General features: G+C 63.5%; 61 protein-coding genes and 2 tRNA genes (2 of these 63 only partly in view). 41 read left to right on the top strand and 22 right to left on the bottom strand.

Annotated elements, in window-relative coordinates:
• The 25 genes from rplB to ACFOMF_RS03770 all read left to right on the top strand — a co-directional run.
• Nucleotides 1-101 carry the 3' portion of a 50S ribosomal protein L2 gene (rplB, locus tag ACFOMF_RS03890; protein WP_386361437.1) on the top strand. Its footprint begins 721 nt before the window's first position, so the window shows 101 of its 822 coding nt (coding positions 722-822); its start codon lies beyond the left edge, outside the window; its stop codon occupies nt 99-101.
• A gap of 16 nt (nt 102-117) precedes the next feature.
• Entirely contained in the window at nt 118-393 is a 276-nt protein-coding gene (gene rpsS, locus ACFOMF_RS03885) for a 30S ribosomal protein S19 (protein WP_386361435.1), read from the top strand.
• 10 nt (nt 394-403) lie between these two features.
• The gene (gene rplV / locus ACFOMF_RS03880) at nt 404-736 is read left to right on the top strand and encodes a 50S ribosomal protein L22 (RefSeq protein WP_386361433.1); all 333 of its coding nucleotides are present in this window, start codon (nt 404-406) and stop codon (nt 734-736) included.
• A 13-nt stretch (nt 737-749) separates the two neighbouring features.
• Nucleotides 750-1,436, top strand: a complete 687-nt coding sequence (gene rpsC / locus ACFOMF_RS03875) for a 30S ribosomal protein S3 (RefSeq protein WP_386361431.1) — start codon at nt 750-752, stop codon at nt 1,434-1,436.
• A 12-nt stretch (nt 1,437-1,448) separates the two neighbouring features.
• On the top strand, nt 1,449-1,862 hold the full coding sequence (gene rplP, locus ACFOMF_RS03870) for a 50S ribosomal protein L16 (RefSeq protein ID WP_386361430.1): 414 nt from the start codon (nt 1,449-1,451) through the stop codon (nt 1,860-1,862).
• The gene (gene rpmC, locus ACFOMF_RS03865; protein ID WP_386361428.1) at nt 1,862-2,053 is read left to right on the top strand and encodes a 50S ribosomal protein L29; all 192 of its coding nucleotides are present in this window, start codon (nt 1,862-1,864) and stop codon (nt 2,051-2,053) included. Before rplP ends, rpmC begins: the two co-directional genes overlap by 1 nt.
• Nucleotides 2,054-2,055: 2 nt before the next feature.
• Entirely contained in the window at nt 2,056-2,322 is a 267-nt protein-coding gene (gene rpsQ / locus ACFOMF_RS03860; RefSeq protein WP_386361426.1) for a 30S ribosomal protein S17, read from the top strand.
• 21 nt (nt 2,323-2,343) lie between these two features.
• A complete protein-coding gene (gene rplN, locus ACFOMF_RS03855) occupies nt 2,344-2,712 on the top strand; it encodes a 50S ribosomal protein L14 (protein WP_003289207.1) in 369 nt (122 codons plus the stop codon).
• A gap of 12 nt (nt 2,713-2,724) precedes the next feature.
• Complete coding sequence (gene rplX, locus ACFOMF_RS03850) at nt 2,725-3,039, top strand: 50S ribosomal protein L24 (protein ID WP_386361423.1); 315 nt, start codon at nt 2,725-2,727, stop codon at nt 3,037-3,039.
• Nucleotides 3,040-3,058: 19 nt separating this feature from the next.
• Complete coding sequence (gene rplE, locus ACFOMF_RS03845) at nt 3,059-3,598, top strand: 50S ribosomal protein L5 (protein WP_386361421.1); 540 nt, start codon at nt 3,059-3,061, stop codon at nt 3,596-3,598.
• A 12-nt stretch (nt 3,599-3,610) separates the two neighbouring features.
• A complete protein-coding gene (gene rpsN / locus ACFOMF_RS03840; RefSeq protein WP_386361419.1) occupies nt 3,611-3,916 on the top strand; it encodes a 30S ribosomal protein S14 in 306 nt (101 codons plus the stop codon).
• A gap of 165 nt (nt 3,917-4,081) precedes the next feature.
• The gene (gene rpsH / locus ACFOMF_RS03835; protein ID WP_386361417.1) at nt 4,082-4,474 is read left to right on the top strand and encodes a 30S ribosomal protein S8; all 393 of its coding nucleotides are present in this window, start codon (nt 4,082-4,084) and stop codon (nt 4,472-4,474) included.
• 13 nt (nt 4,475-4,487) lie between these two features.
• Nucleotides 4,488-5,021, top strand: a complete 534-nt coding sequence (gene rplF, locus ACFOMF_RS03830; protein ID WP_386361415.1) for a 50S ribosomal protein L6 — start codon at nt 4,488-4,490, stop codon at nt 5,019-5,021.
• A 10-nt stretch (nt 5,022-5,031) separates the two neighbouring features.
• Entirely contained in the window at nt 5,032-5,382 is a 351-nt protein-coding gene (rplR, locus tag ACFOMF_RS03825) for a 50S ribosomal protein L18 (RefSeq protein ID WP_386361413.1), read from the top strand.
• A gap of 3 nt (nt 5,383-5,385) precedes the next feature.
• Nucleotides 5,386-5,886 carry a 30S ribosomal protein S5 gene (rpsE, locus tag ACFOMF_RS03820; RefSeq protein WP_386361411.1) on the top strand — a complete coding sequence of 167 codons (501 nt, stop codon included), beginning with the start codon at nt 5,386-5,388 and terminating at the stop codon, nt 5,884-5,886.
• Between the two features lie 2 nt (nt 5,887-5,888).
• Nucleotides 5,889-6,071, top strand: a complete 183-nt coding sequence (rpmD, locus tag ACFOMF_RS03815; RefSeq protein ID WP_386361409.1) for a 50S ribosomal protein L30 — start codon at nt 5,889-5,891, stop codon at nt 6,069-6,071.
• A 3-nt stretch (nt 6,072-6,074) separates the two neighbouring features.
• Complete coding sequence (rplO, locus tag ACFOMF_RS03810; RefSeq protein WP_386361407.1) at nt 6,075-6,509, top strand: 50S ribosomal protein L15; 435 nt, start codon at nt 6,075-6,077, stop codon at nt 6,507-6,509.
• Nucleotides 6,510-7,838, top strand: a complete 1,329-nt coding sequence (secY, locus tag ACFOMF_RS03805; RefSeq protein WP_386361405.1) for a preprotein translocase subunit SecY — start codon at nt 6,510-6,512, stop codon at nt 7,836-7,838. It abuts the gene before it with no gap.
• A gap of 29 nt (nt 7,839-7,867) precedes the next feature.
• Nucleotides 7,868-7,984 carry a 50S ribosomal protein L36 gene (gene rpmJ / locus ACFOMF_RS03800; RefSeq protein ID WP_043217073.1) on the top strand — a complete coding sequence of 39 codons (117 nt, stop codon included), beginning with the start codon at nt 7,868-7,870 and terminating at the stop codon, nt 7,982-7,984.
• 130 nt (nt 7,985-8,114) lie between these two features.
• Nucleotides 8,115-8,471 (top strand): 30S ribosomal protein S13, encoded by a 357-nt coding sequence (gene rpsM / locus ACFOMF_RS03795; RefSeq protein WP_386361403.1) that lies wholly within the window; start codon nt 8,115-8,117, stop codon nt 8,469-8,471.
• Between the two features lie 30 nt (nt 8,472-8,501).
• Nucleotides 8,502-8,891, top strand: a complete 390-nt coding sequence (gene rpsK / locus ACFOMF_RS03790; RefSeq protein WP_007924177.1) for a 30S ribosomal protein S11 — start codon at nt 8,502-8,504, stop codon at nt 8,889-8,891.
• 16 nt (nt 8,892-8,907) lie between these two features.
• Nucleotides 8,908-9,528, top strand: coding sequence for a 30S ribosomal protein S4 (gene rpsD, locus ACFOMF_RS03785; protein WP_386361399.1), 621 nt, complete (start codon nt 8,908-8,910; stop codon nt 9,526-9,528).
• A 22-nt stretch (nt 9,529-9,550) separates the two neighbouring features.
• On the top strand, nt 9,551-10,552 hold the full coding sequence (locus tag ACFOMF_RS03780; RefSeq protein ID WP_386361397.1) for a DNA-directed RNA polymerase subunit alpha: 1,002 nt from the start codon (nt 9,551-9,553) through the stop codon (nt 10,550-10,552).
• A gap of 45 nt (nt 10,553-10,597) precedes the next feature.
• Entirely contained in the window at nt 10,598-10,984 is a 387-nt protein-coding gene (rplQ, locus tag ACFOMF_RS03775; protein WP_386361395.1) for a 50S ribosomal protein L17, read from the top strand.
• A 174-nt stretch (nt 10,985-11,158) separates the two neighbouring features.
• Complete coding sequence (locus ACFOMF_RS03770) at nt 11,159-12,616, top strand: catalase (protein ID WP_386361393.1); 1,458 nt, start codon at nt 11,159-11,161, stop codon at nt 12,614-12,616.
• A 107-nt stretch (nt 12,617-12,723) separates the two neighbouring features.
• On the opposite strand, the gene uvrA is transcribed toward ACFOMF_RS03770, so the two are convergent.
• Nucleotides 12,724-15,594 carry an excinuclease ABC subunit UvrA gene (gene uvrA, locus ACFOMF_RS03765; protein ID WP_386361391.1) on the bottom strand — a complete coding sequence of 957 codons (2,871 nt, stop codon included), beginning with the start codon at nt 15,592-15,594 and terminating at the stop codon, nt 12,724-12,726.
• A gap of 131 nt (nt 15,595-15,725) precedes the next feature.
• Here uvrA and ACFOMF_RS03760 point away from each other — a divergent pair, with 131 nt between their 5' ends.
• Entirely contained in the window at nt 15,726-17,120 is a 1,395-nt protein-coding gene (locus tag ACFOMF_RS03760) for an MFS transporter (protein WP_386361389.1), read from the top strand.
• Between the two features lie 54 nt (nt 17,121-17,174).
• Here the strand turns inward: ACFOMF_RS03760 and ACFOMF_RS03755 are convergent, their stop codons facing one another.
• Together ACFOMF_RS03755 and ACFOMF_RS03750 are read right to left on the bottom strand one after the other, a co-directional pair.
• A complete protein-coding gene (locus ACFOMF_RS03755) occupies nt 17,175-17,837 on the bottom strand; it encodes a hypothetical protein (protein WP_386361387.1) in 663 nt (220 codons plus the stop codon).
• Between the two features lie 97 nt (nt 17,838-17,934).
• Nucleotides 17,935-18,011 (bottom strand) — tRNA-Met (locus tag ACFOMF_RS03750).
• Between the two features lie 190 nt (nt 18,012-18,201).
• Here ACFOMF_RS03750 and uvsE point away from each other — a divergent pair.
• Both uvsE and ACFOMF_RS03740 read left to right on the top strand, forming a co-directional pair.
• On the top strand, nt 18,202-19,215 hold the full coding sequence (gene uvsE / locus ACFOMF_RS03745) for a UV DNA damage repair endonuclease UvsE (protein ID WP_386361385.1): 1,014 nt from the start codon (nt 18,202-18,204) through the stop codon (nt 19,213-19,215).
• A 227-nt stretch (nt 19,216-19,442) separates the two neighbouring features.
• On the top strand, nt 19,443-21,446 hold the full coding sequence (locus ACFOMF_RS03740) for a TonB-dependent receptor family protein (protein WP_386361383.1): 2,004 nt from the start codon (nt 19,443-19,445) through the stop codon (nt 21,444-21,446).
• Between the two features lie 218 nt (nt 21,447-21,664).
• Here ACFOMF_RS03740 and ychF read toward each other — a convergent pair whose 3' ends face one another.
• The 8 genes from ychF to ACFOMF_RS03700 all read right to left on the bottom strand — a co-directional run bounded on the left by ychF (nt 21,665) and on the right by ACFOMF_RS03700 (nt 28,458).
• A complete protein-coding gene (gene ychF / locus ACFOMF_RS03735; RefSeq protein WP_386361382.1) occupies nt 21,665-22,765 on the bottom strand; it encodes a redox-regulated ATPase YchF in 1,101 nt (366 codons plus the stop codon).
• Nucleotides 22,766-22,786: 21 nt separating this feature from the next.
• Nucleotides 22,787-23,371, bottom strand: coding sequence for an aminoacyl-tRNA hydrolase (gene pth / locus ACFOMF_RS03730; protein ID WP_386361379.1), 585 nt, complete (start codon nt 23,369-23,371; stop codon nt 22,787-22,789).
• Nucleotides 23,372-23,416: 45 nt separating this feature from the next.
• Nucleotides 23,417-24,028, bottom strand: a complete 612-nt coding sequence (locus ACFOMF_RS03725; RefSeq protein WP_386361377.1) for a 50S ribosomal protein L25/general stress protein Ctc — start codon at nt 24,026-24,028, stop codon at nt 23,417-23,419.
• A gap of 102 nt (nt 24,029-24,130) precedes the next feature.
• Complete coding sequence (locus ACFOMF_RS03720) at nt 24,131-25,072, bottom strand: ribose-phosphate pyrophosphokinase (protein ID WP_386361375.1); 942 nt, start codon at nt 25,070-25,072, stop codon at nt 24,131-24,133.
• 93 nt (nt 25,073-25,165) lie between these two features.
• A tRNA-Gln gene (locus tag ACFOMF_RS03715) sits at nt 25,166-25,240 on the bottom strand.
• 30 nt (nt 25,241-25,270) lie between these two features.
• Nucleotides 25,271-26,116 carry a 4-(cytidine 5'-diphospho)-2-C-methyl-D-erythritol kinase gene (gene ispE / locus ACFOMF_RS03710; RefSeq protein WP_386361373.1) on the bottom strand — a complete coding sequence of 282 codons (846 nt, stop codon included), beginning with the start codon at nt 26,114-26,116 and terminating at the stop codon, nt 25,271-25,273.
• The gene (gene lolB / locus ACFOMF_RS03705; protein ID WP_386361453.1) at nt 26,113-26,727 is read right to left on the bottom strand and encodes a lipoprotein insertase outer membrane protein LolB; all 615 of its coding nucleotides are present in this window, start codon (nt 26,725-26,727) and stop codon (nt 26,113-26,115) included. The genes ispE and lolB overlap by 4 nt, the downstream gene beginning before the upstream one ends.
• 6 nt (nt 26,728-26,733) lie before the next feature.
• Entirely contained in the window at nt 26,734-28,458 is a 1,725-nt protein-coding gene (locus ACFOMF_RS03700) for a tetratricopeptide repeat protein (protein WP_386361372.1), read from the bottom strand.
• Between the two features lie 182 nt (nt 28,459-28,640).
• Between ACFOMF_RS03700 and hemA the strand changes: the two genes are divergently transcribed.
• The 6 genes from hemA to ACFOMF_RS03670 all read left to right on the top strand — a co-directional run bounded on the left by hemA (nt 28,641) and on the right by ACFOMF_RS03670 (nt 34,118).
• Nucleotides 28,641-29,909 (top strand): glutamyl-tRNA reductase, encoded by a 1,269-nt coding sequence (gene hemA, locus ACFOMF_RS03695; protein WP_386361370.1) that lies wholly within the window; start codon nt 28,641-28,643, stop codon nt 29,907-29,909.
• A complete protein-coding gene (prfA, locus tag ACFOMF_RS03690; protein WP_386361368.1) occupies nt 29,906-30,988 on the top strand; it encodes a peptide chain release factor 1 in 1,083 nt (360 codons plus the stop codon). The genes hemA and prfA overlap by 4 nt, the downstream gene beginning before the upstream one ends.
• A 139-nt stretch (nt 30,989-31,127) precedes the next feature.
• Complete coding sequence (prmC, locus tag ACFOMF_RS03685) at nt 31,128-31,988, top strand: peptide chain release factor N(5)-glutamine methyltransferase (RefSeq protein ID WP_386361366.1); 861 nt, start codon at nt 31,128-31,130, stop codon at nt 31,986-31,988.
• The gene (locus tag ACFOMF_RS03680) at nt 31,981-32,736 is read left to right on the top strand and encodes a molybdopterin-synthase adenylyltransferase MoeB (RefSeq protein ID WP_386361364.1); all 756 of its coding nucleotides are present in this window, start codon (nt 31,981-31,983) and stop codon (nt 32,734-32,736) included. Before prmC ends, ACFOMF_RS03680 begins: the two co-directional genes overlap by 8 nt.
• On the top strand, nt 32,729-33,520 hold the full coding sequence (murI, locus tag ACFOMF_RS03675) for a glutamate racemase (protein WP_386361362.1): 792 nt from the start codon (nt 32,729-32,731) through the stop codon (nt 33,518-33,520). Before ACFOMF_RS03680 ends, murI begins: the two co-directional genes overlap by 8 nt.
• 79 nt (nt 33,521-33,599) lie before the next feature.
• Nucleotides 33,600-34,118 carry an acyloxyacyl hydrolase gene (locus tag ACFOMF_RS03670; RefSeq protein ID WP_386361360.1) on the top strand — a complete coding sequence of 173 codons (519 nt, stop codon included), beginning with the start codon at nt 33,600-33,602 and terminating at the stop codon, nt 34,116-34,118.
• Between the two features lie 37 nt (nt 34,119-34,155).
• Here the strand turns inward: ACFOMF_RS03670 and ACFOMF_RS03665 are convergent, their stop codons facing one another.
• Together ACFOMF_RS03665 and upp are read right to left on the bottom strand one after the other, a co-directional pair.
• The gene (locus tag ACFOMF_RS03665; protein ID WP_386361358.1) at nt 34,156-35,412 is read right to left on the bottom strand and encodes a uracil-xanthine permease family protein; all 1,257 of its coding nucleotides are present in this window, start codon (nt 35,410-35,412) and stop codon (nt 34,156-34,158) included.
• A complete protein-coding gene (gene upp / locus ACFOMF_RS03660; protein WP_386361356.1) occupies nt 35,413-36,051 on the bottom strand; it encodes a uracil phosphoribosyltransferase in 639 nt (212 codons plus the stop codon).
• Between the two features lie 147 nt (nt 36,052-36,198).
• Here upp and ACFOMF_RS03655 point away from each other — a divergent pair, with 147 nt between their 5' ends.
• Together ACFOMF_RS03655 and ACFOMF_RS03650 are read left to right on the top strand one after the other, a co-directional pair.
• Complete coding sequence (locus ACFOMF_RS03655) at nt 36,199-36,756, top strand: hypoxanthine-guanine phosphoribosyltransferase (RefSeq protein ID WP_386361355.1); 558 nt, start codon at nt 36,199-36,201, stop codon at nt 36,754-36,756.
• 7 nt (nt 36,757-36,763) lie between these two features.
• A complete protein-coding gene (locus ACFOMF_RS03650) occupies nt 36,764-37,561 on the top strand; it encodes a cobalamin-binding protein (RefSeq protein WP_386361353.1) in 798 nt (265 codons plus the stop codon).
• A 55-nt stretch (nt 37,562-37,616) separates the two neighbouring features.
• Here the strand turns inward: ACFOMF_RS03650 and dxs are convergent, their stop codons facing one another.
• From dxs to ACFOMF_RS03630, 4 genes are all read right to left on the bottom strand, one after another.
• Nucleotides 37,617-39,515, bottom strand: a complete 1,899-nt coding sequence (dxs, locus tag ACFOMF_RS03645) for a 1-deoxy-D-xylulose-5-phosphate synthase (RefSeq protein ID WP_386361351.1) — start codon at nt 39,513-39,515, stop codon at nt 37,617-37,619.
• A 123-nt stretch (nt 39,516-39,638) separates the two neighbouring features.
• Nucleotides 39,639-40,526, bottom strand: coding sequence for a (2E,6E)-farnesyl diphosphate synthase (gene ispA / locus ACFOMF_RS03640; RefSeq protein WP_386361349.1), 888 nt, complete (start codon nt 40,524-40,526; stop codon nt 39,639-39,641).
• The gene (locus tag ACFOMF_RS03635; protein ID WP_386361347.1) at nt 40,523-40,759 is read right to left on the bottom strand and encodes an exodeoxyribonuclease VII small subunit; all 237 of its coding nucleotides are present in this window, start codon (nt 40,757-40,759) and stop codon (nt 40,523-40,525) included. Before ACFOMF_RS03635 ends, ispA begins: the two co-directional genes overlap by 4 nt.
• A gap of 83 nt (nt 40,760-40,842) precedes the next feature.
• Nucleotides 40,843-41,601 (bottom strand): sulfite exporter TauE/SafE family protein, encoded by a 759-nt coding sequence (locus ACFOMF_RS03630; RefSeq protein ID WP_386361345.1) that lies wholly within the window; start codon nt 41,599-41,601, stop codon nt 40,843-40,845.
• A gap of 170 nt (nt 41,602-41,771) precedes the next feature.
• On the opposite strand from ACFOMF_RS03630, the gene ACFOMF_RS03625 reads away from it, so the two are divergent.
• Both ACFOMF_RS03625 and ACFOMF_RS03620 read left to right on the top strand, forming a co-directional pair.
• A complete protein-coding gene (locus ACFOMF_RS03625; protein WP_386361344.1) occupies nt 41,772-42,797 on the top strand; it encodes an SDR family oxidoreductase in 1,026 nt (341 codons plus the stop codon).
• 326 nt (nt 42,798-43,123) lie between these two features.
• Complete coding sequence (locus tag ACFOMF_RS03620; RefSeq protein ID WP_386361451.1) at nt 43,124-44,575, top strand: MBL fold metallo-hydrolase; 1,452 nt, start codon at nt 43,124-43,126, stop codon at nt 44,573-44,575.
• 474 nt (nt 44,576-45,049) lie between these two features.
• Here ACFOMF_RS03620 and ppa read toward each other — a convergent pair whose 3' ends face one another.
• From ppa to yiaY, 5 genes are all read right to left on the bottom strand, one after another.
• The gene (ppa, locus tag ACFOMF_RS03615) at nt 45,050-45,577 is read right to left on the bottom strand and encodes an inorganic diphosphatase (protein ID WP_386361342.1); all 528 of its coding nucleotides are present in this window, start codon (nt 45,575-45,577) and stop codon (nt 45,050-45,052) included.
• A 132-nt stretch (nt 45,578-45,709) separates the two neighbouring features.
• Nucleotides 45,710-46,522 carry a M90 family metallopeptidase gene (locus ACFOMF_RS03610; protein ID WP_386361340.1) on the bottom strand — a complete coding sequence of 271 codons (813 nt, stop codon included), beginning with the start codon at nt 46,520-46,522 and terminating at the stop codon, nt 45,710-45,712.
• Between the two features lie 71 nt (nt 46,523-46,593).
• Nucleotides 46,594-47,391 (bottom strand): ethanolamine ammonia-lyase subunit EutC, encoded by a 798-nt coding sequence (gene eutC, locus ACFOMF_RS03605; RefSeq protein ID WP_386361338.1) that lies wholly within the window; start codon nt 47,389-47,391, stop codon nt 46,594-46,596.
• A 31-nt stretch (nt 47,392-47,422) separates the two neighbouring features.
• Nucleotides 47,423-48,817, bottom strand: coding sequence for an ethanolamine ammonia-lyase subunit EutB (locus tag ACFOMF_RS03600; RefSeq protein WP_386361336.1), 1,395 nt, complete (start codon nt 48,815-48,817; stop codon nt 47,423-47,425).
• A gap of 246 nt (nt 48,818-49,063) precedes the next feature.
• Nucleotides 49,064-50,212 carry an L-threonine dehydrogenase gene (gene yiaY / locus ACFOMF_RS03595; RefSeq protein ID WP_386361334.1) on the bottom strand — a complete coding sequence of 383 codons (1,149 nt, stop codon included), beginning with the start codon at nt 50,210-50,212 and terminating at the stop codon, nt 49,064-49,066.
• 170 nt (nt 50,213-50,382) lie between these two features.
• Here yiaY and mpl point away from each other — a divergent pair, with 170 nt between their 5' ends.
• The 3 genes from mpl to ftsH form a co-directional block, all read left to right on the top strand.
• Nucleotides 50,383-51,732: a UDP-N-acetylmuramate:L-alanyl-gamma-D-glutamyl-meso-diaminopimelate ligase gene (mpl, locus tag ACFOMF_RS03590; RefSeq protein WP_386361332.1), complete on the top strand. Its 1,350-nt coding sequence runs from the start codon at nt 50,383-50,385 to the stop codon at nt 51,730-51,732.
• Nucleotides 51,733-51,794: 62 nt separating this feature from the next.
• Nucleotides 51,795-52,427 carry a flavin prenyltransferase UbiX gene (gene ubiX, locus ACFOMF_RS03585; RefSeq protein ID WP_386361330.1) on the top strand — a complete coding sequence of 211 codons (633 nt, stop codon included), beginning with the start codon at nt 51,795-51,797 and terminating at the stop codon, nt 52,425-52,427.
• Nucleotides 52,428-52,518: 91 nt separating this feature from the next.
• Nucleotides 52,519-53,728: the 5' portion of an ATP-dependent zinc metalloprotease FtsH gene (ftsH, locus tag ACFOMF_RS03580; RefSeq protein WP_386361328.1), read on the top strand. Its footprint extends 617 nt past the window's final position; 1,210 of the gene's 1,827 nt are visible here — the first part of the coding sequence; the start codon lies at nt 52,519-52,521; the stop codon falls past the right edge of the window.

Here is a 53,728-nt window from a genome sequence, read left to right as displayed (position 1 = left end):
GTGGTCGTCATCCGGTGTCGCCGTGGGGCTTCCCAACCAAGGGCGCGAAGACTCGCTCCAACAAGCGCACCGACAACATGATTGTCCGTCGTCGCAAGTAACTAGAGGGATACGACAGTGCCGCGTTCTCTGAAAAAAGGTCCTTTTATCGATCTTCACCTGTTGAAGAAGGTCGAAGCGGCGGTGGAAAAGAGCGATCGCAAGCCGGTTAAAACCTGGTCGCGTCGTTCGATGATCCTGCCGCAAATGGTCGGTCTGACCATTGCTGTACACAACGGTCGTCAGCATGTCCCGGTTCTCGTGAACGAAGACATGGTCGGCCACAAGCTCGGCGAGTTCGCTGCTACCCGCACTTATCGCGGGCATGTGGCGGACAAGAAAGGCAAACGTTAAGGGGTAGGAAATGGAAGTAGCAGCCAAGCTGTCGGGCGCTCGCATCTCCGCCCAGAAAGCCCGTCTGGTCGCTGACCAGATTCGCGGGAAGAAGGTGGGCGAGGCCCTCAATCTTCTGGCTTTCAGTAACAAGAAAGCCGCCGAGATGATGAAGAAAGTGCTGGAGTCGGCCGTTGCCAACGCCGAGCACAACGAAGGCGCTGACGTGGATGACCTCAAGGTCTCCACCGTCTTCGTAAACGAAGGGCGTTCGCTTAAGCGCATCATGCCGCGTGCCAAGGGCCGCGCTGATCGCATCGTCAAGCGGTCTTGCCATATCACTGTCAAGGTTGCGGACAAGTAACGGAGTCGATTAGATGGGTCAGAAAGTACATCCCACTGGCATACGCCTGGGAATCGTCAAGGAGCATACCTCGGTCTGGTACGCGGACGGTCGCAACTACGCCGACTATCTGCTGGCCGACCTGAATGTTCGTGCGTATCTCCAAGACAAACTAAAAAACGCGTCCGTCAGCCGTATCGACATCGCGCGCCCGGCTCAGACCGCGCGCATCACCATCCACACTGCCCGTCCCGGTATCGTGATCGGCAAGAAAGGTGAAGACGTCGAGAAGCTGCGCCAGGACCTGGCCAAGCAAATGGGTGTGCCGGTGCACATCAACATCGAGGAAATCCGCAAGCCGGAGCTCGATGCACTACTGGTTGCGCAAAGCGTAGCTCAGCAGCTGGAGCGTCGCGTCATGTTCCGTCGCGCCATGAAGCGTGCGGTTCAGAACGCCATTCGCATTGGCGCCAAGGGTATCAAGATCCAGGTGAGTGGTCGTCTGGGTGGCGCGGAAATCGCGCGGACCGAATGGTACCGGGAAGGTCGGGTTCCTCTGCACACTCTGCGTGCAGACATCGACTATGCCACGTATGAAGCGCACACCACTTATGGTGTGATCGGTGTGAAGGTCTGGATCTTCAAGGGTGAGGTCATTGGTGGCCGCCAGGAAGAACTCAAGCCGCAAGCGCCTGCGCCTCGCAAAAAAGCTGCTAAGTAAGAGGTACGCCACATGTTGCAGCCAAAGCGTACAAAATTCCGCAAGCAGATGACCGGCCACAACCGTGGTCTGGCTCATCGCGGTAGCAAGGTCAGCTTCGGCGAGTTCGCGCTGAAGTCGGTCTCTCGTGGTCGTCTGACCGCACGCCAGATCGAGGCGGCGCGTCGCGCGCTGACCCGTCACGTCAAGCGTGGCGGGAAAATCTGGATCCGCGTTTTCCCTGACAAGCCTGTCACCAAGAAGCCGCTTGAAGTGCGGATGGGTAAAGGGAAGGGCGGCGTGGAGTACTGGGTAGCCCAGATTCAGCCGGGCAAGGTGCTCTACGAAATCGAAGGTGTGTCCGAGCAACTGGCGCGTGAGGCGTTTGCCCTCGCCGCCGCGAAGCTCCCGCTGGCCACTACCTTTGTCAAGCGGACGGTGATGTGATGAAAGCGCAAGAACTTCGTGAAAAATCCGTTGAGCAGCTCAACGAGCAATTGCTCGGTCTGCTGCGGGACCAGTTCAACCTGCGGATGCAGAAAGCAACTGGCCAGTTGGGGCAGACTCACCTGCTCTCGCAAGTGAAGCGCGACATCGCTCGCGTCAAGACTGTGCTCAACCAGCAGGCAGGTAAGTAAACATGGCTGAAGCTCAGAACACCGTCCGCACGCTGACCGGCCGCGTTGTCAGCGACAAGATGGACAAAACCATTACCGTACTGATCGAGCGTCGCGTAAAGCACCCGATCTACGGCAAGTACGTGAAGCGTTCGACCAAGCTGCACGCCCACGACGAAACCAACCAGTGCCGTATCGGCGACAAGGTCACCATCCGCGAGTCTCGCCCGTTGGCTAAGACCAAGTCCTGGATGCTGGTCGACGTCGTTGAACGTGCCGTCGAAGTCTAAGGGCGAGGTCGGAGAAACAGTATGATCCAGACTCAATCCATGCTCGATGTGGCCGACAATAGCGGCGCCCGTCGTGTGATGTGCATCAAGGTGCTCGGCGGTTCGCATCGCCGGTACGCCGGGATCGGCGACATCATCAAGGTCACCGTGAAGGAAGCTATTCCGCGCGGCAAGGTCAAGAAAGGCCAGGTGATGACCGCCGTCGTGGTGCGTACCCGCCACGGTGTACGTCGCCCTGACGGTTCCATCATCCGTTTCGACGGTAACGCCGCCGTCCTGCTGAACAACAAGCAGGAACCGATCGGCACTCGCATCTTCGGGCCCGTGACCCGTGAACTTCGTTCCGAGAAGTTCATGAAGATCGTTTCGCTCGCGCCTGAAGTGCTGTAAGGAGAAGTCGAAATGCAAAAGATTCGTCGTGACGACGAGATCATCGTCATTGCCGGCAAAGACAAGGGCAAGCGCGGTAAGGTGCTCAAGGTTCTCGCTGACGACCGTCTGGTCGTGGGTGGCGTGAACATGATCAAGCGCCATACCAAGCCCAACCCTATGGCTGGCGTCCAGGGCGGTATCGTCGAGAAGGAGGCGCCGTTGCACGTCTCCAACGTCGCCATCTTCAATGCCGAAACCAGCAAGGCTGACCGTGTTGGTTTCAAGGTGGAAGAAGGCAAGAAAATCCGTGTCTTCAAGTCGACGCAGAAGCCGGTCGACGCTTGAGGCTGCTAGGTAGATAACCATGGCACGATTGAAAGAAGTTTACCGGAAGGACCTCGCGCCCAAGCTGAAGGAAGAACTTCAGCTGGCGAACGTGATGGAAGTTCCGCGCATCACCAAGATCACCCTCAACATGGGTCTGGGCGAAGCCATCGGTGACAAGAAAGTCATCGAGAGCGCTGTGGCCGATATGGAAAAGATCACCGGTCAGAAGCCGGTCGTCACCTACGCCCGCAAGTCGATTGCTGGCTTCAAGGTGCGTGAAGGCTGGCCGATCGGGATCAAGGTCACTCTGCGTCGCGATCGCATGTATGAGTTCCTGGATCGTCTGCTGAGCATCTCCCTGCCCCGGGTTCGTGACTTTCGCGGCCTGAATGCCAAGTCCTTCGACGGTCGTGGCAACTACAGCATGGGCGTGAAAGAGCAGATCATCTTCCCGGAAATCGATTACGACAAGATCGATGCGCTACGTGGCCTGGACATTACCCTGACCACTACTGCTCGGTCGGATGATGAGGGTCGTGCCCTGCTGCGCGCCTTCAAATTCCCGTTCCGCAACTGATCGGAGTAGAACATGGCTAAGCAGAGCATGAAAAACCGTGAGCTGAAGCGTCAGCGCACGGTTGCCAAGTACGCCCAGAAGCGTGCGGCCCTCAAGGTGACCATCGTCAATCAGAACGCTTCGCCCGAGGAGCGCTGGGAGGCTCAGGTTGCCCTACAGAAGCAGCCGCGTGACGCCAGCGCTTCGCGCCTGCGCAACCGCTGCCGCCTGACTGGTCGTCCGCACGGCGTATACCGCAAGTTCGGCCTCTCGCGGAATATGCTGCGTCAGGCCGCGATGCGCGGTGACGTGCCGGGTCTGGTGAAGGCTAGCTGGTAACTCAGCGCGCCTGTCGTCAGTAAGTCGAATCAAGCCCCTTATGGGGCTTGATTCATTTATGGGCCGTCCCTAGAATGACCGGCTCTCCTGAGCCTGGGTTCACAGGCCTTTGCTCCGGTGAATCAGGCCGTCAGGCTTTCTTTTTGTGTTAGGAGCATCAAGCCCATGAGTATGCAGGACCCGTTAGCGGACATGCTAACTCGTATCCGTAATGCCCAGATGGCTGAGAAGACCGTGGTTAGCATGCCGTCTTCCAAGCTGAAGGTGGCAGTGGCCAGCGTTCTCGAGAGCGAAGGTTACATTGGCGGATACCAGGTCAGCAGCGACGACAAGCCGCAGCTGTCCATCGAGCTGAAGTATTTCGAAGGCCGTCCGGTCATTGAGGAGCTCAAGCGCGTCAGTCGTCCTGGCCTGCGCCAGTACAAGTCCGTAGATCAGCTGCCGAAAGTTCGCGGCGGTCTGGGTGTGTCGATCGTCTCCACCAACAAGGGTGTGATGACTGATCGTGGTGCCCGCGCTGCCGGTGTCGGCGGCGAAGTCCTTTGTACCGTCTTCTAAGGGGGGGTTAGGCATGTCTCGTGTTGCTAAGAACCCCGTCAAGCTGCCTGCCGGTGTGGAAATCAAACTGGACGGCCAGCAGTTGTCGGTCAAGGGTGCCAAGGGCAGCCTCGAGCTGAAGCTCAACTCTTCTGTTGAGGTCATCGAGGAATCCGGCGAGCTGCGTTTCGCTGCTCGTAACGGCGACCAGCAGAACAAGGCCATGGCCGGGACTACCCGCGCGCTGGTCAACAACATGGTAATCGGCGTCAGCCAAGGCTTCGAGCGCAAGCTGCAGCTGGTCGGCGTTGGTTACAAGGCTCAGGCCAAGGGCGAAGTGCTGTCCCTGGCTCTTGGCTATTCGCATCCGATCGACTACCAGCTGCCCCAGGGCATCACTGCCGAGACTCCCAGCCAGACCGATATCCTGATCAAGGGCATCGACAAGCAGCTGGTCGGTCAGGTGGCGGCTGAAATTCGCGACTTCCGTCGTCCTGAGCCCTACAAGGGCAAGGGTGTGCGGTATTCCGACGAAGTAGTCCGTCGTAAAGAAGCCAAGAAGAAGTAGGGCATAGCAAATGAGCGTAAAGAAAGAAACTCGTCTGCGTCGCGCTCGCAAGGCACGCCTGAAAATGCGCGAGCTGGAAGTGGTACGCCTTTGCGTATACCGCTCTTCCCAGCACATCTACGCCCAGGTCCTTTCGGCCGACGGCGGCAAGGTTCTGGCATCGGCCTCGACCTTGGACAAGGAACTGCGCGACGCCGCCACCGGCAACGTCGATGCGGCCAAGAAGGTTGGTCAGCTGGTGGCTGAGCGCGCCAAGGCAGCCGGGGTCTCCCAGGTTGCGTTTGACCGTTCTGGCTTCAAGTACCACGGTCGTGTGAAAGCGCTGGCCGATGCTGCTCGTGAAGGCGGGCTGGAGTTCTAAGTTATGGCAAATAACGATCAAAAGCGCGACGAAGGCTACATCGAGAAATTGGTGCAGGTAAATCGCGTGGCCAAGACCGTGAAAGGCGGTCGTATCTTCACCTTCACCGCGCTGACTGTAGTGGGTGACGGCAAGGGTCGCGTCGGTTTCGGCCGCGGCAAGTCGCGCGAAGTGCCGGCGGCCATCCAGAAGGCCATGGAAGCCGCGCGTCGCAACATGATTCAGGTCGACCTCAACGGCAGCACCCTGCAGTATCCGGTCAAGTCCTCTCATGGTGCTTCGAAGGTCTACATGCAGCCCGCCTCCGAGGGTACCGGTGTTATCGCCGGTGGTGCCATGCGTGCCGTCCTGGAAGTTGCCGGCGTGCATAACGTGCTGGCCAAGTGCTATGGCTCGACCAATCCCGTCAACGTGGTCAATGCCACGTTCAAGGGTTTGAAGGCGATGCAGTCTCCTGAGTCGGTCGCTGCCAAGCGTGGCAAGAGTGTCGAGGAGATTCTCTGATCATGGCAAACGCAACCGTCAAGGTGACCCTGGTGAAAAGCACCAACGGTCGCATCGCGAACCACAAGGCTTGCGTCAAGGGCTTGGGCCTGCGTCGTATCGGTCACACCGTCGAGGTTCAGGACACCCCTGAAAATCGCGGCATGATCAACAAGGCCTACTACCTTCTCCGAGTGGAGGGTTAAGTCATGAAACTGAACGATCTTCGTTCCGCGCCGGGTGCCCGTCGCGAAAAGCTGCGCCCCGGGCGTGGTATCGGCAGCGGTCTGGGCAAGACAGGCGGCCGCGGTCACAAGGGTCAGACCTCGCGCTCCGGTGGCACCATTGCCCCCGGTTTCGAGGGTGGTCAGCAGCCGCTGCACCGTCGCCTGCCCAAGTTCGGCTTCACCTCGCTGAAGGCTCTTGATCGTGCAGAAGTGCGCACCTCCGAGTTGGCCAAGGTAGAGGGCGATGTCGTATCGCTGCAGTCCCTTAAGGACGCCAACGTCATCAACCAGCATGTCCGTCGCGTCAAGGTGATGCTGTCGGGTGAGGTTGTGCGTGCGGTCACCCTCAAGGGCATTGGCGCCACCAAAGGCGCTCGTGCGGCTATCGAAGCAGCTGGCGGCAAATTCGAGGACTAAATGGCTAAGCAAGGTGCTCTCTCCGCGCTGGCGAATGGCGGGCTGTCCGAGCTCTGGGCACGTCTGCGCTTCCTGTTCATGGCGATCATCGTCTACCGGATAGGCGCGCATATCCCGGTGCCGGGTATCAATCCCGACCGCCTGGCAGAGCTGTTCCGGCAGAACGAGGGAACCATTCTTAGCCTCTTCAACATGTTTTCCGGCGGCGCGCTGGAGCGGATGAGCATCTTTGCCTTGGGGATCATGCCGTACATTTCGGCATCGATCATCATGCAGCTCATGACCGCAGTCAGTCCGCAGCTGGAGCAGTTGAAGAAGGAAGGCGAGTCCGGTCGTCGCAAGATCAGCCAGTACACGCGTTACCTGACGCTGGTACTGGCGATCGTCCAGGCTGTCGGCATGTCGGTTGGTCTGGCGGGTCAAGGTGTCGCATTCAGCGCTGACTTCGGCTTTCACTTCGTGGCGGTCACCACCTTCGTGGCGGGCGCGATGTTCATGATGTGGCTGGGTGAGCAGATCACCGAGCGCGGTGTCGGCAATGGTATCTCGATGCTGATCTTCGCCGGGATCGTCGCTGGCTTGCCGTCGGCGCTGGGTCAGTCGTTCGAGTCTGCGCGCCAGGGCGATATCAACATCGTCGCCTTGCTTGTGATTGGCCTGTTTGCCATTGCGATCATTGGCTTTGTCGTGTTCATCGAGCGCGGGCAGCGCCGTATCGCCGTGCATTACGCCAAGCGCCAGCAGGGTCGTAAGGTCTTCGCGGCGCAGACCAGTCACCTGCCGCTCAAGGTGAACATGGCTGGGGTCATTCCCGCCATTTTCGCGAGCAGCCTGCTGCTGTTTCCGGCTTCGCTGGGGCAGTGGTTTGGTCAGTCCGAGGGGCTGGGCTGGCTGGCTGACATCTCTCAGGCGATTGCGCCCGGGCAGCCTTTGAACATCTTGCTGTTCAGTGCAGGGATCATTTTCTTCTGCTTCTTCTACACGGCACTGATGTTCAACCCTAAGGATGTCGCGGAAAACCTGAAGAAGTCCGGAGCGTTTATACCCGGGATTCGTCCTGGCGAGCAGTCTGCGCGCTACATCGATGGCGTACTGACCCGCTTGACCTTGTTCGGCGCCCTCTACATGACGGCTGTGTGTCTGCTGCCCCAGTTCCTGGTGGTGGCGGCGAACGTGCCGTTTTACCTTGGCGGGACCTCGTTGCTGATCGTTGTCGTGGTGGTGATGGACTTCATGTCGCAAGTGCAATCACATCTCGTGTCGCACCAGTACGATTCCCTTATGAAGAAAGCGAATCTGAAGGGCTATGGCGGCGGCATGATCCGCTGACCGGTCTGTAAGGTTTCAGGAGTTCGGTGATGAAAGTTCGTGCATCGGTGAAAAAGCTTTGCCGCAACTGCAAGGTCATCCGTCGCGACGGTGTCGTGCGGGTTATCTGTAGCGCGGAACCGCGTCACAAGCAGCGCCAAGGCTGATTGTGAGTCACGCGTCAAACCCGGCAGCTAGTGCGCTGCCGGGTTGATTAATCATTTCTACAGCGATATTATCTCGCGCCCTTTTCTTGGCTTCCGGGGCGTAGGTAGCTGTCACTTGGAGTTTCACTGAATGGCCCGTATTGCAGGCGTCAACATTCCGGATAACAAGCACACTGTTATCTCGCTGACCTACATCTATGGTGTTGGTCGCACTTCTGCGCAAAACATCTGCGCGGCTACCGGCGTCAATCCGGCAGCCAAAATCAAGGATCTGTCCGATGAGCAGATCGAGCAGCTGCGTGGCGAAGTGGCCAAGCTGATCACCGAGGGTGATCTGCGCCGCGAAACCAACATGAAGATCAAGCGTTTGATGGACCTGGGCTGCTATCGCGGTCTTCGTCACCGTCGTGGCCTGCCGGTTCGTGGGCAGCGCACCAAGACCAACGCCCGTACCCGCAAGGGCCCGCGCAAGCCGATCCGCAAGTAATCGCGTTCGCGAATCGACAGGAATCTGATCATGGCAAAACCTGCTGCTCGTCCTCGTAAGAAGATCAAAAAGACGGTCGTTGATGGGATCGCCCATATCCACGCCTCTTTCAACAACACCATCGTGACCATTACCGATCGTCAGGGTAATGCGTTGTCCTGGGCAACCTCCGGCGGCTCCGGCTTCCGTGGCTCTCGCAAGAGCACTCCGTTCGCTGCCCAGGTGGCGGCCGAGCGCGCCGGCCAGGCTGCGTTGGAGTATGGTCTGAAGAACCTCGACGTCAACGTCAAGGGCCCGGGTCCTGGTCGTGAGTCCGCCGTGCGCGCACTCAATGGCTGCGGCTACAAGATTGCAAGCATCACCGACGTGACGCCGATCCCGCACAACGGGTGCCGTCCGCCGAAGAAGCGTCGCGTGTAACAGGAGACAGTAGAAAATGGCTCGTTATATTGGTCCCAAGTGCAAACTGTCTCGTCGTGAAGGTACCGACCTCTTCCTGAAGAGTGGTGCGCGCGCGCTCGAATCCAAGTGCAACATCGAAACGCCTCCAGGCGTACACGGTCAGCGCCGTGGTCGCTTGTCCGACTACGGTACCCAGTTGCGTGAGAAGCAGAAAGTTCGTCGTATCTACGGTGTACTGGAGCGTCAGTTCAACGGTTACTACAAGGAGGCCGCTGGCCGTAAGGGCGCCACTGGCGAAAACCTTCTGCAGCTGCTCGAGTGCCGTCTGGACAACGTCGTCTATCGCATGGGCTACGGCTCCACGCGTGCCGAATCGCGTCAGCTGGTCTCGCACAAGTCGATCACCGTCAATGGTCAGACCGTCAATGTGCCTTCGTACCAAGTGAAGGCCGGTGACGTCGTTGCCGTACGTGAGAAGTGCAAGAACCAACTGCGTATCGCACAGGCTCTGGAGCTCTGCTCCCAGCGTGGTCGTGTTGAGTGGGTGGAAGTGGACGCCGAGAAGAAGACTGGTGTCTTCAAGAGCGTGCCGGCCCGCAGTGATCTGTCCGCCGACATCAACGAAAACCTGATTGTCGAGCTCTACTCCAAGTAAGGGCTAGAAAATAGGTATATCCATGCAGAGTTCGGTAAATGAGTTCCTGACCCCCCGCCATATCGATGTGCAGGTGGTCAGTCCGACCCGCGCCAAGATCACGCTCGAGCCCCTCGAGCGCGGTTTCGGCCACACCCTGGGCAACGCGCTGCGTCGTATCCTGTTGTCTTCGATGCCCGGCTGTGCCGTGGTCGAAGCCGAGATCGACGGTGTCCTTCATGAGTACAGCGCCATCGAGGGCGTTCAGGAAGACGTCATCGAAATCCTGCTCAACCTCAAGGGTCTCGCCATCAAGCTTCACGGCCGTGATGAAGTGACTCTGAACCTGGTGAAGCAAGGGCCGGGCGCTGTGACCGCCGCCGATATCCAACTGGACCACGACGTCGAGATCGTCAATGGTGATCATCTGATCGCCAACTTGGCGGTCAACGGCGCGCTTAGCATGAAGCTGAAAGTTCAGCGCGGTCGTGGCTACGAGCCGGCCGATGCGCGGCAGAGCGATGATGACGAGAGCCGTAGCATCGGTCGTCTTCAACTCGATGCCACCTTCAGCCCGGTTCGTCGCGTCGCTTATGTCGTCGAGAATGCTCGCGTCGAGCAGCGGACCAACCTTGACAAGCTGGTCATCGACCTTGAGACCAACGGCACCCTGGATCCTGAAGAGGCCATCCGCCGTGCCGCTACCATTCTGCAGCAGCAGCTGGCCGCGTTCGTCGACCTCAAGGGTGACAGCGAGCCGGTTGTGATCGAGCAGGAAGATGAGATCGATCCAATCCTCCTGCGTCCGGTTGACGATCTCGAACTGACCGTTCGTTCGGCCAACTGCCTCAAGGCGGAAAACATCTACTACATTGGTGACTTGATTCAGCGCACCGAGGTCGAGTTGTTGAAGACCCCGAACCTGGGCAAGAAGTCGTTGACCGAAATCAAGGACGTTCTGGCTTCTCGCGGGCTTTCCCTTGGCATGCGTCTCGACAACTGGCCGCCAGCAAGTCTGAAGAAGGACGACAAGGCTACTGCCTGAGGTCCCTAACCACCGAACTTCGAATGTTTGGTAAGGAAATTCATCATGCGTCATCGTAAAAGCGGCCGTCATCTGAGTCGCACCAGTTCGCACCGGAAGGCCATGTTCCAGAACATGGCGGTTTCCCTGTTCGAGCACGAACTGATTAAAACCACTTTGCCGAAGGCAAAGGAACTGCGTCGGGTTGCCGAGCCCCTCATCACTCTGGCCAAGGAAGACAGCGTCGCCAATCGTCGCCTGGCTTTCGACCGCACTCGCTCCAAGGAGGCTGTTGGCAAGTTGTTCAACGACCTCGGCAAGCGTTATGCGACTCGCCAGGGCGGCTACCTGCGGATCCTCAAGTGCGGTTTCCGCGCTGGAGACAACGCGCCGATGGCCTACGTGGAACTGGTTGACCGTCCGGTCGCTGGTGAAGTCGAAACGGCTGAGTAAGCGTTTCGCGATGAAAAACCGGGCATTGCCCGGTTTTTTTATGCCTGCAGGCCAGGCATTGTGCCGTTCTATCGCTCCGCTTCGCTCTATCAATTGGTCCTTGCCGCTCCGCTGGCTTACCTTTGGCTCATGGCCCACAAGGCCCCTGTACCGATCTGCCCAAGGAGAAGTAGCATGACCGATAACAAAATTCTTACCACTGCCGGCGGTAGCCCCGTCGCGGACAACCAGAATTCCCGCACGGCCGGTGCACGGGGGCCGCTGCTGCTGGACGATTTCCATCTGGTGGAGAAGCTTGCCCACTTCAACCGCGAAGTCATTCCCGAGCGGAGGGTTCATGCCAAGGGCTCGGGTGCCTATGGCACCTTTACTGTTACCCAGGACATCTCCCGCTACAGCCGTGCGAAGGTGTTCGAGTCGGTGGGCAAACAGACGCCGGTATTCCTGCGTTTTTCCACCGTGGGTGGGGAGCGGGGCTCGGCTGATACCGAGCGCGATCCGCGCGGGTTCGCCGTCAAGTTCTACACCGATGAAGGCAATTGGGATGTGGTCGGCAACAACACGCCGGTGTTCTTCATCCGTGATCCGCTGAAATTTCCGGACTTCATCCACACCCAGAAACGCGATCCGCATACCAACCTGAAGAGTCCGCAGATGATGTGGGACTTCTGGTCCCACTCGCCCGAGGCGCTGCATCAGATCACCACCTTGTTCTCGGACCGTGGCATCCCGGATGGCTATCGGCACATGCACGGCTTCGGCAGCCACACCTTCAGCCTGGTAAACGCCGCCGGAGAGCGTCACTGGGTGAAGTTCCATTTCAAATCGGTGCAGGGCATTCGCAACCTTGCTCCTGCCGATGCGGCGCGGCTCGCCGGCACGGACCCCGACTACGCTCAGCGTGATCTGTTCGCGGCCATCGAGCGGGGCGAATGTCCTCAGTGGCGGCTGTGCATCCAGGTCATGAGCGAGGCCCAGGCTGCTCAGCATCCGGACAATCCGTTCGATGTGACCAAGACCTGGTCGCAGAAGCAGTACCCGCTGATGGAGGTCGGTGTGCTCGAGCTCAATCGCAACCCGACAAATTATTTTGCGGAAGTCGAGCAGGCTGCCTTCGCTCCGAGCAATGTGGTACCAGGCATCGGGCTGTCGCCTGACCGGATGCTCCAGGGGCGCGTGTTCGCTTACGCCGATGCGCACCGCTACCGCGTGGGCACCAATCACCAGCAGCTGCCAGTCAACGCACCGCGTTGCCCCTACCACAACTATCAGCGTGATGGTGCGATGCGGTTCGACGGCAATGGCGGCTCGGCGCCGAACTACGAGCCCAACAGCTACAGCGGTGCGCCGAAGCAGGCGCCGCAGTATGCCGAGCCGGCACTGGCCTTGAGCGGCGCAGCCGACCGCTACGACCACCGTACCGATGAGGACTACTACAGCTACGCCGGCGCGCTGTTCCGCCTCATGGACACAGATCAGAAGGCGTTGCTGATAGGCAACATCGTCGCGGCCATGGGGCCGGTCACCCGCGACGTGCAACTGCGCCAGCTGGGGCACTTCATCAAGGCCGACCCCGCTTATGGCGAGGGCGTCGCACGGGGGCTGGGTATCGACCCGAGCGTGATCGGCTGATTCGTCCCTGCGCCACATAAACCGGCTTCGGCCGGTTTTGTGGCGCAGGGACGAAGGGAGAGCGGACCATTCTGGTCCCGAGGCTCATTGGTGGGCTGAAGCCCAGCCTAGGGTCGAGAGCGTGCTACCGGGCCAGCGGTGGCTGAGCCACGATCACGTTCCAGCAGCGGCTTGAGGAAGCGTCCGGTGTGGGACGTCGGTACCTCGGCGATCTCCTCGGGTGTACCGGTGGCGATGATCATGCCACCTTTCGATCCGCCTTCCGGCCCGAGGTCCACCAGCCAGTCGGCGGTCTTGATCACGTCCAGATTGTGCTCGATTACCACCACGGTATTGCCATGGTTGCGCAATCGATGCAGCACGTCGAGCAACTGCTGGATGTCGGCGAAGTGCAGGCCGGTGGTTGGTTCGTCGAGTATGTACAGTGTCTTGCCGGTGTCGCGCTTGGACAGCTCGCGGGACAGCTTGACGCGCTGGGCCTCGCCGCCGGAAAGGGTGGTGGCGCTCTGGCCAAGGCGGATATAGGAGAGGCCTACATCGATCAGGGTCTGCAGCTTGCGTGCGACCGCCGGCACCGCATCGAAGAAGTCGCGGGCCTCCTCGATGGTCATTTCCAGCACCTCGTGGATGTTCTTGCCCTTGTACTTCACCTCCAGGGTTTCCCGGTTGTAGCGCTTGCCCTTGCAGACGTCGCAGGGCACGTAGATGTCTGGCAGAAAGTGCATTTCCACCTTGATCACCCCGTCGCCCTGGCAGGCCTCGCAGCGGCCGCCCTTGACATTGAACGAGAAACGCCCTGGCCCGTAGCCACGCGAGCGGGCTTCCGGCACGCCGGCGAACAGCTCGCGGATCGGGGTGAACAGGCCGGTATAGGTGGCGGGGTTCGAGCGCGGAGTGCGGCCGATGGGGCTCTGGTCGATGTCCACCACCTTGTCGAGGTGCTGCAGGCCGTCGAAACTCTGGTGTGGCGCGACTTCCAGCGTAGTGGCACCGTTCAATGCGGTGGCGGTGATGGGGAACAGGGTGTTGTTGATCAGCGTCGACTTGCCGGAGCCGGACACGCCGGTGATGCAGGTCAGCAAACCTACCGGGATCTCCAGGTCCACATTGCGCAGGTTGTTGCCGCGAGCGCCTTTCAGGATCAGCAGCTTTTCGGGATCGCGCCGCGTTCGCTCCCCGGGGTAGCGGATCTTTACTCGCCCTGACAGGTACTTGCCGGTGACCGAGTCCGGGTTGTTCATCACCTCGTCGGGGGTGCCTTCGGCGACAATCTGCCCGCCATGCACGCCGGCACCGGGCCCGATGTCCACCACGTAATCTGCCAGACGGATGGCATCCTCGTCGTGCTCCACGACGATCACCGTATTGCCGAGATCCCTGAGGTGGGTGAGGGTGCCCAGCAGTCGCTCGTTGTCACGCTGGTGCAGGCCGATGGAGGGTTCGTCGAGAATGTACATGACGCCCACCAGGCCGGCGCCGATCTGGCTGGCGAGGCGGATGCGCTGGGCTTCGCCGCCGGACAGGGTGTCGGCGCTGCGGTCCAGGGTCAGGTAGTCCAGACCCACGTTGACCAGAAACTGCAGCCGTTCGCGGATCTCCTTGAGGATCTTGTCCGCGATCTCGCCACGCTGGCCGGTGAGCTTGAGGCTGGCGGCATACTCGCAGGCGTCGCCCACCGGCATGGCAGTCACCGCCGGCAAGGTGCGATCGCCAACCCAGACGTGCCGCGCCTCCCTGCGCAGGCGGGTGCCGCGGCATTCGGGACAGGGCTGGGTCGCGAGGTATTTGGCCAGGTCTTCGCGCACGCTCTGGGATTCGGTCTCGCGGTAGCGCCGTTCCAGGTTGGGGATGATGCCCTCGAAGGGATGGGCGCGCTTGACGATGTCGCCGCGGTCGTTCAGATAGCGGAAGTCGACGCTTTCCCGGCCGCTGCCGTAGAGCACGGCCTTGCGCTGGGCCTCGTCCAGTTCGCCAAACGGCTTGTCGAGGCTGAAATCGTAATGCGCGGCCAGCGAGCCTAGCATCTGGAAGTAGTAGACGTTGCGCCGATCCCAGCCGCGTATGGCACCTTCGGCGAGGGTCAACTCGCCGTTCACCAGGCGCTTGGCATCAAAGAACTGCTTCACGCCTAGGCCGTCGCAAGTCGGGCAGGCGCCGGCCGGGTTGTTGAACGAGAACAGCTTGGGTTCGAGCTCGCTGATGGAATGCCCGCACACCGGGCAGGCGAAGCGGGCGGAGAAGATCATTTCCTCGCCGTCCTCGCCCTCCATGGGCGCCACCAGGGCGATTCCGTCGGCAAGCTTCAGCGCGGTCTCGAAGGATTCGGCCAGGCGCTGCTGCAGGTCGCCACGGGCCTTGAAGCGATCCACCACCACATCGATAGAATGCTTCTTCTGCTTTTCCAGCTTCGGCGCTTCGTCCAGCTCGTAGAGCTTGCCGTCGATGCGGGCGCGGACGAAACCCTGGGCGCGCAGCTCGTCGAACACGTTCAGGTGTTCGCCCTTGCGCTCGCGGATCACCGGCGCCAGCAGCATCAGCCGGCGGCCTTCCGGCAGGGCGAGGACCTGATCCACCATCTGGCTGACGGTCTGGGCTTCCAGGGGAATGTCGTGGTCCGGGCATCGGGGGGTACCGACCCGGGCGTAGAGCAGGCGCAGGTAGTCGTAGATCTCTGTGATGGTGCCTACGGTGGAGCGGGGGTTATGGGAAGTGGACTTCTGCTCGATTGAAATCGCCGGAGACAGGCCCTCGATGGTATCCACGTCAGGCTTCTCCATCATTGACAGGAACTGCCGGGCGTAGGCGGAGAGGGATTCGACGTAGCGGCGCTGGCCTTCGGCGTAGAGCGTATCGAAAGCCAGCGAGGACTTGCCCGAGCCCGACAGGCCGGTGATCACGATCAACTTGTCGCGCGGCAGGGTCAGGTCGATGTTCTTCAAGTTGTGGGTGCGGGCCCCACGAATCAGGATCTTGTCCAAAACGGCCTCGCGTGGCGGGCGGAAAACAGGGAAGTATACGGCCGGCTAGGCAGGCCCGGCAAAGCAGGCGCCTGTGCCAGCAGGGGGATGGCTGCTAGAATCGCCGCCGGTCTTTTAGAGCGAGATAGCAGATGCAGGATCCGTACGCCGAACGCATGAATGCTACGGAGACCCGGGCGGCCACCGGGTTGGCCCTGGTGTTTGCCTTTCGAATGCTGGGCATGTTCATGGTGTTGCCCGTCCTGGCGACCTACGGGATGGATCTGGAAGGTGCTACTCCCGCGCTGATCGGATTGGCCATCGGCGCCTATGGTTTGACCCAGGCGACCCTGCAAATTCCCTTCGGTGTGCTCTCCGATCGGATCGGACGGCTACCGGTGATTTATTTCGGGCTGCTTGTGTTCGCCGCTGGCGCCGCCCTGGCCGCCACCTCGGACTCCATCTGGGGGGTGATTGTCGGACGTATATTGCAGGGGGCCGGCGCCATTTCGGCTGCCGTGATGGCCTTGCTCTCCGATCTCACCCGCGAGCAGCATCGTACCAAGGCGATGGCCATGATCGGCATGAGCATCGGGCTGTCATTTGCCCTGGCCATGGTGCTGGGGCCACTGATCACCAGGGCGTTCGGCCTGTCCGGGCTGTTCTGGATGACCACCGGAATGGCGCTGCTCGGGATGTTGATCATCGCCTGGGTGCCTAAGGCGGATGCCCGCCAGCAGCATCGCGAGTCGATCGTGGCGCGCCAGGCGCTGGGCGTTACCCTGCGCCATGCCCAATTGCTGCGGCTCGACCTGGGGATCTTCGTCCTTCACGCGATCCTCATGGCGAGTTTCGTCGCCTTGCCGCTGGCCCTGGTCGAGCAGGGCGGGTTGCCGAAAGAGGACCACTGGTGGGTCTATCTTGGTGCTCTGGTAATCGGTTTCGTCAGCATGGTGCCCTTCATCATCTATGGCGAGAAGAAGCGCCAGATGAAGCGAGTGCTCGTGGGTTCGGTGGCGCTGCTGCTGGTCTGTGAACTGTATTTCTCACTGCTGGCGACTGGCCTGTGGAGCCTGGTGCTGGGGATGGTGTTGTTCTTCACCGCTTTCAACTTGCTGGAAGCATCCTTGCCATCACTGGTGAGCAAAGTAGCGCCGGCGGGTGGCAAGGGCACCGCGATGGGGGTGTACTCCACCAGCCAGTTTTTCGGTGCCGCGCTTGGCGGAATGCTTGGCGGCTGGCTCTTTCAACAGGGCGGCCTGGGCTGGGTCTTCATGGGCTGTGCCGGGCTGTGCCTGATCTGGTTGCTCGCCGCCCTCAGCATGCGCGAACCGCCTTATGTGACCAGCATGCGCCTGCCGCTTCAGGCGGGCTACGAGGCAGGCGCCGTGCAGCGGCTGCTGGCCCTGGAAGGGGTGACCGATGCCATTCTTGTGCCTGAGGAGTCCGCCGTCTACGTGAAGCTGGACAGTCAACTTACCGGACGGGACGCGCTGGAGCAGGCGCTGCGCGGCGAAGCCAGCGGCGCTGTGGTGGCGCCGAGCTGAGCGAGGCGCGCCGGCCGTATTGGCGATCAGACCGGATACGGCTCGCGCTGTAGGTCACGGCATGAAGTTGTTGGCGGCATGACAGGCCGGCTTGTGGCGGCCACATAGTTCGGCGAATCGGGCCTTGGCCCCCTTGCGGCAGTCGCGATAAATCAGGGAGCCGCGCTCATAATTGCGGCACACGCTGGAATAGTCGATCTGGCCGTCTTGCTCGATCCACTCGAAGCGGCCACCTATGCGACGTCGCTTGCCGTCGGTCCAGTTCCAGCTATCCGTCAGGGTCCTGACTACGGGCGCGCGCTGCTGGCTGCGTGTCTCACCTGTGTACCGAACAGGTGTCGAGTGAAGGGTGTTGATGCGGCTGGGGTCGTGGGCATAGTTCTGATCGTTGAACACCGTCTGCCGTGCCGGCGGAGCGTCCGCCTGGGCTGCGGGCGCCCAGCTCAGCGTCGCTTGCTCCGGGCTCGTGCTCACCAGCTCCGACCGAGGGTGGGGCGCTGTGAGGACTGGCTGCGCGGCAGTGGGGTGCGGGATGGGCGGCGTGCCCTGATGCAGGGCTGCGGTCAGCGCGCCGACATCGATTGCGGCCGGCCGTGCCGACAGCGCGACCAGGGCGCCGACCATGACTGACCCTATCCCCATGATCACCCGCGCACGCCAGGGATTGGCCCGGCCGCGCCGGATGCGTGCTGGCGCATCGTCCTTGTCTGCATTCATCGTCCTGATCCTGCACTCGATGGCATCCTGCCTTGTGGCTACATTCTGCCATGCCAGAAAGCACAAAGGGCCAGCTTTCGCTGACCCTTCGAGAATATGGTGGCTACGCAGGGACTTGAACCCCGGACCCCAGCATTATGAATGCCGTGCTCTAACCAACTGAGCTACGTAGCCATTCGAGGCGCGCATTATTGTTTCGCTTCTGGTGGCTGTCAAGCCTTTGTTTTATCTAACTTCACTGCCGTTCCAAAGGGGCGGCGGCGGACCCGGGCAGGTCGTCTCGGGAGGGCCACCGGTCCAGTATCTGGGCACTGGCGGGCGGATTCGGCGTCCACAGCTGCATGTGTCATGAATGAATAAGCCCATGGGCAGAATCGGTTTCGCTTGCCAGTATCGCCATCCCGGCCACAGTCTTGCGCTCAAGGCGCTGGAGGAAATCGAGCGCGCCTTCAACCCGCGCACCACCACGCTGCGCTGGATCAACAGCGTTCCGCGGGATCGCGCCGAGGAAAAGCTGCATGAGGTGATGCTGCACAACCTCGACGCACAGTTGCGGATGCTGGACTACGTCGGCACGTTGCCGCCGGGCCTGCGGATGCTGCGTTTGAGCAGCGACCTTCTGCCGTTCTACAGTCACCCCGAGGTCGCCGACTTCTATCAGCGCCACGAGGTTCAGGACCGGCTGGCGACGCGGTTCGGTGAGATCGGCGAGCGGGCCCGTGAGTTGGGCGTGCGGTTGTCGTTTCATCCGGGACAGTACTGCGTGCTGGGTTCGGACAAGGCCCACGTGGTCGACAACAGCCTCGCCGAGTTCGAATATCACGCCGACATGATCCGCATGATGGGCTTCGGTCGCCAGTTTCAGGACTTCAAGTGCAACCTGCATATCGCCGGTCGTCTGGGCGGCGAGGGCATCCGGGCGGTCTGGGCGCGACTTTCGGAAGTGGCGCGCAACTGCATTACCTTTGAGAACGAGGAAAAGATCTACGGCGTCGACGAGTGCCTGGCGCTGGCGGACCTGGCGCCTGTGGTGCTGGACATCCACCATTGCTGGATCAACGAAGAGCGCTACATCGAACCGGACGACCCCCGTGTAGCCCGCATTATCGACAGCTGGAAAGGGGTGCGGCCGGTGATGCACTACTCGCAGCCACCTGAATCATTGATGGAGCTGGGCTTCTCGAACGAGGAGCGACTAGAGATGCCGGCGGTATTGGCCAAGGTGAGCAAACGGGTGCTCTATGGACACAGCAAGCGGATGTGGAACCGCGGGTGCAATCGCTACGCGGCCACTTTTCTCGATCGTTTCGACATGATGATCGAGGCAAAGGACAAGAACCTGGCCGCACTGGACTTCCACCAGGAGACGGTTTCTTGAAAACCATACCCCTGAGTGTGTGGCGGCTGCGAGCCCGCAGAGGCACTTTCTTCCCCGCGCTTGACCCTATGGACCTCTGGATGAACAAATCACCTGGGGAGCGATGAGGTGCCTGCCCGTAATGACGGGCGCAGCTGCCAGGACAGCAGTCGGCCGGTCGCGCATTTGATCTACAGTAACCGGACGGGTAATGAGGCCCGAACCGCGGCATAGGGACCGGCACCATCATGAAGTTCCGATTTATCCTGACGGGTTCGCTAGCACTGACAGCAACTCCCGCCCTTGCCCAGACAGGCGATCCCCTGACCCTCGACCCGCTGCTGATCACCTCGCCCCGCGCCGAATCCGACTGGCTGACCCTGCCGCTGTCGGTGGGCACTCGCGAGGTGGAGGACCAGCCCGGCGAGCAGTTGCTCAGCCTCGACAGCCTGCTGGCGCCGATCCCGGGCGCGGTGCCCCAGAGCCGCTACAACCTGGCCCAGGGGATGCGCCTGTCGATCCGTGGCTTCGGCGCCCGTTCCAGCTTTGGCGTGCGCGGCGTGCGGGTGCTGGTCGATGGCGTGCCGCTGACCATGCCCGACGGGCAGACCGAGATGGACGGGCTGGACCCGTCCCTGGTGGAGCGCATCGAGGTCATTCGCGGCCCGTCCTCCACCATCCATGGCAATGCCGCCGGCGGGGTGCTCTCCATCGAGACACGCCAGCCGGGCGAGACCCCGCGGCACCAGGTGGAAGTCACCGGGGCCGAGCTGGGCTACCGGCGGGCACGTGCCGAAACCAGCGGCAGCGTCGGCGCGCTGGGCGGGCTTCTGGCGGTGAGCACCACCCGTCTCGATGGCTATCGTCCCCAGGGCACCGCCGAACTCAACAACCTCACCGGTAAGCTGCGCTGGGAAGGTGAGGGCGGTACGCTTGGCGCCACCCTGCACGCGCTGGACAACCGCGCCGAGGACCCCGGTGCCTTGACCCTCGCCCAGGTGCGCGCCGGCCGTTCCCAGGCGCGGCCCCAGAGCCTGCAGTTCGACTCCGACGAGTGGATTCGCCAGCAGCGCCTGTCGCTGGTCTGGGACGGCCGCACCGCCGATGACGACAGCTACCAGTTGCGCAGCTATTACGGTCGTCGCGAGTTCGGCAATCGCCTGCCGGTGATGGCGAACGGGCAGACCGCCTTCGATCGCTGGTTCGCCGGGGTTGGCGCCCAGCGGACCTTCAGCCGCGAGTGGGCCGGCCTGCCCAACCGGCTCACCCTCGGCCTCGATCTGGAAAGCCAGCGAGACGAACGCAGCCGCCACAACAACCTGGTCGGCGGCACGACCGGTGCGCTGACCCAGCGCCAGCGGGAGTCCGCCGACAGCGCCGGGCTGTTCCTGGAAAACCATCTGAGCCTCACCGACGCCTGGCTGCTCACCACCGGCCTGCGCTACGACCGCGTCAGGCTGCGGGCCAAGGATCGCTATCTGAGCGATGGCGACGCCTCCGGTGGCGAGACCCTGGACGACTGGAACTACAGCCTCGGCCTCAGCCGCCGGCTCGACCCCCATCACGTGGTCTACGCCCGGTATGCCACCTCGTTCGAGACGCCGACCATCAACGAACTGGCCAACCCGTCCGGTGGCGGCTTCAATCCCTCCCTCGGCCCGGCGCGGGCGACCAACCGCGAGCTGGGCTTCAAGGGCGAGCGGCCCGGGTTGCGCTACGAGGCAGTGCTGTACAGCATGCGCATCGAGGACGAACTGGTACCTGTGGTGCTGAATGGGCGCACCTTCTACACCAACGCCGGCCGCTCCAGCCGCGACGGCGTGGAGCTGAGCGCCCAGTGGCTGATCGGCCCGCACTGGCGCCTGACCGGCGCCTGGACCTACAACGACTTCCGCTTCGACCGGTTCCAGGACTTCGACGGCAACCGCATCGCCGGCGTCCCGCGCCAGAGCCTGTTCGGCGAGGTCAGCTACGACCGGGAAAGCTGGTACGCAAGGGTCAACCTGAGCGCCCACGACGAGCAGTACGCCGACAACGCCAACGCCAGCCGGGTCTCCGGCTACGCCGTGGGCAACGCCCGCCTCGGCTGGCGCCTGCTGCAGGGTGGCCAGCTCTGGGAGCCCTACGTCGGCATCGACAACCTGTTCGACCGCGACTACTACGACAACCTGCGCATTAACGACAACTTCGGTTACTACTATGAGCCGGCGCCGGGGCGGACGCTGTACGCAGGGGTGAGGGTCGAGTTCTAGCTGGTCTGGCAGCCATGCAGGTCGGCAATGAAAAGGCCTTGCGCTCGAACGCGGCGAGGCCCGCTTATGCTCCGGACTGGTCGCTAAGGCCCTGTTCGGTAAAGCCTCGGGCTTGCTTCGAACCTGCCTGGCCGGCAACTGATCGGTAGACAACAAAAACCCCTTGAGCCGCGCGTGCTTCAAGGGGTCAGGTGTCCACCGAGAGGTGTCAGAACGCGCTAGACGTTGAATCTGAAATGCATCACGTCGCCGTCCTTGACGATGTACTCCTTGCCTTCCAGGCGCCATTTGCCCGCTTCCTTGGCGCCGGCTTCGCCCTTGTACTGGATGAAGTCGTCATAGGCGACGACTTCGGCACGGATGAAGCCTTTCTCGAAGTCGGTGTGGATGACCGCGGCGGACTGGGGCGCGGTGGCGCCGATGCGGACCGTCCAGGCACGGACTTCCTTGACCCCGGCAGTGAAGTAGGTCTGCAGGTTGAGCAATTCATAGCCGGCACGGATGACTCGATTGAGGCCGGGCTCTTCGAGGCCGAGGGACTCGAGGAACATGTCCTTTTCCTCGCCGTCCTCGAGTTCGGCGATTTCCGCCTCGATCTTGTTGCACACCGGGACCACCACGGCACCTTCGTCGGCGGCAATGGCGTTCACCACGTCCAGATAGGGGTTGTTCTCGAAGCCGTCCTCGGCCACGTTGGCGATGTACATCACCGGTTTGCTGGTGAGCAGGTGAAAGCCACGAACCAGCTGTTTCTCATCCTCACCGAGGGTTTTCATCAGGGTGCGGGCCGGCTTGCCCTCGCTGAAATGGGGGATCAGCTTTTCCAGCAGAGCCTTTTGCGCAACGGCTTCCTTGTCGCCACCCTTGGCGCTGCGGATGACCCGCTGCAGCTGCTTTTCGCAGCTTTCCAGGTCGGCGAAGATCAGCTCCAGGTCGATGATCTCGATGTCCCGCTTGGGATCGACGCTGTTGGAGACGTGAATGACGTTCTCGTCTTCGAAGCAGCGGACCACGTGGGCGATGGCGTCGGTCTCACGGATGTTGGCGAGAAACTTGTTGCCCAGGCCCTCACCCTTGGAGGCACCTTCGACCAGGCCGGCGATGTCGACGAATTCCATGGTGGTGGGGATCACCCGCTCGGGCTTGACGATCGCCGCCAGGGCATCGAGGCGCGGGTCGGGCATCGGCACCACGCCGCTGTTGGGCTCGATGGTGCAGAAGGGGAAGTTCTCCGCCGCGATACCGGACTTGGTCAATGCATTGAACAGGGTGGACTTGCCGACGTTGGGCAGGCCGACGATGCCGCAGTTGAATCCCATGGGTGTTGCCTCGTGATAGGTTCAGGCCTTCTGGCTGTGCAGGCGCTGCATGGCCCGGGTCCAGTCGCCGGAAAGCACTTCCGGGACGACATCCAGGGCGAAGTCGATGCTGGCGTCGAGTTTTTCCTGCTCGTCGCGGGGCGCGCGGCCGAGCACATGGCCGGTGACCAGGCTGGCGTGACCGGGATGGCCAATGCCCAGGCGCAGGCGGTAGAAGGTATTCTGGTTGGCGAGCCGGGCAATGATGTCGCGCAGCCCGTTGTGTCCGCCATGTCCGCCGCCCTGCTTGAGCTTGGCGACGCCGGGCGGCAGGTCGAGCTCGTCGTGGGCCACCAGGATGGCGTCCGGGGGAATCCGGTAGAACCCGGCCAATGCGGAGACGGCCTGACCACTGCGGTTCATGAAGGTGGTGGGGATCAGCAGGCGAATGTCTTCGCCTTGATGGCGAAACCTGCCGACCAGCCCGAAATACTTGCGGTCAGGGCTCAGGGAGACGCCTTCGCGCGCGGCGAGCTTCTCAACGAAAAGGGCCCCTGCGTTATGCCGGGTCTGGTCGTATTCGGGGCCGGGGTTACCCAGGCCGACGATCAGTTTCACGGCAGTCACGTCAGAAGCCCTCTCGTCTGCTCAAAGCCGAATCAGGGACCGAGATTACTCGGCGGCGCCTTCCTCGGTGCTGTCCTTGGCCACGCGGGTGGCATGGACGTTGGCGACCGGCAGGTCGCTGCCGTGTGCCAGTGCGGCCAGCTGTACGCCTTCGGGCAGCTTGAGATCGGTCAGGTGCAGGGTCTGGCCCAGCTCGACATTGGCCATGTCCACTTCGATGAACTCAGGCAGGTCCTTCGGCAGGCAGCTCACTTCCACTTCGTTCAGGTTGTGCAGGATCTCACCGCCCTGCTGCTTCACGCCAATGCAGGAATCCTGGTTGAGGTAGTGCAGCGGAACAACAGCGGTCAGCTTGTGATCAGCCACGGCGCGCAGGAAATCCACGTGCATCACATAGCCCTTGGCCGGGTGACGCTGCAGCGCCTTGATCAGTACGGACTCGTTGGCGCCTTCGACCTTGAGATCGATCACGTGGCTGAAGGCAGCCTCGTTTTCCAGCAGCTTGGCGACATCCTTGGCCACCAGGCTGACGGATTGCGGGGTCTTGTCGCCGCCGTAGATCACGGCAGGGATCATGGCAGCGTTACGACGCAGGCGGCGGCTCGCACCTTTCCCCAGGTCGGAACGCACTTCGGCATTCAGGGTGAAGTCGGTCATTTCATTTCTCCGATGTGTCAGCCGAACGGGGCACTTGCGACCAGCGCCCCCGGACGGTGAGCAAAAGCCCCGAAGTCGGGGCATGGATGATCGGCGCGAGCTCTAGCGAAACATCGCGCTGATCGATTCTTCGTTGCTGATGCGGCGTACCGCCTCGGCAACCACGGGTGCAATATCCAGCTGGCGGATGTTGGCGCAGGCTTGCGCCGCAGGCGACAGCGGAACGGTATTGGTCACCACCAGCTCGTCCAGCACCGAACCCTCGAGGTTTTCGATGGCGCGACCGGAAAGGATGGGGTGAGTGCAGTAGGCGTAGACCTTGGCCGCGCCATGGTCCTTCAGGGCCTTGGCGGCGTGGCACAGGGTTCCGGCGGTATCGACCATGTCGTCAACCAGCACGCAGGTGCGGTTTTCCACATCGCCGATGATGTGCATGACTTCCGACTGGTTTGCCTTGGGGCGGCGCTTGTCGATGATCGCAAGGTCCACGCCGAGCGATTTGGCGACTGCGCGGGCGCGCACCACGCCGCCGATGTCGGGAGAAACGATCATCAGGTTCTCGAAGCGCTGGCTCTGGATATCGTCCACCAGCACCGGCGAGCCGTAGATGTTGTCCACTGGAATGTCGAAAAAGCCCTGGATCTGGTCCGCATGCAGGTCAACGGTCAGGACCCGGTCGACTCCCACAACGTCGAGCATGTCGGCTACGACCTTGGCGCTGATCGCCACGCGGGCGGAGCGCGGGCGGCGGTCCTGGCGGGCATAGCCGAAGTAGGGGATGACCGCGGTGATGCGCGAGGCGGAGGAACGGCGGAAGGCATCGGCCATCACCACCAGCTCCATCAGGTTGTCATTGGTGGGTGCGCAGGTCGGCTGAATCAAAAAAACGTCCTTGCCGCGGACGTTTTCGTTGATTTCCACACTGACTTCGCCGTCGGAGAATTTTCCGACGGAAGCGTCGCCAAGAGGGATGTGCAGCTGACGTACCACACGCCGCGCCAGATCGGGGTTAGCGTTCCCCGTGAAGACCATCATCTTGGACACGCGCAATACCTGCCGGCTGAGGTTGGGCCTGAAATTAAAAAGCTGTTCAAAAAGAAAACCGAATCGGCTTGTTTTTGAACAGCTTCAAGAATATGGCAGGGGCGGCTGGATTCGAACCAACGCATGGCAGGATCAAAACCTGCTGCCTTACCGCTTGGCGACGCCCCTATGTCGTGCAGATACCTTAGGTATCCTGTCTCAGGTCAGGGTTCCCAGCTGTCGGTGCAACATCGAGATGTTGCTGCCTCTGGCTACGAATCCTGGCAGGGATTCTGGAAGCTGGGCCGCGACTGTATCAGCCTCGGTCTTGTTGGGGAAGGCCCCAAACACACAACCTCCAGTGCCGGTTAATCTAGCTGAAACGAATTTGTTCAGCAACATCAAAGCGTTACGAATTTCTGGATAACGCTTCTCGACCACCGGCTGACAGTCATTTCGACCGCCCTGTTCGAGAACGGTGCGCACTGTAATGGCGGGGCTATCGCGTGTCAACTCCGCCGACGAGAAAATTTCCGCAGTGCTAACCGAAACCGGTGGAACAACAATCAGATACCAGGGTTCTTCGATTTCGACGGGGGTCAGATGCTCGCCCACGCCCTCGGCAAAGGCGGCACGACCGCGAACGAACACCGGCACGTCGGCGCCCAGGCTCAGGCCTAGCCTGGCCAGGCGGTCCTCGCCCAGGCCGAGATTCCACAGGCGGTCCAGGCCGAGCAGGGTGGTGGCCGCGTCCGAGCTGCCACCGCCGATACCACCGCCCATGGGCAGGCGTTTGTGCAGGCGAATGTTCGCGCCGGCTCGATGGCCCGCCTCGGCCTGCAACAGGCGTGCGGCGCGGACGATGAGGTTGCTGTCGTGGGGAACGCCGGGGAGATCGGCTTCAAGACGGATCTCACCGTCGTCTCTCAGGCCGAAGTCCAGGGTGTCGCCATGGTCGAGAAACTGGAACAGCGTCTGTAGCTCATGGTAGCCATCCGGGCGGCGGCCGAGGATGTGCAGCATGAGGTTGAGCTTGGCTGGCGCCGGCAGCGACAGGCTGGTCATGGCTGGCCCAGCCGGCGCGGCTGCCAGTCCTTGATCACCAGGGTGAGCTGCACCTCGTGTCCCTCCAGGCGAATGCGCTCAGGCAGTGAGTATCCGGCGTGATCGGCATAGGCGAGGAACTCCACTTGCCAGCCATCCTGTTGCAGCCGGGCGAGCCGGTTGCCGCCGTCCAGAGTCACCTGGCTGCGGCTGTCCGGAGCCGGCAGGCCGCGCACCCACCAGAGCAGGTTGGAGACCGGCAGTTGCCAGCCCAGTTGCGCCTCCACCAGCGCCTCGGGGGACTCGGCCTCGAAGCGGCCCTGGTTGGCGACCTCCAGCGTGACGGCGTCAGGGCGGCCGGTCAGGCGTGTCGCGCCGCGGCCGAGCGGGCCGGAGAGACGAATGTCGAAGTAGTCCTGGCGCTGTAGCCAGAACAGCGTACCGCTGCCGGACTCCTGGGGCGCGCGGATGCCGATCTTGCCGTTGATCTGCCAGCCATCTATGGCTTCGACCTGGGCGCGGTGCTGGCGCCAGGCTGCCGGGTCACCGGCTCCCTCGAAGGTTTCGTGGCTGGCGCATCCAACCAGCAGGAGGGTGGCAAGGGACAGGGTGAGAATGCGAGAGGCGGTCATCATGGATCAAAGCGTCTCCGAGCCCGTCAAGCGACGCAGGGTGTCGCGCAGAATCGGGCTGTCTGGTTCGTTCTGGTAGGCCTGCGACCAGATCCGCCGTGCTTCGCGGCGCTGGCCCTGGGTCCAGAGGACTTCACCCAGATGGGCGGCGATTTCGGCATCCGGGTACCGTTCGAACGCCTCGCGCAGCCAGCGCTCGGCTTCCTGATGGTTGCCCAGGCGGTACTGGATCCAGCCCATGCTGTCGAGAATGGCCGGGTCTTCGGGGTTCAGCTGGTGGGCTTTTTCGATAAGCGCCAAGGCTTCCTCGAAGCGCACGGTGCGGTCGGCCAAGGTATAGCCCAGGGCGTTGAGTGCCATGGCATTTTCCGGCTCGCGATCAAGAATGAAGCGCAGGTCGGCTTCAAGTTGCTGCAGGTCGCCGCGTTTCTCGGCAAGCATCGCGCGGGTGTAGAGCAGGTTCAGTTCCTCGGGGAACTGCTCCAGCGCCTGGTCGATCCGCTGTTCGGCAAGTTCCAGGCGACCCTGTTCGGAAAGCGCCTCGATCTCCAGCAGATACAGCTGGATGGCGTAGTCCGGCTGGCTCTGGCGAGCACGCTGGAGCAGGGTCGCGGCTTCTTCGCCACGGTTGTTGTCGAGCAGCAGTTTGGTCTGCAGGGACTTGGCGGCGAGGTATTCGTTGCCGGGCGCAACCCTGGAGTAGGCGTCCAGCGCGCGGCGGGTGTTGCCCAGGGCTTCATGGGCGCGGCCGAGGTTGAACTGGGCGGCATTGACGTGGCTGCCTCTGGCGATGAGGTCTTCGAGGTAGACGATGGCTTCCTTCCAGGCTTCGGCTTCCATGCAGACGAGGGCCAGGGAGAAACGCAGGTCGTCGTCGGCCGGGTTCTGCTGGAGGAGGGTGGAAAACTCGCCGATGGCCGCTTCGAACTGGTCACTTTCCACCAGCAGTCGCGCATAGGCGAGCCTGAGGCGCTTGTCGTCGGGATGCTGTGGCAGGCTTCGCCTGAGCAGCGGTAGCGCTTCGTCGCCGCGGTCGAGCACCTGCAGAATGCGCGCGTGGAGAAGAATCGAGGGCACCGGCCGCTCGGCGCGCGGCTGCCCCTCGAGCAACGTCAGGGCGTCATGCGGGCGATCGTCCTGCTCGAGCAAAAGCGCCTTGCCGAACACCAGCTGGGGGGTGTCGGGGTAGCGCTGCAGCAGACGCTCGAAACTCTGCAGAAGACCGTCGCGGGTGTCCGGGTCGGTGCGCGCGGCGGACAGGGCGAGAAAGTCGAAGTGGGTGTCGCCCTGGCGCCGTAATACCCGTTCCATGTAGTCGAGCGATTGTTCGTACTGGCCGGCGCGGGCCAGCTGGATTGCTGCGGCGCGCTGGGCGTCCAGGTCTTCGGGGGCATTGGCTGCCCAGATCAGCGCCGTGTCCAGGGCCGCCTGCTCGGCGCCGAGGTATTCGGCGATGCGGAACGCACGTTCGGCGACGCCGGGATCCTGGGTGGCATTAGCCTGCTGGACGTAATTGCCCAGGGCGATGTCGAAGCGGTTGCGCTGGCCCGCCAGCTCTGCCACCAGTAACGAGTACAGGGTCTCCTGGCTGAACGAGCCCTGCGCGCGGGTGGGCTCGGGCGCTTCGCTTGCGCTCTCCTCGACAGGCACTGCCGGTTCGGAGGCGGGTGGGACGAGCGTCTGACAACCGCCGATGAGCAACAGGGCAGACAGGGCGAAGAGTCTTTTCATGGCGGGAATGCACGGCTAGAGAGACGGTTGGGGCATGATGACACAAGCCATTGGGCAAGCCCAACGCTCCCGGCCGGCCTGGGCGCGAGCGCTGATTGAGTGGGACAATGCATGGCAGCGGTTGTTCTCTATCGGACGAAATAGGAGAATCGCGAGTTCTGTTTTCCACCCAGCGACCCCGCATGGCTTTCATTGCGCTCGGCATTAACCACAAGACCGCTTCGGTAGATGTCCGCGAGCGCGTGGCGTTCACGCCTGAGCAGATGGTCGAGGCGCTGCATCAGTTGTGCCGTGTCACGCCTACCCGTGAAGCCGCCATTCTCTCCACCTGCAACCGCAGCGAACTGTACCTGCAGCAGGATCAGCCGGAGACCGAGGCGGTGCTGGCCTGGCTGGCGAGCTTCCACCGCTTGCGCCTGGAAGATCTCAAGGCGTGCACCTATGTCCATCATGGAGACGCTGCGGTACGCCACATGATGCGCGTCGCCGCCGGGCTCGATTCGCTGGTACTGGGCGAGCCGCAGATCCTTGGCCAGATGAAATCCGCCTATGCGATTGCGCGCGAGGCGGGCAGTGTCGGCCCTTTGCTGGGGCGGCTGTTCCAGGCCACCTTCAGCACCGCCAAGACCGTCCGCACCGACACCGCCATCGGCGAGAATCCGGTGTCCGTCGCGTTCGCCGCGGTGACCCTGGCGCGGCAGATCTTCAGCAACCTCGATCGCAGCCAGGCGCTGCTCATCGGTGCCGGCGAAACCATTACCCTGGTTGCCCGCCACCTGCACGAGCAGGGCATCAAGCGCATCGTGGTGGCCAACCGGACCCTCGAGCGGGCCAGTTCGCTGGCCGAGCAGTTCGGCGCTCACGCCATCCTGCTGGCCGACATCCCCGATGAGTTGGCCAACAGCGATATCGTCATCAGCTCCACTGCCAGCCAATTGCCGATTCTCGGAAAGGGAGCCGTGGAGCAGGCGCTCAAGCGGCGGCGACACAAGCCCATGTTCATGGTCGATATCGCCGTACCGCGAGATATCGAAGCACAGGTCGGTGAGCTCGACGACGTCTATCTGTACACCGTCGACGACCTGCACGATGTGGTCGCGGAAAACCTCAAGAGCCGACAGGGCGCCGCCCAGGCCGCCGAAGAGCTGGTATCGGTCGGTGCCGAGGAGTTCATGCTGCGCCTGCGCGAGCTGGCCGCGGTGGATGTCCTGCGTGCCTACCGCCAGCAGGCCGAGCGACTGCGAGACGAGGAACTGCAGAAGGCGCAGCGCCTCGTTGCGGCAGGTGCAGACCCCTCGGAGGTGATGGCGGCCCTGGCGCGTGGTCTGACCAACAAGTTGCTGCATGCACCCAGCGTGCAGCTGAAGAAATTTTCCGCCGAGGGCCGGATCGAAGCGCTCTCGGTCGCCCAGGAGCTGTTTGCCCTCGCCGAGGGTGAGTCGAAACGATGAAAGCCTCCCTGCTGAACAAGCTGGACCTGATCCAGGACCGCTACGAAGAGCTGACCGCCCTGCTGGGTGATGCCGAAATCATCAGCGACCAGAGCCGTTTCCGCGCTTATTCGAAAGAGTACGCCGAAATCGAGCCGGTGCATCAGGCCTACCGTGAGTACCTGCGTGTCCAGGCCGACCTCGAAGGCGCCCAGGCGCTGCTCAAGGACAGCGACCCGGATCTTCGGGAGATGGCCGCCGAGGAGGTGGCCGATGCCCGGCAGCGCTTGGCGGCGCTGGAGTCGGACCTGCAGCGGATGCTGTTGCCCCGGGACCCCCGGGACGGTCGCAACGTGTTCCTGGAGATTCGCGCCGGTACGGGTGGGGACGAGGCGGCGATTTTCGCCGGCGATCTGTTCCGCATGTATTCGCGCTATGCCGAAAGGCAGGGCTGGCGGATCGAGATCCTCTCCGAGAGCCTCGGTGAGCATGGTGGTTACAAGGAGGTGATTTCGCGGGTCGAGGGCGATAACGTCTACGCCAAGCTAAAGTTCGAATCCGGTGCGCACCGGGTCCAGCGGGTCCCGGAAACCGAGTCCCAGGGGCGCATCCACACCTCTGCCTGTACCGTGGCGGTCCTGCCGGAGCCCGATGAACAGGCGGCGGTGGAGATCAATCCGGCCGAGCTGCGCGTGGACACCTATCGCTCTTCGGGCGCGGGCGGCCAGCACGTCAACAAGACCGACTCGGCAATCCGCATCACCCATCTGCCCACCGGCCTCGTCGTCGAGTGCCAGGAAGAGCGATCGCAGCACAAGAACCGCGCCAAGGCGATGTCCTGGTTGTCGGCCAAACTGCAGGACATGCAGGATGCCGCCGCGCACAAGGAAATTTCCGACACCCGCCGCCTGCTGGTGGGCTCGGGAGATCGCTCCGAGCGCATCCGGACTTACAACTTCCCTCAGGGACGGGTCACCGACCACCGGGTCAACCTGACGCTCTATGCCATTGACGAGGTCATGGCCGGCGGTGTCGACGCGGTGATCGAGCCCTTGCTCAGCGAGTACCAGGCCGATCAGTTGGCGGCCCTGGGGGACTAGCCAAGAGCCGATAGAAGCGCTGAAGGCTGGACGAGCGTTGCTGCTGCGCACATGGAGGCTTCTGTCAAGCTCCAGCTGTTGCGATGACATGCTGCCGACCCACCAAGGCTTAGCGCCTCATAGACCAGAAGCGAAGGACATGGCCACCATCGAAGCCCTGCTGAAACAGGCCGACCTGCCGGACTCGCCGAGCCCAAGGCTGGATGCCGAATGGTTGCTGGCCGCTGCGCTGAGCAAGCCGGCCACCTATCTGCGTACCTGGCCTGAACGGGAAGTGGCAACGGAGCAGGCGGCGCGCTTTGCCGAGTGGCTTGCGCGGCGTCGGCGCGGTGAGCCGGTGGCGCATATTCTCGGACGGCAGGGCTTCTGGAGCCTGGAGCTGGAGGTCAGTGCCGAGACGCTGATTCCGCGACCGGATACCGAATTGCTTGTGGAAACCGCCCTCGAGCTTCTGCCGGCGACCCCTGCCGCTGTGCTCGATCTGGGCACTGGCAGCGGGGCCATCGCCCTGGCACTGGCGGCAGAGCGGCCCGGCTGGCGGCTGACAGGCGTTGATCGTATCGATGCGGCTGTGGCGCTGGCCGAGCGCAACCGCCAGCGGCTTGGTCTGGGCAATGTACAGTTCGAACGCAGCGACTGGTTTTACGCGCTGGGGCGCCAGCAGTTCGCGCTGATCCTCAGCAACCCGCCCTATATTCCGGACGGCGACCCTCACCTTGACGAGGGCGACCTGCGCTTCGAACCCAGTAGCGCGCTGGTGTCCGGGCGCGACGGCCTCGACGACCTGCGCGCCATCGTCGAGCAGGCGCCAAGGTTCCTGGCGCCCGGCGGCTGGCTGCTACTGGAGCACGGCTTCGAACAGGGCACGGCGGTGCGCCAGTTGCTCACTCAGCGAGGCTTTGTGGCGGTCGATACGCGGCGTGACCATGGCTGCCAGGAGCGGGTGAGCCTCGGTTGCTGGCCACTGCCGGAGCGACAGGGGGAGCGTCGCCATGCTTGATGACCAGGAGCTGCTTCGCTATAGCCGGCAGATCCTGCTGCCGCAGATCGATGTCGAGGGCCAGTTGCGCCTGAAGCAGAGCAGGGTGCTCATTGTCGGCCTGGGCGGTCTCGGCTCTCCGGTGGCGTTGTACCTGGCGGCGGCCGGCGTCGGCGAGCTGCATCTGGCCGATTTCGATCGGGTCGATCTGAGCAATCTGCAGCGCCAGGTCCTGCATGACAGTCCGGCCATCGGGCTGGGCAAGGCGGAGTCCGCGCGGCGACGGCTGGCCGCCATCAATCCGCAGATCCGCTTGCTCACCCTCGAAACGGCGCTGGATGCCGGTTCGCTGTCGGCGGCGGTAGCGGCGGTCGATCTGGTACTCGACTGCAGCGACAACTTCGCCACCCGCGCCGCGGTCAATGCCGCCTGCGTCCAGGCGCGCGTCCCGCTGGTAAGCGGCGCGGCGATTCGCCTGGAAGGGCAGCTGTCGGTCTTTGATCCCCGCTTGCCGGACAGTCCCTGCTATCACTGTCTGTACGGCGCCGGCAGTGAAGCCGAGTTGACTTGCAGCGAGGCGGGGGTCGCCGGGCCTCTGGTTGGTCTGGTGGGCAGCCTGCAGGCGCTGGAAGCGCTCAAGCTGCTCGCAGGCTTCGGCGAACCCATGATCGGCCGGCTACTGCTGGTCGATGGCCTTTCCACTCGCTTTCGGGAACTGCGAGTGCGGCGCGATCCCGGCTGCGCTGTATGCGGGGCGCATGATGGCTGACTGCGCGCCCATCGGCGTGTTCGACTCGGGCGTCGGCGGCCTGTCGGTCCTGCGCGAGATCCATGCATGCCTTCCACACGAATCGCTGTTCTACCTGGCCGACAGCGGGCACGTTCCCTACGGTGAGAAGAGTGCCGAGTACATCCGCGAGCGCTGCCGGGGCATCGCCGACTTCTTTATCCACCAAGGCGCCAAGGCTCTGGTCGTGGCCTGCAATACCGCGACCGCGGCCGCGGTGGCCGATCTGCGCGAGCGTCATCCCCAACTGCCGGTGGTGGGTATGGAGCCGGCTGTCAAGCCAGCCGCAGCAGCGAGCCGCAGCCGGGTGGTGGGCGTACTGGCTACCACCGGGACCCTGCAGAGCGCCCGCTTCGCCGCCTTGCTCGACCGCTTCGCCAGTGACGTGCGGGTGGTGACCCAGCCCTGTCCGGGCCTGGTCGAGCGCATCGAGGCGGGTCGGCTGGAGGATGACGAGACCCGTGCCCTGCTCGCAGGCTTCGTCCGCCCGCTGCTGGCCGAAGGCTGTGACACGCTGATCCTGGGCTGTACTCACTATCCCTTCGTCGCGCCGCAGCTTCGGCAGCTGCTGCCGCCCGGGATCAGTCTGATCGATACGGGCTCAGCGGTGGCCCGCCGGCTTGGAAGCCTGTTGCTGGAGCGCGACCTGCAGAGTGAGGGTCCGGGCATTGTCAGGTTCTGGACAAGCGGCGATACGCAACTTATGACCGCTGTCTTGCCTCTGTTATGGGGTGAGATGGCGCAGGTCGAGTATTACCCCGGTTAGCCAGCGAGGTTGGCGGTGGGCCCGGCCTGATTTATCAGCGAATCAGGTGGTCATGTACCCGTAGTGACGAGGAGTCAGCATGAAGAGGTTTTTCCCGGCGGCGGCGTTGGTCCTGTTGACGGTGGGACAGGCAGGTCAGGCGAGCGCGGTCGATGTGACGGCTGCAATCGGGCAGAGCGGGGAGTCGAACATGACCTACCGCCTCGGCCTGCAGTTCGATTTCGACCGGAGCTGGTTCGAGACCGGGGTGGGACGGCTGACCGGTTATTGGGATGCCGGCTACACCTACTGGCAAGGCGACCGCGATTCCGCCAACCATAGCCTTTCTTTCGCTCCGGTGTTCGTCTACCAGTTCGCCGGGGAAGGGGTAAGGCCTTTCATCGAGGCGGGCATCGGTGTGGCGCTGTTCGAGCGCACTTCACTCGAGGGCAACAACCTGAGCACTGCCTTCCAGTTCGAGGACCGCTTCGGCGTGGGCCTGCGCTTCTCCGGTGGCCACCAGCTCGGCCTGCGTGCCATCCATTATTCCAACGCCGGCATCAAGCGCCCCAACGAGGGCACCGAAAGCTACAGCCTCTTCTATCGGGTCGCGCTCTGACCCTGTGGGCGACGGCGCAATGCCGTCGCCCACAGGGTCAGATCTGGGGCTCGCCGCGATCCCAGCCCTTGGCGCCAGGCAACAGCAGATTCAGCGCAATCGCTGCGATCGCGCAGAGGGAAATCCCCTTCAGGCCAAGATCACCCTCGCCGATCACCATGCCGCCGATGCCGAACACCAGCGTGACCGAAACGATCGCCAGGTTGCGCGGCTCCGACAGATCGACCCGGTGACGAATGAGCGTGTTCAGGCCGACCACTGCGATCGAGCCGAACAGCAGTACCAGGATACCGCCCATCACCGGCACCGGAATGCTCTGCAGCAGCGCGCCGGACTTGCCGATGAACGCCAGCGCGATGGCGATGCCCGCAGCCCAGAGCATCACCCGCGGATTGAAGTTGCGGGTCAGCATCACCGCGCCGGTAACCTCGGAGTAGGTAGTGTTCGGTGGGCCGCCGAGCATGCCGGCCGCCGAAGTGGCCAGGCCGTCGCCCAGCAGGGTGCGGTGCAGGCCGGGCTTTTGCAGGTAGTTCTTGCCGGTCACGCTGCCGATGGCCAGCACGTCGCCGATGTGCTCGATGGCCGGGGCGATGGCGATCGGCAACATGAACAGGATGGCACCCCAGTGGAACTCCGGCGCGACAAAGGCGGGGACCGCCAGCCAGGGCGCCGCGCCCACGGGGGCCAGATCGACGAGGCCAAGCACCCAGGCCAGGGCGTAGCCGGCGCCTACCCCAGCCAGGATGGGAATCAGGCGTAGCAGCCCGCGGCCAACGATCGCCACCACAACGGTGACCAGCAGCGCACCCATTGAAACCGTCAGGGCCGTCCAGTAGGGCACCAACTGGTCACTGCCATCTCCCGTGCGGCCCATCGCCATGTTGGCCGCCACCGGAGCCAGGCCGAGACCGATGGCCATGATCACCGGAGCGATGACCACCGGCGGCAGCAGCCGGTCGATGAAACCGGTGCCCTTGAGGCGCACCGCACCGGCCAGCAGCATGTAGAGCAGGCCGGCGGCCACCAGCCCGCCGAGGGTCGCCGGCAGTCCGTATTCCAGGTTCACCGCCAGGATCGGCGCAATGAAGGCGAAACTCGACGCAAGAAACACCGGCACTTGATTGCGGGTGACCAAGTGGAAGATCAGCGTGCCGAGCCCGGCCGTGAACAGCGCCACATTCGGGTCCATGCCGGTGATCAGCGGCATCAGCACCAGCGCGCCGAAGGCAACGAACAGCATCTGCGCACCGGACAGCGCCTGGCGCCATACCGGGTCGTGGCTATGCTCCTGCATTCAGACGTCCTTCTGCTTGGTGCCGAAGATCTTGTCTCCGGCATCACCCAGGCCAGGCAGGATATAGCCGTTGTGGTCGAGCCGCTCATCGATGGAGGCGGTGTGGATCTCCACATCCGGATGCGCGCGTTCCACTGCGGCGATCCCTTCCGGGGCCGCGACCAGCACCAGGGCGCGGATCTCCTTGCAGCCGGCCTTCTTCAGCATGTCGATGGTGGCGACCATGGAGCCACCGGTGGCGAGCATCGGGTCGATGATCAGGGCCAGCCGCTGATCGATGCCCGGAACGAGTTTTTCGAGGTAGGTGTGCGCCTGCAGGGTTTCCTCGTTGCGGGCGATGCCCACCGCGCTGACCTTGGCCCCGGGAATCAGGCTCAGCACCCCGTCGAGCATGCCGATGCCGGCCCGCAGGATGGGCACCACGGTGATCTTCTTGCCGGAGATCTTTTCCACCTCCACCGGCCCGCACCAGCCTTCGATGCTGTAGCTTTCCAACGGCAGGTCCCGCGTGGCCTCGTAGGTCAGGATCGAGCCGACTTCCTGGGCCAGTTCCCGGAAATTCTTGGTACTGATGTCCGCGCGGCGCATCAGGCCGAGCTTGTGGCGGATCAGGGGGTGGCGGATTTCACGGACAGGCATGGCGGGCTCCGGGCGGGCGAACGAATTGCCGGCTAGATTAAATGATCGCAAGCAGGCCCGCGACCGCGAGGCTTGCCGCGACCTGCGGGCCTCGGTATGTTCTGACCTTTTTTCGCCCGGCCTGGGCGTCCCCATCCGGAGAACATCATGTCTACTGATCTCGCGCATATCCGCCAAGTCATGGTCGAAGCCGACTGCCTCTACAACGAGGAAGAAGTCGAGGCGGCCATCGAGGCGGTGGCCGGACAGATCAATGCGGAGCTGGCCGAACGCAATCCGGTGGTCTTCTGCGTCATGAACGGCGGCCTGATCTTTTCCGGCAAGCTGCTGACCAAGCTGCACTTCCCGCTGGAGCTGTCCTACCTGCATGCGACCCGATACCGCAACCAGACCAGCGGCGGCGAGCTGTTCTGGAAGGCCAAGCCGGAGGTTTCCTTCATCGATCGCCATGTACTGATCATCGATGACATCCTCGACGAGGGGCATACCCTCAGTGCCATCATTGAATTTTGCCGTCACGCCGGGGCTGCCGCGGTGTACACCGCGGTGCTGGTGGACAAGGATCACCAGCGCAAGGCTTCGCCTGATCTGAAAGCCGACTATGTCGGGCTCAGCTGCGAGGATCGCTACGTGTTCGGCTACGGCATGGACTACAAGGGCTACTGGCGCAATGCGCCCGGCATCTACGCGGTCAGCGGGCTCTGAGCCAGGGGTGAAAGGCGTTGGCTGGCTTTTCGCGGCGGCGCTGTGGTGCGGCCTGGCCCATGGCGAACCCCGCGTGGTCAGCCTCGCGCCCTCGATGACCGAGCTGATGCTCGAGCTCGGCGCTGGCGAGCTCCTGGTCGGCGTGCTGGAAGGTGGTGAGCAACCTGCCTCGCTGCCCGACCTGCCCTCGGTGGGCAACCACCACTCGCTGAACATCGAGCGCCTGGTCGGGTTGCGGCCGGGCCTGGTGCTGCTATGGCCGGACAGCATTGGCGCGGCGCAGCGCGAGCAGCTCAGGCGCTTTGGCATCCCTTTGTACGAGGCTCGGCCCCGGACCCTCGATGACCTGGCCGATCAGGCCGAGGTGCTTGGCCGGCTGATCGGCCGCGAGGCCACAGGCGCAGCGTTGGCGAATGAAGTACGCGGACGGCTGGCGCTGCTGCGCGAGCGCTACCGAGGGGGCGAGCCGTTGCGGGTGTTCTATCAGGTCTGGGATGCGCCGCTCTACACCCTCGGCGGGCGCCAGGTCATCAATGACGCCCTGGGCGCCTGCGGTGCCGTGAATCTCTTTGCCGATCTGCAGCTTGCGGCGCCCCAGGTGAGCCTGGAGGCTGTACTGGCCCGTGATCCTGACGTGATCCTGGCCAGCGATCCGTCGCTGGTGCCGGGCTGGAGCGCCTGGCCTCAGCTGAAGGCGGTGCGGCAGGAACTGGTGTTCGCCATTCCCGATCGTGGCCTCGAGCGACCCAGCCTGCAGATGCTCGGCGCCACCGAACGCCTGTGCCAGCTGCTGCACGACGAGTGATGCGTCCGGTCGGCCGGGGGCGTCGCCGTACGCTGAGGTGGACAACGCCTCGGGATTAGCCGTCCATATCCAGCGTGGCCAGGCGAGCACGTATCGCCGCTTCGATTCCCTCCGCGTCCAGGCCGCATTCGGCGAGCATCTCGCCGGGTTTGGCATGCTCCACGAAGTAATCGGGCAGGCCAAGTTGCAGCAGGGGCTTCAGGACGCCTTGTGTATTCAGGTACTCCGCCACCGCGCTGCCGGCCCCACCCATGATGCTGTTCTCTTCGATGCTGACGAGCAGCTGATGATGCTCGGCCAGTTCGCGCACCAGGGTTTCGTCCAGTGGTTTGACGAAACGCATGTCGGCCACGGTCGCGTCCAGCCGTTCGGCCACTGCCAGCGCTTCGCCGAGCTGCACGCCGAATACCAGAAGGGCAACGCCCTTGCCGTGCCGGCGGATAATGCCCTTGCCGATCTCTACCGGCGTCAGGGCAGGTTCGATGCAGGCATTCGGGCCGGTGCCACGGGGATAGCGGACCGCTGCCGGACCGGCATGCAGATAGCCGGTGGTGAGCAGGCGGCGCAGCTCGTTCTCGTCGCTTGGTGTCATCACCAGCATGCCGGGGATGCAGCGCAGGTAGCTCAGGTCGAAGCTGCCAGCGTGGGTCGGGCCGTCCTCGCCGACCAGGCCGGCGCGGTCGATGGCGAACAGTACATCGAGGTTTTGCACGGCGACATCGTGGACCAACTGGTCGTAGGCGCGCTGCAGAAAGGTCGAGTAGATCGCCACCACCGGCTTCGCCCCTTCACAGGCCATGCCGGCCGCCAGGGTGACGGCGTGTTGCTCGGCGATGGCGACATCGAAGTAGCGGTCCGGAAAGCGCGCGCTGAAGGCCACCAGATCAGAGCCTTCCTTCATCGCCGGAGTGATGCCGGTCAGGCGCGGGTCCGCGGCAGCCATGTCACACAGCCATTGGCCGAACACGCTGGAGTACTTCGGGCCCGACACCGGTTTGGGGTAGCGCGGTGCATCGGTCTCGAGTTTGGTGATGGCGTGATAGCTGATCGGGTCGGCCTCCGCCGGAGCGAAGCCCTTGCCCTTCTTGGTCACCACATGCAGGAACTGCGGACCGGGCAGGTCACGCATGTTTCGCAAGGTGGACACCAGGGTAGGGAGGTCATGTCCGTCGATGGGGCCGATGTAGTTCCAGCCCAGCTCCTCGAAGAAGGTCCCGGGCACCAGCATGCCCTTGGCATATTCCTCGGTGCGGCGGGCGATTTCCCAGGCGCCGGGCAGGCGCGACAGGATCTTCTTGCCGCCGTTGCGCACGCTCGAATAGGTTCGGCTGGAGAGAATCTTTGCCAGGTAATTGGACATCCCGCCGACGTTGTGCGAGATGGACATGTCGTTGTCGTTGAGAATGACGAGCATGTCGGCACCGACGTCGGGCGCATGGTTGAGCGCTTCGAAGGCCATCCCGGCGGTCAGCGCGCCGTCACCGATGACGGCGATGGCCTTGCGCTTTTCACCCTGCATCCGGGCGGCGATGGCCATGCCGAGCGCCGCGCTGATGGAGGTGCTGGAGTGGCCGACACCGAAGGTGTCGTAGGGGCTTTCCGAGCGCCGCGGGAAGGCCGCGAGGCCGTCCTTCTGGCGCAGCGTGGCCATTCGCTCGCGGCGGCCGGTGAGGATCTTGTGCGGGTAGGCCTGGTGACCGACGTCCCACACCAGCCGATCACGTGGCGTGTCGAAGACGTAGTGCAGCGCGATGGTCAACTCGACTACGCCGAGACCGGCACCGAAATGCCCGCCACTCTGGCCTACGCAATAGAGCAACTCCTGGCGCAGCTCGTCGGCAAGGGCGTCCAGCTCCGACTCGCCCAGCTGGCGCAACTGCTCGGGCGTGGCTGCCCGATCAAGAAGGGGGGTGGCGGGACGAAGGCGGGGCATCTCATGAAACGTCTTGGGCATGAGCGAATCGTTATTCTAGGCGAGTGAGTCGGCATTTTACCCGATGGCTACAGCCGCACGAAATTTGCTTGGCTGACGGGCGAAAGCATCCATGGCACTTGGACAGCAGAATTGCCGAAGGGATCAGTGTCTGCGCTCGATGATATAGCGCGCCAGCGCACGCAGCGGGTCGGCGCGAGTGCCGAAGCCGGCCACGGCATCCTGTGCCTGCTCCTGCAGTTCCAGGGCGTAGCGTTTGGCCTCGTCCAGCCCCAGCAGTGCAGGGTAGGTGGGTTTGTCGCGCGCGATATCGGCCCCCTGATTCTTGCCCAGGGTGGCAGTGTCGCTTTCCACGTCGAGGATGTCGTCCTGTACCTGGAATGCCAGGCCAACGGCTCGGGCATAGCCCCGCAGCGAAGCCAGTTCGTCACTGCCGGCGCGGCCGCTGGATAGCGCGCCGAGGCTCACGCTGGCCTCGATCAGGGCGCCGGTCTTGTGTCTGTGCATCTGCTCCAGCGCCTCGCGGTCGAGCTTGTGGCCCACGGCGCCAAGGTCGATTGCCTGGCCACCCACCATGCCTGCTGGTCCGGCCGCTTGCGCCAGTACCCCGACCATCGTCAGGCGCAAGGCCGGATCGGCTGGGTTGTGCCGGGCACTGGTCAGGATCTGGAAGGCGAGGCTCTGTAGGCCGTCCCCGGCAAGGATCGCGCAAGCCTCATCGAAGGCCCGGTGGGTGGTGGGCTGGCCACGTCGAAGGTCATCGTCGTCCATGGCCGGCAGGTCGTCATGCACCAGCGAGTAGGCGTGGATCAGCTCGACGGCGCATGCCGCGCCGTCCGCGTCGCCGGGATTGCCTGCCAGGGCTTCACTGGCGGCGTAGACCAGCAGCGGCCGTACCCGCTTGCCGCCGTTGATCACGCTGTAGCGCATGGCGGTGTAGATGCGGTCGAGCGCCGCATGCGGTGCGATGAGCAGTTGCTCGAGGCAGGCATCGACCCGCACCTGACAGCGCTTCTGGTAGTCGCCGATCATGCTGGCGGCTCGAACGGAGCGTCCTGCAGCTCGCCGTCGCGCTCGAGCAGGATACGCACCTTCTGCTCGGCCTGACTGAGCGAAGCCTGGCATTCGCGAGTCAGGCGAATACCCTGTTCGAAACAGGCCAGCGAGTCCTCCAGCGATAGTTCACCGCTTTCCAGGCGCTCGACCAGCTGCTGCAGGTCGGTGAGCGATTGTTCGAAATCAGGAGCGGCTTTCTTGCGGGCCATGGTCGTCAGCCTTCGATGGATGCTTGCGAAATCGGGCGCGACACTAGCAGAGCGTGACGGGGGAAGCAAAAGGGCAGGCAACCTCAGGGCTGGCCGAAGTAGTGGATCGTCATCAGACTGCCGATCAGGATCACGAACGCACGCAACCAGCGGGCCGGCAGCTTTTGGCTCAGGGCACCGCCCAGGTAGCCGCCGAGGGTGGCGCCGACCAGCAGGACCAGCAGCTCCAGCCAGCTGACCCGGCCCGCGACAATGAAGGTTACGGTGGCGACGCTGTAGATGGCAGCCGAAATCAGGTTCTTCAGCGCGTTGGCGCGGGCATAGGGATGCCCTTCGATGGAAAAGGCGGCGAGCTGAAGAATGCCCATGCCGGCGCCAAAATAGCCGCCGTAGATCGACACCAGGCCGTGGGCCGTCAGCGAGTAGGGCGAATGCGGCGGGTGCCCGGCGCTGGCACAGCGTGCCGCGACCAGGCGGCTCAGCCAGGGGCTGGCGGCAAACAGCAGCGTTGCGATCAGCAGGAGCCACGGGACAAGACGGCGAAAGGCCTCGTCACCTCCGGCCAGCAGTAGCAAGCCCCCGAGCATTCCACCGGCCAGGCCGGCCGCCAGCAAGGGCAGCAAATAAGGACCCAGCGGCCGCAAGCTGGCACGAGCCGCCCAGGCACCCGCAAGGCTGGCAGGCCACAGGGCGACCGCATTGGTCGCGTTGGCGGTGACCGGGGGCAGGCCAAGGGTGAGCAGCGCCGGGAACGAAAAGAAGGTTCCACCGCCCGCCAGCGCGTTCATGGCCCCGGCCAACAGCCCGCCTACGGTAAGGAGCACGATTTCGTTGAGCAGCATCTTGGTCTGATCAGCGTCCAGGGCGCGCCATCATATACCCAGCGGTGCATTGCTGGCGGCCGCCGTACGTTCGTCAGGTGGGCGGGCTAACCGGCGCACCGATCCGATCGCAGCCATGCCCGGACGGTCTAGCGGTTGGGGCGCATCGTCCTTGAACCCTGGGAGGCGTTATGGCAGCAGACGAATCTTTCAACCCTTCTCGTCGACAGCTGGTCGGCGGCATGGCTACCGGTCTCGCCGCGGCGATCGCAGCGCCGGCGATGGCGCAGAGCCGGACGGCGGATCCGGCAGCGGGAGATGGCGGGGGGGCGTTGACCATCAGGCGGCATCCCGCCAGCCAATATCCGCGCCCGCCCTTCGAGTCACAGCCGCAGGAGTGGCCGGGTCTGGCCAGCAAGATGAATCCTCGCCCGGATCATGGCGAAACCAGCTACAAGGGCGCTGGCAGGCTGATCGGCCGCAAGGCGTTGATCACCGGGGGAGACTCGGGCATAGGGCGGGCCGCAGCCATTGCCTATGCGCGGGAAGGGGCTGACGTGGCAATCAACTACCTGCCCGCCGAAGAATCCGACGCGCAGGAAGTCGTCGAGCTGATCCTGCGAGAAGGCCGCAAGGCCGTCGCGATCCCGGGTGACATCCGCGACGAAGCATTCTGCGGCGAGCTGGTCGAGACTGCCGTGCGGGAGCTCGGTGGGCTGGACATTCTGGTCAATAACGCGGCCTATCAGCGCTGGGCGCGCTCCATCGCCGATATCAGTACCGAGCAGTTCGATGACACCTGCAAGATCAACCTCTACGCGATGTTCTGGATCACCAAGGCGGCCTTGCCTCATCTGGCCGAAGGTGCCTCGATTATCAACACCTCGTCACAGACAACCTATGACCCACCGGCGTTGCTCTTGGAATATTCCATGACCAAGGCCGGCATGGTCGCCTTCAGCAAGGCACTGGCCAAGCAACTGATCGATCAGGGCATCCGCGTGAACGTGGTGGCACCGGGGCCCTTCTGGACACCCCTGCAGCCCAGCGGCGGCCAGCCTCAGGAAAGTGTCCAGACATTTGGCGAGGACACGCCGATGGGGCGGCCGGGGCAGCCGGTCGAACTGGCGCCGGTCTACGTATTGTTGGCTTCGCAGGAATCGAGCTACGCCACCGGCCAGGTTTACGGCGCTTCAGGCGGTAACGGGCATCCGTGAGAGGGCGAGGCCGGAGGTGCGCCTCGAATCAGGCGCCGTCACGGTTGAAGAGTGGCAGGCCTGCTGCGCTTGGCGGCAGGCTGCCCAGCCGCTACGACTGCTGCCCTTGAGGATTTCGTTCCAGCGGGTTGGTGATGCAACTGCTGCCGGTGCGCCTTGGGAAACGCCGTGGGTGCCAGCACCTCGTCCTCGCAGCCATCTATCAACCCTGCCGAAACTATGTCGTTCGCCACGTTGCCACAAGCGGTACCAGAAAAAGTCTTTGCTATTTAGCTCCGCCCCTCTCTGAACGCCCCCAGCGCAACCGTGCCGATCAAGGACACCTGATGAAACATCCAAAACTTGTACACCATGGCGCTCGCGAAGGCGTCACCGGCTCATGTCACCAGCTTTGGATGGACGATACCCACAGTCTTCTTATCGACTGCGGCCAGTTTCAGGGTGGAGACGAAGGGCATGCCGACGACGAGCTGGCTCTGGACTTTTCGATCGAAGGCATCAAGGCCCTGATCGTGACTCATGTCCATATCGACCATGTCGGACGTATTCCAAACCTGCTCGCGGCGGGCTTCGAAGGGCCGATCCTGTGCAGCGAGCCCTCGGCCCGTCTGCTGCCGATCGTGCTTGAGGACGCGTTTCGCCTGTCGATCAGCCGCGATCAGTCGCAACTGGAGCGCTACCTCAAGGTCGTGGAACAACGCATCATTGCATTGCCCTATCGCAATTGGTTCACCCTGCACGAAACCGATACGGTCGAGTGGAAGGTTCGCCTGCAGCCGGCCGGGCATGTGCTGGGTTCGGCATATGTCGAGCTGGACCTGAGCGCCGAGTCGGGCAGCGAGCGCGTCGTGTTCAGTGGCGACCTGGGAGCACCCCATTCGCCGATCCTGCCTGACCTCGTTCCGCCCGAGCGCGCGGACCTGCTGGTCCTCGAAAGCACCTACGGAGATCGCCGTCACGAGGACCGTGCGCACCGCCGTGAGCGTTTGCAGGCGGCTATCGAACGTGCGCTCGCGGACCAGGGCACGGTGCTTGTTCCGTCGTTCAGCATTGGTCGAACGCAAGAGCTGCTGTATGAGCTGGAGGAGATCCTTCACGAAAAAAGCGAGTCGGCAGACGCCTCGGGCACTGCTCAAGAACCTGCGACCCGCAATGAGGATGGCGCTCCCGATATCGACTGGCCGCAGATCCCGATCATTCTCGACTCGCCCCTTGCCGGCCGCTTCACCAGAACCTACAAGGAGCTTCAAGGCTTTTGGGATGAAGACGCCCGGCACCGCCTGGAGGAAGGGCGCAAGCCGCTGTCCTTCAAGCAGCTCATCACTGTCGACAGTCATGACGAGCATATGCGCATCGTTGGTCACCTCGCCAAGACCCCACGGCCCGCCATTGTCCTCGCAGGCAATGGCATGTGCTCTGGTGGGCGAATCGTTAACTACCTTAAGGCCATGCTTGGCGATCCTCGACATCATGTCGTGTTTGTCGGCTACCAAGGCAAGGGCACTCCGGGACGAGACATCCAGACGCACGGGCCAGAAGGCGGATTTGTCGATCTGGAGGGCCAACGTATCGACATACGAGCTGGTATCGAAAGCGTAGGCGGCTATTCGGCCCACGCCGACCAGGCTGATCTGGTCGGTTTCGTAAGTCGGATGAAGGAATGGCCAATGGAAATCCGCCTCATCCACGGCGAAGCCCAAGCCAAGCAGCGCCTAGCCGAGGTACTGGAGGCCCGGTACCGGGAAGCGGGGAAAGAAGGAAACGTCACAATCCCATAGAGGCGTATGGAACTTGCCCCTATCAAACCGGACAGCGCAACCCCGTTAAGTTGATGTTGCAGTCAGCCTCCTGAATTCGCGAGGCGAGCGGTAGCTCGGTGCGCTGTGCGGATGCTCTTCGTTGTAATGCTCAAAAGCGACCTTGTACCGGCAGATCCAACTGGTGCCGCCTGTGCGGCTGATCTGGAAGTACAGCCCGTCACCGTCGCCGGTCATTCCGGGCACACCGGTTTCGCCAGGCTCTCAATCGTCCGCGCCGTCAGCTTCGTCATGGACCTGCCTCCTGTAGCCACCCACACCCCTGAGCGGGGCTTGGAGCGTTTCGGAGCGGACCGGTACGGTCGGTTAATGAGGTGATGATAGGCTGGAGGCCGCGCAGATCTAGGATCTGCGGGAAGGCTGCGAGGCGGGGCGGAAAACCGCGGACAAATAAAAAAGCCGGCTTGTGGCCGGCTTTCACGGGGTGGCGTTGGCTTACTTCTGGTATGCCGCAACCGCCTTGTTGATTTCGGAGCGGGCGTCGTCGGCGTTGCCCCACTCCTTGACTTTCACCCACTTGCCTTTTTCGAGGTCCTTGTAGTTCTCGAAGAAGTGCTTGATCTGCTCGAGGAGCAGGGCTGGCAGGTCGGTGTATTCCTTCACGTCCACGTAGAGCTGGGAAAGCTTGTCGTGGGGGACGGCAAGGACCTTGGCATCGCCACCGCTTTCGTCGTCCATGTGCAGCACACCGACCGGGCGGGCGCGGATGACGGAGCCTGGGGCAACCGGGTACGGGGTCACCACGAGCACGTCGAGCGGGTCGCCATCATCGGCCAGGGTGTTGGGAATGTAGCCGTAGTTGGCCGGGTAGAACATGGGCGTGGCCATGAAGCGGTCAACGAACAGGCAGTCGCTGTCCTTGTCGATCTCGTACTTGATCGGCGCATGATTGGCCGGGATCTCGATGGCGACGTAGATGTCGTTCGGCAGGTCCTTGCCAGCCGGAATCTTGCTGTAGCTCATGCTCGATAGCTCCATGTCGGCCACGCGGGCCGTTTTGCGTGGGGCGGGATTATAGGCGCAATGACTGCGCTTTGGCCAATGGCCACGGCGTGAGGGCGGGGCCTCGACGCCGGGCTCTTTGACGGCCGGCGCTCAGGCGGGTTCCCGGTAGGCCGGGTGACTGGCCTGAAGCCGGTGCAGGCGTGCCAGGCTGTCCTGGCGGTAGAACCGGGCCAGTTGGGCGTAGACCTCGGGATAGGCCTCTGCCAGAAGGTCCGGTGCGGTGAAGAAGTATTCGCTGGTGACGGCAAAGAACTCGGCGGGGTCTTCTGCGGCGTAGGGGTCGATTGGCGGCTCGGTTTCGGGATGGTCGTCGAGCGTGCGGTTGAGGCTGTCGAAAGCGTCCTGCATGGCCTGTGCCCAGGCTTCGATGCGCATGTCGGCATGCAGTGGCGGAAGGCCGTTGGCGTCTCCGTTGAGCATGTCGAGCTTGTGCGCAAGTTCATGGATGACGAGATTGTGCGCATCCCAGCCGCCGCCTTCGGCTACCCCGGCCCAGGCGAGGATGACCGGCCCCTGTTGCCAGGCTTCGCCGCTGCGGGCGTCGTCATATTCGTGAACCACGCCGGCGGTGTCGCGGTGTTTCTGCGGGCTGACGAAGTCGTCCGGGTACAGCAGCAATTCGTGAAAGCCACCGTACCAGTCGAGCTCGGGCAGGTTGAGCAGAGGCAGTTCGGCCTGGGCTGCCAGGCGCAGCCGGTCGCTGATATCCGCCTGGACGCCAGGCAGGGTGGTCAGGCGTTTGGCGTGCAGGAACAGCACGCTGCGTTCGCACAGGCGGTCGGTTTCGTCCCTGCTCAGGCCGTCCAGGATCGGCAGGCTGTCGAGGATCTGCTGCCAGCGTTCGGGCTCGACCGGATGGCGGGAAAGGATGCGCTGACGGCGCCAGGCGCTTAACGACCACATCGAGGTGGCTCCACAGTTCAAAGGCCGGAACATAGCATGGCGCGCCGGACGCCGGCAGGCTCCGGCCTGGCTCAGCCGAGCAGGAAGTTGCCGCGCCCGCCGCCCTCGATGACCGGTACCTCGGCCTCGTCCTTGAGCTTGACCCCTGACAGCTGGCGTCGGCAGGCCTCGCGCATGAGGAATAGCAGGCGATGGACCGCCAGGCCGTAGGCGAGGCCTTCAAGGCGCACATTTGAGATGCAGTTGCGCGCCGCATCGGTGAGGCCGATCTGCGGCGCATAGGTGAAGTAGAGGCCGAGGCTGTCAGGAGAGCTGAGGCCGGGACGCTCGCCCAGGAGGATCACGGTCATGCTTGCCTTGAGCCGTTCGCCGACCTCATCGGCGACAGCCACCCGGCCCTGTTCGACCAGGCATACCGGGGCGAGCGTCCAGCCTTCGGCGCGGCATTGCTCGAGGATGCGTTCGAGCATCGGCAGGCTGTGGCGCTCGACGGCGAGGGCAGACAGGCCATCGGCGATGACAATCGACAGGTCATGGCTGCCGGCTTGCTCGCGGGCGAGGGCGTCCAGCCGCTCGGCGGAAGCGGTGTCGAGCCGGCGCCCCAGGTCAGGACGCTGGAGGTAGGTCTGGCGATCGGCCGCGGCGCTGTGCAAGGCCAGGCAGTCGATGCCCAGCCGGCGGACGCGCTCGGCCAGTGCCGCGCTGTCCAGCGGCAGGTGCACGGCGTCGCGCGCCTGGGCGTGGGCGAACTGGAAGTCCAGTTGCGGCGTGGTCGGCAGGCTGGCGCCGGCACGGCCCAGGGCGATGCGTGCGGGGGTCAGGCTGCGCAGCCGCTGCCAGGCTCCGGATGGCAAGTTCTGGTCAGTCATGGGCGTGTCCCTGGGTCATGATTCGTACGCTTCAGGCCAGTCTTTCCAGGGCCTGACGGAAGGGCTTCGGCAGTTCCTCTGGCAGACGCAGGCGGTTGCCGTCCTGGTGCAGGATGTCCATTTTCGCCAGCCAGGCCTCGAATTCCGGGGCTGGCCTGAGGCCGAGCACCTGGCGCACGTAGAGTGCGTCATGAAATGAAGTGGTCTGGTAGTTGAGCATTACATCGTCGGAGCCGGGTATGCCCATGATGAAGTTGATGCCGGCCGTGCCGAGCAAGGTGAGCAGGGTGTCCATGTCGTCCTGATCAGCCTCGGCGTGGTTGGTGTAGCAGATGTCGCAGCCCATGGGCACACCGAGCAACTTGGCGCAGAAGTGGTCCTCCAGGCCCGCACGGATGATCTGCTTGCCGTTGTAGAGGTATTCCGGACCGATGAAACCGACCACGGTGTTCACCAGCAGCGGCTTGAAGTGCCGCGCCACCGCATAGGCGCGGGCTTCGCAGGTCTGCTGGTCGACGCCGTGGTGCGCATTGGCCGAGAGCGCGCTGCCCTGGCCCGTCTCGAAGTACATGAGGTTGTCGCCCAGGTTGCCGCGCTTCAGGCTCAGGCCTGCTTCGTAGCCCTCCTGCAGCAACCTGAGGTCGATGCCGAAACTGGCATTGGCCGCCTCGCTGCCGGCGATGGACTGAAACACCAGGTCGACCGGCGCGCCGCGTTCGATGGCTTCGATGCTGGTGGTCACGTGGGCCAGCACGCAGCTCTGGGTGGGGATCTCGTAGCGCTGGATCACCGCGTCGAGCATCTTCATCAGGTCGCAGATGCCGGCGGTGCTGTCGGTGGCCGGGTTGATGCCGATCACTGCGTCGCCGTTGCCGTAGAGCAGGCCGTCGAGCACGCTGGCGGCGATGCCGGCGGCATCGTCGGTCGGGTGGTTGGGCTGCAGTCGAGTGGCCATGCGCCCGCGCAGACCCAGGGTGTTGCGGAAGCGGCTCACCACGCGCACTTTCTGGGCAACGAGGATAAGGTCCTGGACGCGCATGATCTTCGATACGGCAGCGACCATTTCCGGCATCAGCCCGGGCGCCAGCGCGCCTAACGCCGCTTCGTCCGCCTGTTCCGACAGGAGCCAGTTGCGAAAGTCACCCACCGTCAGGTGGCTCACCGGCGCGAAGGCGGCCGCATCATGGCTGTCGATGATCAGTCGGGTGACTTCGTCGCGCTCGTAGGGAATCAGCACCTCGTCGAGAAAGTGGCGCAGCGGGATCGCGGCAAGGGTCATCTGCGCGGCGACACGCTCGACGTCGCTACCGGCCGCGACCCCGGCCAGGTAATCACCCGAACGCGCCGGACTGGCCTTGGCCATGACTTCGCGAAGGCTGTCGAAGCGCCACAACTGGCCGCCGATCATGTGGGAAAAACGTGCCATCTCACCTCCGGCTACTGGAAGCCGCTGCTGGTATCGAGCCTGGTCCCCGCTGTCTTGTTCCCTTGGCCCGTGGGCGTTATGAGAAAGACAGGCGAAACCGACTGGCGATGACTGCAAGGCCTGTGCCGGGGCGTATCGGGCGGCCTGCCGTAGTGTCCGGGAGCTGCGGGCGGCAAGAGCGGCGGCAAAGCAGGGGCCGCGCTGGGTCATGTTGGTGCCTGGGTGCACCAACACGACCCCGGCAGATCAGAAGGCGTTGCGGAAGATGTCCTCGATATCCGCCTGGCTGGCGCGCCGCGGGTTGGTGGCCCCGCAGGCGTCATGCATGGCGTTGGCCGCCAGGGTGGGGATGTCATCGGCATTCACGCCCAGGTCATTCAGCCCGCGCGGGATACCGATCGCCTCGGACAACTGGCGAATCGCCTCGAGTGCGGCTTGTGCACCTTCGGCGGCGTCCAGCCCACGGGTATCGACGCCCATGGCGGCGGCGACGTCTCGCAGCCGCTCGGCGCAGACGTTGGCGTTGAAGCGCTCGACATGGGGCAGCAGTACCGCATTGCAAACGCCATGGGGCAGGTTGTAGAAGCCGCCAAGCTGGTGCGCCATGGCATGCACATAACCCAGCGAGGCGTTGTTGAAGGCCATGCCCGCGAGGAACTGGGCGTAGGCCATCTGCTCGCGCGCGGCGATGTCATCGCCCTGGGCCACCGCCTGGCGCAGGTGACCGGCAATGAGTTCTACCGCCTTGAGGGCGCAGGCGTCGGTGATCGGTGTGGCTGCGGTGGAAACGTAGGCCTCGATCGCATGGGTCAGTGCATCCATGCCCGTGGCGGCGGTCAGGCTGGCCGGCATGCCCACCATCAGTGACGGGTCGTTGACCGACAGCAGCGGGGTGACGTTGCGGTCGACGATGGCCATCTTCACGTGCCGCGTCTCGTCGGTGATGATGCAGAACCGCGTCATCTCGCTGGCGGTGCCGGCGGTGGTATTGATGGCGAACAGCGGCAGTTGCGCCCTGGCCGAGCGGTCTACTCCTTCGTAGTCGATGATGCTGCCGCCGTTGGTGGCACAGAGGGCGATGCCCTTGGCGCAGTCGTGGGGGGAGCCGCCACCGAGAGATACGACAAAGTCGCAGCCTCCGGCGCGCAGCAACTCAAGGCCTCGTTCGACATTGGTCACCGTAGGGTTGGGCTGGGCACCATCGAACACCAGTGCGTCGATGTCCAGCGCGCCAAGCATGCCGACCACCTTGGCCGCGACGCCGGCCTTGGCCAGGCCTGTATCGGTGACGATGAGCGCTTTGCGAAAGCCATAGCCGCGAATGACGACCATGGCCTCGTCGAGGCTGCCGGTGCCCATCATGTTCACGGCCGGGATGAAGAAGGTACTGCTCATGGTGAGTCCTCGTGCGAGCGAAACCAGACCCCAAGGATCGCAGCCCTGCGCGAACATGCGTTGATCCAGAGCAAGGTCGGGTACGCCTGCGGCAGGCGGCCGGCCGGACGCCGCTGTGCTAATCTGCGGCCCAGGTTCTACCGGGGCGCCTGCCCGTTTCGAGGTCATCCATGCATATCCACGTTCTCGGCATCTGCGGCACCTTCATGGGCTCGCTGGCGGTGCTGGCAAAGGAACTCGGCCACCGCGTCACCGGCTCGGACGCCAACGTCTACCCCCCCATGAGCGCCCAGCTGCAGGCCCAGGGCATCGAGCTGATGCAGGGATACCTGCCCGAACACCTGGAGCCGGCACCGGATCTGGTGATGATCGGCAATGCCCTGTCGCGTGGCAATCCGGCGGTCGAGCATGTGCTGAACCGGGGCCTGCCCTACGTATCCGGCCCGCAATGGCTGGCTGATCATGTGCTGCAGGGGCGCTGGGTGCTGGGTGTCGCCGGGACGCACGGCAAGACCACCACCAGCAGCATGCTGGCTTGGGTGCTGGAGCACGCCGGCATGAGCCCGGGATTTCTCATCGGCGGCGTGCCGCAGAACTTCGGGATTTCCGCGCGACTGGGCGGGACCGATTTCTTCGTGGTCGAGGCTGATGAATACGACAGCGCCTTTTTCGACAAGCGTTCGAAATTCGTTCACTACCGGCCCCGTACTGCGATCCTGAACAACCTCGAGTACGACCACGCGGATATCTTCCCTGACCTTGCGGCCATCCAGCGCCAGTTCCACCACCTGGTGCGAACCGTGCCGGGGCAGGGGCTGATCGTCCGTCCGCATGCCGAGGCCGCCATCGGCGAGGTCCTGCAGATGGGGTGCTGGAGTCCGGTGCAGACCACCGGGGAAGGCGGACAATGGCAGGCGCGCTTGCTCAGCGAGGACGGTGCACGCTTCGAGGTGCTGTTCGAAGGGCAGCCGCAAGGGGCCGTGGACTGGGCCTTGAGTGGTTCGCACAACGTGGCCAATGCACTGGCCGCACTGGCCGCGGCGCGCCACGTGGGGGTGTTGCCGAGCCAGGGCGCCGAGGCGTTGTCGCTGTTCCGCAGCGTCAAGCGGCGCATGGAAAAGGTCGCCGAGGTCAACGGCGTGACCCTGTTCGACGACTTCGCCCATCATCCGACGGCCATCGCCACCACCCTCGACGGCCTGCGCAAGCAGGTGGGTGACGCGCCGATCATCGCGGTACTGGAGCCGCGTTCGAATTCGATGAGGCTCGGAGCCCATCGTGAAGGCCTCGCAACATCGGTGAAACAGGCCGACCGGGCGATCTGGTACGCACCGCCCAGCCTCGGCTGGGACCTGAACGCCGCGCTGGCGGGCAGCGAGGTCGCTACCGAAGTGTGTGACTCGCTGGAGGCGATCATTGCCTCGGTCAAGCGCGAGGCGCAGCCCGGCACCCAGGTGGTGATCATGAGCAACGGCGGGTTCGGCGGCTTGCATGGCAAGCTGGCCGAGGCCCTGGGGTAGGGGCGGCGGTCCCGTCACGAGCAGGATTTTCCGGGCACCAGTGCCCGCCAGCGGAGAGAACAATGAGCGGTTTCGAGCGCATCACCCTGGCCATGACCGGAGCCTCCGGCGCGCAATACGGCCTGCGCCTGCTGGATTGCCTGGTCCAAGAGGACCGCGAGGTGCATTTCCTCATCTCCAAGGCGGCGCAACTGGTGATGAGCACCGAAACCGACGTCACCCTGCCGGCCAAGCCCCAGGCGATCCAGGCGTTTCTCACCGAGTACACCGGCGCTGCTCCCGGACAGATCCGGGTGTTTGGCAAGGAGGACTGGATGGCCCCTGCGGCTTCGGGATCGGGGGCGCCAGGGGCCATGGTGGTGGTGCCTTGTTCCACCGGAACCCTGTCGGCAATCGCCACCGGTGCCTGCAACAACCTCATCGAGCGTGCGGCGGATGTCGCGCTGAAAGAGCGACGCAAGCTGATCCTTGTCCCCAGGGAGGCGCCTTATTCGAGCATTCATCTGGAAAACATGCTCAGGCTGTCCAATCTCGGAGCGGTCATCCTGCCGGCCTCGCCGGGCTTCTACCACCAGCCACAGACGCTCGATGATCTGGTCGATTTCGTGGTGGCGCGGATACTCAACCAGCTGGAGATCCCCCAGGACATGCTGCCGCGCTGGGGTGAGCATCATCTGGTGAGCGCCGAGGACTGAGTTCGGCGACGGCTGTGCGTTTCGCTGATCCAGATCCATGCACGACCGGATCCGGCCGGGTAAGGTCGGGCCCGGTGGTCAAGGAGGCGTCATGAAGCAGCAGGCTCAATTTCATATCAGCTACTGGATGCTTGCCCTGCTGGGCTTCATGATCATCCAATGGTTTGTCTCCGTGCAGGATCCGGTCAGCCGCATTCCCTACAGCGAGTTCGAGCAGTATCTGCGCGAGGAGCGTATCGAATCGCTGGCCGTGACCGACCGGCAGATCGAAGGCACCCTGAAAGAGCCTCTGCCCGGCGGCGCACGCCGTTTCGTTACCACGCGGATCGAGCCGGCGTTGGCCGAGCAGCTGGCGCGCTACCCGGTCCGCTATGCCGGGCGAATCGAGAGCACCCTGGTCCGCGACCTGGTCGCCTGGACCTTGCCTGCCCTGATGTTTGTCGGCCTCTGGCTGTTTCTGCTGCGGCGCATGGGCAGTGGCGGTTTCGGCGGCGGCATGATGCAGATCGGCAAGAGCCGTGCGCGCATCTATGTCGAGACCGATACCCGGGTGACCTTCGCCGACGTCGCCGGGGTCGATGAGGCCAAGGCCGAGCTTCGCGAGATCGTCGACTTTTTGCGCGAGCCCGAGCGTTATGGTCGCCTGGGTGGGCGCATGCCCAAGGGAGTGCTGCTGGTCGGCCCGCCGGGTACCGGCAAGACTCTGCTGGCCAAGGCCGTCGCCGGCGAGGCACGGGTGCCGTTCTTTTCCATATCCGGCTCGGAGTTCGTCGAGCTGTTTGTCGGCGTCGGCGCTGCCCGAGTCAGGGACCTGTTCGAGCAGGCGCGGACCCAGGCGCCGGCCATCATCTTCATCGACGAGCTGGACGCCCTCGGTCGCGCCCGTGGCGCGGGTCCGTTGAGCGGCGGACATGACGAGAAGGAGCAGACGCTCAACCAGTTGCTGGCCGAGTTGGACGGCTTCGATACTTCCAGTGGTCTGGTTCTGCTGGCGGCCACCAATCGACCGGAGATTCTCGATGCCGCGCTGCTCCGGGCGGGTCGCTTCGATCGGCAGGTGCTGGTGGACCGGCCGGACAAGGTAGGGCGTGAACAGATCCTCGACGTCCATCTCAAGCGCGCGCGACTGGCAGTCGATGTCGATGCGCAGGAGATCGCCGCCCTGACGCCGGGTTTCAGCGGTGCCGACCTGGCCAACCTGGTCAACGAGGCGACGCTTCTGGCGACCCGGCGGGAGGCCGATGAGGTGGCCATGGCAGATTTCATGGCCGCGATCGAGCGCATCATCGCCGGGCTCGAGA

Origin of the sequence: Stutzerimonas tarimensis, from assembly GCF_042648805.1 — a bacterium.
Taxonomy (GTDB): domain Bacteria; phylum Pseudomonadota; class Gammaproteobacteria; order Pseudomonadales; family Pseudomonadaceae; genus Azomonas; species Azomonas tarimensis.
This window is presented reverse-complemented; position numbering and strand designations above follow the sequence as displayed.

Bases quoted from the DNA above. Each gene is read 5' to 3' on its own strand.
- rplV (WP_386361433.1), top strand. From the start codon at position 404: ATGGAAGTAGCAGCCAAGCTGTCGGGCGCTCGCATCTCCGCCCAGAAA.
- rpsC (WP_386361431.1), top strand. From the start codon at position 750: ATGGGTCAGAAAGTACATCCCACTGGCATACGCCTGGGAATCGTCAAG.
- rplP (WP_386361430.1), top strand. From the start codon at position 1,449: ATGTTGCAGCCAAAGCGTACAAAATTCCGCAAGCAGATGACCGGCCAC.
- rpmC (WP_386361428.1), top strand. From the start codon at position 1,862: ATGAAAGCGCAAGAACTTCGTGAAAAATCCGTTGAGCAGCTCAACGAG.
- rpsQ (WP_386361426.1), top strand. From the start codon at position 2,056: ATGGCTGAAGCTCAGAACACCGTCCGCACGCTGACCGGCCGCGTTGTC.
- rplN (WP_003289207.1), top strand. From the start codon at position 2,344: ATGATCCAGACTCAATCCATGCTCGATGTGGCCGACAATAGCGGCGCC.
- rplX (WP_386361423.1), top strand. From the start codon at position 2,725: ATGCAAAAGATTCGTCGTGACGACGAGATCATCGTCATTGCCGGCAAA.
- rplE (WP_386361421.1), top strand. From the start codon at position 3,059: ATGGCACGATTGAAAGAAGTTTACCGGAAGGACCTCGCGCCCAAGCTG.
- rpsN (WP_386361419.1), top strand. From the start codon at position 3,611: ATGGCTAAGCAGAGCATGAAAAACCGTGAGCTGAAGCGTCAGCGCACG.
- rpsH (WP_386361417.1), top strand. From the start codon at position 4,082: ATGAGTATGCAGGACCCGTTAGCGGACATGCTAACTCGTATCCGTAAT.
- rplF (WP_386361415.1), top strand. From the start codon at position 4,488: ATGTCTCGTGTTGCTAAGAACCCCGTCAAGCTGCCTGCCGGTGTGGAA.
- rplR (WP_386361413.1), top strand. From the start codon at position 5,032: ATGAGCGTAAAGAAAGAAACTCGTCTGCGTCGCGCTCGCAAGGCACGC.
- rpsE (WP_386361411.1), top strand. From the start codon at position 5,386: ATGGCAAATAACGATCAAAAGCGCGACGAAGGCTACATCGAGAAATTG.
- rpmD (WP_386361409.1), top strand. From the start codon at position 5,889: ATGGCAAACGCAACCGTCAAGGTGACCCTGGTGAAAAGCACCAACGGT.
- rplO (WP_386361407.1), top strand. From the start codon at position 6,075: ATGAAACTGAACGATCTTCGTTCCGCGCCGGGTGCCCGTCGCGAAAAG.
- secY (WP_386361405.1), top strand. From the start codon at position 6,510: ATGGCTAAGCAAGGTGCTCTCTCCGCGCTGGCGAATGGCGGGCTGTCC.
- rpmJ (WP_043217073.1), top strand. From the start codon at position 7,868: ATGAAAGTTCGTGCATCGGTGAAAAAGCTTTGCCGCAACTGCAAGGTC.
- rpsM (WP_386361403.1), top strand. From the start codon at position 8,115: ATGGCCCGTATTGCAGGCGTCAACATTCCGGATAACAAGCACACTGTT.
- rpsK (WP_007924177.1), top strand. From the start codon at position 8,502: ATGGCAAAACCTGCTGCTCGTCCTCGTAAGAAGATCAAAAAGACGGTC.
- rpsD (WP_386361399.1), top strand. From the start codon at position 8,908: ATGGCTCGTTATATTGGTCCCAAGTGCAAACTGTCTCGTCGTGAAGGT.
- ACFOMF_RS03780 (WP_386361397.1), top strand. From the start codon at position 9,551: ATGCAGAGTTCGGTAAATGAGTTCCTGACCCCCCGCCATATCGATGTG.
- rplQ (WP_386361395.1), top strand. From the start codon at position 10,598: ATGCGTCATCGTAAAAGCGGCCGTCATCTGAGTCGCACCAGTTCGCAC.
- ACFOMF_RS03770 (WP_386361393.1), top strand. From the start codon at position 11,159: ATGACCGATAACAAAATTCTTACCACTGCCGGCGGTAGCCCCGTCGCG.
- ACFOMF_RS03760 (WP_386361389.1), top strand. From the start codon at position 15,726: ATGCAGGATCCGTACGCCGAACGCATGAATGCTACGGAGACCCGGGCG.
- ACFOMF_RS03755 (WP_386361387.1), bottom strand. From the start codon at position 17,837: ATGAATGCAGACAAGGACGATGCGCCAGCACGCATCCGGCGCGGCCGG.
- uvsE (WP_386361385.1), top strand. From the start codon at position 18,202: ATGGGCAGAATCGGTTTCGCTTGCCAGTATCGCCATCCCGGCCACAGT.
- ACFOMF_RS03740 (WP_386361383.1), top strand. From the start codon at position 19,443: ATGAAGTTCCGATTTATCCTGACGGGTTCGCTAGCACTGACAGCAACT.
- ychF (WP_386361382.1), bottom strand. From the start codon at position 22,765: ATGGGATTCAACTGCGGCATCGTCGGCCTGCCCAACGTCGGCAAGTCC.
- ACFOMF_RS03725 (WP_386361377.1), bottom strand. From the start codon at position 24,028: ATGACCGACTTCACCCTGAATGCCGAAGTGCGTTCCGACCTGGGGAAA.
- ispE (WP_386361373.1), bottom strand. From the start codon at position 26,116: ATGACCAGCCTGTCGCTGCCGGCGCCAGCCAAGCTCAACCTCATGCTG.
- lolB (WP_386361453.1), bottom strand. From the start codon at position 26,727: ATGACCGCCTCTCGCATTCTCACCCTGTCCCTTGCCACCCTCCTGCTG.
- ACFOMF_RS03700 (WP_386361372.1), bottom strand. From the start codon at position 28,458: ATGAAAAGACTCTTCGCCCTGTCTGCCCTGTTGCTCATCGGCGGTTGT.
- hemA (WP_386361370.1), top strand. From the start codon at position 28,641: ATGGCTTTCATTGCGCTCGGCATTAACCACAAGACCGCTTCGGTAGAT.
- prfA (WP_386361368.1), top strand. From the start codon at position 29,906: ATGAAAGCCTCCCTGCTGAACAAGCTGGACCTGATCCAGGACCGCTAC.
- prmC (WP_386361366.1), top strand. From the start codon at position 31,128: ATGGCCACCATCGAAGCCCTGCTGAAACAGGCCGACCTGCCGGACTCG.
- ACFOMF_RS03680 (WP_386361364.1), top strand. From the start codon at position 31,981: ATGCTTGATGACCAGGAGCTGCTTCGCTATAGCCGGCAGATCCTGCTG.
- murI (WP_386361362.1), top strand. From the start codon at position 32,729: ATGGCTGACTGCGCGCCCATCGGCGTGTTCGACTCGGGCGTCGGCGGC.
- ACFOMF_RS03670 (WP_386361360.1), top strand. From the start codon at position 33,600: ATGAAGAGGTTTTTCCCGGCGGCGGCGTTGGTCCTGTTGACGGTGGGA.
- ACFOMF_RS03665 (WP_386361358.1), bottom strand. From the start codon at position 35,412: ATGCAGGAGCATAGCCACGACCCGGTATGGCGCCAGGCGCTGTCCGGT.
- upp (WP_386361356.1), bottom strand. From the start codon at position 36,051: ATGCCTGTCCGTGAAATCCGCCACCCCCTGATCCGCCACAAGCTCGGC.
- ACFOMF_RS03655 (WP_386361355.1), top strand. From the start codon at position 36,199: ATGTCTACTGATCTCGCGCATATCCGCCAAGTCATGGTCGAAGCCGAC.
- dxs (WP_386361351.1), bottom strand. From the start codon at position 39,515: ATGCCCAAGACGTTTCATGAGATGCCCCGCCTTCGTCCCGCCACCCCC.
- ispA (WP_386361349.1), bottom strand. From the start codon at position 40,526: ATGATCGGCGACTACCAGAAGCGCTGTCAGGTGCGGGTCGATGCCTGC.
- ACFOMF_RS03635 (WP_386361347.1), bottom strand. From the start codon at position 40,759: ATGGCCCGCAAGAAAGCCGCTCCTGATTTCGAACAATCGCTCACCGAC.
- ACFOMF_RS03630 (WP_386361345.1), bottom strand. From the start codon at position 41,601: ATGCTGCTCAACGAAATCGTGCTCCTTACCGTAGGCGGGCTGTTGGCC.
- ACFOMF_RS03625 (WP_386361344.1), top strand. From the start codon at position 41,772: ATGGCAGCAGACGAATCTTTCAACCCTTCTCGTCGACAGCTGGTCGGC.
- ACFOMF_RS03620 (WP_386361451.1), top strand. From the start codon at position 43,124: ATGAAACATCCAAAACTTGTACACCATGGCGCTCGCGAAGGCGTCACC.
- ppa (WP_386361342.1), bottom strand. From the start codon at position 45,577: ATGAGCTACAGCAAGATTCCGGCTGGCAAGGACCTGCCGAACGACATC.
- ACFOMF_RS03610 (WP_386361340.1), bottom strand. From the start codon at position 46,522: ATGTGGTCGTTAAGCGCCTGGCGCCGTCAGCGCATCCTTTCCCGCCAT.
- eutC (WP_386361338.1), bottom strand. From the start codon at position 47,391: ATGACTGACCAGAACTTGCCATCCGGAGCCTGGCAGCGGCTGCGCAGC.
- ACFOMF_RS03600 (WP_386361336.1), bottom strand. From the start codon at position 48,817: ATGGCACGTTTTTCCCACATGATCGGCGGCCAGTTGTGGCGCTTCGAC.
- yiaY (WP_386361334.1), bottom strand. From the start codon at position 50,212: ATGAGCAGTACCTTCTTCATCCCGGCCGTGAACATGATGGGCACCGGC.
- mpl (WP_386361332.1), top strand. From the start codon at position 50,383: ATGCATATCCACGTTCTCGGCATCTGCGGCACCTTCATGGGCTCGCTG.
- ubiX (WP_386361330.1), top strand. From the start codon at position 51,795: ATGAGCGGTTTCGAGCGCATCACCCTGGCCATGACCGGAGCCTCCGGC.